Below are 57,671 nucleotides of genomic sequence, written 5' to 3' on the forward strand. Positions count from 1 at the left end.
AGGCTAGGATGAAAAACGAACATATATATAACAGCGGTATAAATAATGCTTTGAAATTTTGCTTTACAAAACCGATGCTGTCATTGATGATTTCGCCAAAATCTCGTGTACGGCTAAATTCTATTTTCTGTTCCATTTGCGGAGGATAAGGTGATGGATTGATGTAATCGATTGGGGTAAATAATCACATACCAGATGATGAAAGCGAGCGAAGTGGCCAATATCGAACAACTCACCCATGCAGGCATACTGGTATGCCGGGTTACGTAGCCCTCAAGGAAGGCCGCTATTATAAATATGGGAATCAGCCCAATGACGATCTTGAGCCCGTCTTTGGCACCCTGTCTGAAAGAATCCATGCGACTATACGTTTTAGGGAACAAGATACTATTGCCTAAAACCAAACCGGCTGCCCCTGCAATCACGATGGCTGAAATTTCAAGCGTACCATGGATCCAAATGACCAATACGGAATCCCAGCCCAGCCCTTTGCTGAAGAAATAATATTGGAATGAGCCAAGCATGATGCCGTTGCGAATGAGCATATATACGGTGCCTACGGAAAAAAAGACACCTAGGACAAATGCCACGAATGATACCCAAATGTTGTTGATAGCGATATAGAAAAACATTTCAAAAGCATCCATTTTCTTATATACCCCAAAGGGATCGCCATTTTCAATATTTTGGTTGGTCATGTTCACATAGCCGTCGCCCATGATGAGCCGTACAAAGGTATCATCATACTTGGCAGACAGCGCCCCCATGAGGCAAAAAATTATAAAAAATAAGAACGCATATAGGAGCGGTTTTTCATGCTTTTTGAACAGTAATGGTAATTCCTGCTTCCAGAATGTAATGAAACGTCCCCTTTTTTCGCGCTTATTTCGATAAATGGATTGATGCAGCCTCGCAGCCAGCCCGTTTAGGTATGCTGTGGTTTTGGATTTTGGATAGAACGTTTTGGCATAAGCAAGATCATCCGTAATGGCAATAAAACGGTCGGCCAGCTCGTCCGGTGAGCTCGACTGCATGCTTTCATACTGTTCCCACTTGGTTGCATTTTGCTTTACAAATAATGCCTCACGCATACTTCAATCACTTGCGGTCAATAGATTGGCGATAAAAATAGGAAATAGCAGTCAATATCCAGCCCAAACTTAGATGAAAAGTTATATTATATTTGCGATTATGAATACCATTGAAGTAAGTACCACCCAGAATATAGACATTGAATACGATGTCGCCGGATTGGGCGAGCGTATAGCTGCATGGTTTATTGATATGGGCATATTTATTTTGCTTTACTTGGCGGGGGTCATTTTTGTTGGAATTTTAGCAGGGACTGGTGCCAGTGAGGTGGGCTTTGTGGTGTTGTTGGTAATCTATGCGCTGCTGTATGTGTTTTATGATTTGGTATGCGAGGTTTTCTTCAATGGTCAGAGTGTAGGCAAGCGCGCCATGAAAATCAGGGTCATCAGCCTCGATGGAACTCAACCCACCATTGGTCAATATTTGCTCCGTTGGTTATTTAGGATTGTTGATTTTGTGCTCACGAGCGGCGTAGGGGCGATTATATCGGTTGCTGCCACCAAAAACAAACAGCGAATAGGTGATATCGTCGCACACACCACCCTCATCAAGACTACGCCACGCACACAATTATCGGCTGTAGCGTTTAGGCCGTTGGTGAGCGACGATTATCAACCGTTGTTCCCTGAAATCGGCCAGCTGAGCGACCGAGATATGGAGCTGATCCATGAAGTGCTACAGAACTTCACGAAATCGGGAAACAACCTGCTTATCTATAATATGGCGAACAAGCTCAAGAATCACCTGAAGATACAAATCCCACAAGGGATGAATGAGATGCAGTTTCTCCATACCGTGGTAAAGGATTATAACTTTATTACCGCACGGGATGCCTAATGTATTTGTTTTGTTTTCATACCTAGAGCGTATTGATGAAATTAATCCTTCTTTTATTTTAAACCATTATCCCAAATCCACCTACCCTCTTTCTTGCCAAAATAAATTGCGGAGTCGCATGGGTTTTGGTAGCTTTGTAGCCTCGTACCAAAAAGATAGATACCATGTTAAAAGGTTTTTTCAATGTCCCGAATCCGGTAAATGAGCCGATATTGTCATATGCCGCGGGCAGCAAGGAAAGGCAATTGCTGCAACAGGCCGTTCAAACCGCCCTTGCAGCGCAAATAGATATCCCCATGTATATCGGGGGCGAAGAGGTGCGTACGAAGAAAACAACGGCCATACGCCCTCCACATCAGCACAAACACGTGCTAGGCAAATACCACCAAGGCAACAAAAGCCATGTAAAAGCCGCGATTGAGGCAGCTTTGGCGGCAAAGGCAGCTTGGGAAAACTTGGCATGGGAACAACGGGCTGCTATTTTCCTCAAAGCGGCCGACCTCATAGCGGGGCCATATCGTTATAAACTCAATGCGGCCACGATGCTGGGGCAATCAAAAAATGCCTTCCAAGCTGAAATTGATTCCGCTTGTGAGATCGTGGATTTCCTTCGGTTCAATGTTAAATACATGAGCGAAATCTATGCCCAGCAACCTCCCATTTCACCGAGGGGAAATTGGAATAGACTGGAACAACGCCCGTTAGAGGGCTTCGTTTTTGCGCTTACACCATTCAATTTTACAGCCATAGCGGGCAATCTGCCCACTTCAGCAGCGATGATGGGCAATGTGGTGGTATGGAAGCCAGCAAACACCCAGATTTATTCAGCAAATGTACTGATGGAAGTATTCAGGGAAGCCGGCGTGCCCGATGGGGTAATTAACCTCGTTTATGTATCGGGGCCTGACGCTGGAGATGTAATTTTCAAACATCCTGATTTTGCAGGCATCCATTTTACGGGTTCCACTGGGGTATTCCAGCATATCTGGAAAACAATAGGCGAAAATATCCACCAATATAAATCCTATCCACGGATTGTGGGGGAAACGGGAGGAAAAGATTTTATTTTGATACACCATTCTGCGCATGTCGAGGCAGCCGCAACGGCGATTATGAGGGGAGCCTTTGAATATCAAGGGCAAAAATGCTCAGCCGCTTCCAGGGTATATATTCCCAAATCATTGTGGCCTACACTCAAGAAACTCATCGTGAAGGACGTCTCATCGTTCAAGATAGGCCCTGCGGATGATTTCAGCAACTTTATCAATGCGGTCATTGACGAGAAATCGTTTGACAAATTGGCGAAATACATAGATAGCGCCAAGAAAGACAAGGATGCTGAAATCGTAGTAGGGGGTACCTATGACAAAAGCGAAGGTTATTATATTCATCCCACGGTTATCCTGGCCAAGAAACCGGACTATGTAACCATGTGCGAAGAGCTTTTTGGGCCAGTACTGACGGTTTATGTCTATGAGGATAAAAAATGGGAAGAAACCTTGCAATTGATCGATCAAACATCCATTTATGCCCTTACCGGGGCAGTTATCGCACAAGATCGTTATGCCATTGACCAAGCCGCGCATGCCCTACGCAATGCTGCCGGAAACTTCTACATCAATGATAAATGTACCGGTGCCGTGGTCGGGCAACAGCCTTTTGGAGGCGCAAGGGGTTCAGGCACGAATGACAAGGCAGGTTCAATGATTAACTTATTACGTTGGGTATCGCCACGTACCATCAAGGAAACGTTCGATCCGCCCACGGACTATCGGTATCCATTCCTGGAGCAGGAATAATGATTATAAAACGACAAAGGCGGCCTAAAAGCCGCCTTTGTCGTTTTATAAGATTACTCGCGTTTACACCGATTAATGATAAGCAAATACTTTGCCCAGTCCCTCGCTATCGGTAACGGTGATATCCAGATCAATCAGTTTGCCCGTAGCGATATCGATAACCATGCCATGCACGGCCAAATCATCCCGCTCTTTCCAGGCATTTTGAATAATCGAAGTGGAACACAGGTTGGATACCTGCTCTGCGACGTTGAGCTCAACCAAACGGTTCACTTTTTCCTCCTCATTTTCAATAGCATCTATTTCCTCGCTATGGAACCGGTATACATCTTTGATATGACATAGCCAGTTGTCTATGATCCCGAACTGCTTGCGGCTCAGCGAGGCGGCAACGCCGCCGCAGCCATAGTGGCCCGCTACAATGACGTGTTTTACTTTAAGCACATTCACGGCATAGTCCAATACACTGAGCATGTTCATATCGGAATGCACACACATATTGGCAATGTTGCGGTGCACAAACACTTCGCCCGGTAATGTATTAGTTATCTGGTTAGCCGGAACACGACTATCGGCACAGCCTATCCAAAGGATTTCCGGATGTTGCCCTTTTGCCAGTTGCTTGAATTTACCGGAGGTATCTTCCTCCACCTGCTTCACCCAAGCTTGATTACCAGCTAATATTTTTTCGAAACTTGCTTTTAATACGGGGTTATCCATTTGTTTCTTCAACATATTGTATGGTTTTAATTGTTATTTAATTGATAATTGTTTGATATCATTAACTTAATGTTACAAAAACGTAATTGGCCATGCGCCGACCACGTGTGATTTTGCTAAGTTAATCACAATAGCTTATTTTTATACACCTCACTGTTGTTGTTTGATGATTTCTTTCTTGGGAATGTTATTTTTCATGATGGCTTGTGTGAAACGTTTGATGTTCGGCACATTTTTCTTGTTCACGATGCCAACCAGTTCAATGGTGCGTCCCTTGCTTACTGCATTTTGTTCGAAATCCTTAATAACCTCGATGACATCCTTATCAATAAAGCGGCTGTGTGAACCGTCGATGACGATTTCGTTGATGCGCTTGGGTAGGTTATAAAGTGATTTTTGTATGGCAGCTTTATTGAGGAACGTCACCTCTTCAGCAAGGCTGATGGTGATTTTTGCACCTTCTTCGTTTTCATCGATATCATATTCAAATGCATTGGAAAGGTTGTTCCGCAGGATATAGAACATGGCTACGAACAGGCCAACTCCGACGCCGGTAAGCAAATCGGTGAAAACAACGGCAACAATCGTGACGAAGAACGGTACAAATTGGTCGAGCCCCTTATGCCACATCTGTTTGAACGACGAGGGCTTTGCCAGCTTGTACCCGGTATGCAGCAGGATGGCTGCCAGACACGCCAACGGGATGAGATTAATGATGATTGGGATAAGCAGCACCGCTAATATTAACCACACCCCATGGAGAATGGCACTTTGCCTAGTGCGGCCACCGGCATTTACGTTGGCGGAAGACCGCACGATAACCGCGGTCAACGGCAGGCCACCAACCAATCCGGAGGTCATATTGCCAACGCCTTGAGCCATTAGTTCCCGGTTGGTGGGGGAGACCCGTTTGAATGGATCGATTTTATCCACGGCTTCCAAGCTAAGCAATGTTTCCAAACTCGCAATAATCGCAATGGTGAAAGCCGCAATCCAAACGTCTTTATTGGCAATCTGCGTAAAGTCGGGGAAGGTAAACAACCCCGTAAATTCATTAAATGAATTGACTACTGGAATAACCACCATGTGATTCTGGGCCAATTCGAAATCGCTGCCAACGAAGAGTAAGCTCAGCAATACGCCAATGATCACTACAATTAGCGGCGCGGGCACGATGCTCAATTTCTTGAACTTCGGCCAGACAATCAGCGTGGCCAATGAAATCGCACAGATGATAAACGCTCCATAGTTGATCGCCCCTAAGGCTTTTTGCAATGCGGAGAATGTATTCTCATTATTCAGTTGAACAAAGCTCTCCTCGCCGAAGAAGCTGGAATCATCGTACCCCACCGCATGGGGCAGTTGCTTGAGAATGATGATAATGCCGATGCCGGCTAACATCCCGATGATGACGGATGACGGAAAATAGTTTCCAATCATTCCTGCTTTAATGATGCCCAAGGCAAACTGGATTACTCCAGCAAGCAAAACGGCCAATAGGAACGTTTCGAAGGCTCCCAACTGCTCAATGGCGCCCAAGACGATGACGGCAAGGCCCGCCGCGGGCCCGCTTACGCTAAGCTGCGAACCGCTGAAGGAGGCGATGACAATTCCCCCGATAATTCCGCTCAATAGACCGGAGAATAGCGGCGCACCGGAAGCCAGCGCTATCCCCAGACATAACGGCAAGGCCACGAGGAAGACCACGATACTTGCCGGAAAATCATATTTCAAATCCCGCTTTGATAATTTCAAAAACGCGGACGTACGTGTACCAAACATATTGATTACGTAATTAATTATACTAAGTTAATTCTACATACTTCTACATACTCCGCCCCGAACGACTATTGGAAACATGCATGCAATCACGTACATGATACACCAATATAAATCATCCTTGTATGGAACGAAATATTTCCCTGACGAATGGCCCGCCGGTATACTAACACCGGCTAGACAACAATAAATGCACTTAGCAGTTAGGAGGGGGGGTGGGCACCGAGGGGTAGAACGGACAGCTATCACGTTCATCATCAGTGATGAAATCCAAGCTGACTAGATCAGCATGAGGTGCCAGCAAATTCGGATAAGTAGGTACTTTGGAATAATGTTTCAGAAATAAATCCTTTCCTTGATCTCCAAGGCCAGATTTACCATTATTGTTTTCAATCTCAAGTTGTAAAATGACCTGCATTATCGCCTTTTTATCACAATTGTGGATAAAAATCGGTGCAGTGAAAATGAGCATCTTTGCAAAGAAGATGGCGAAAAATAATTTTGCGTATAATTTCCTTTTTATTTTGGTCGACATATGTTATGTGACTAATTACCGCAAATTTATAGAAAAACCTGTGTATAATTATAAAATCTTATGCAAAATGTTACAAAAAGCACAATAATATAATGTTATTTTAACAAATTTACATTAAAATGATTTGAATTTAAGAGTGCCTCGTCGGTTTGTTTCTATTAGGCCAGCCTGCAAAAATCTACAAGGCTTAACCAATGAATTTTAGGTAGCTTTTTAAGACAATATGTGGAAATAATGAGACAAATAGCTGAAGTGAAATCATTTTTTATCTGTTGTTTTGTCCAGCTTTGCCCTTCAACCATGTAAGCCGAGGTGATATGTTGGGCGAGTAAAGAAGTAGTAAATTTCACCGATTGAAGGTGATGGAAGTTCAATCGTTATAAACAATATTATGGAAAAGTCGAAGAACATGAAATACACGTTACTTTTGTTATGCTTTCTTTCCACCCACATTGGGCAACTTATGGCCCAACAGCCCTCAGCATGGCAACCTGTTGGGGATAAAATCAAGTCGCCATGGGTAGCAGATATTGATGCTGCTAGCCCCCTTCCCGAGTACCCACGCCCTCATTTGGTACGCAACGGGTGGCAGAGCCTCAATGGGCTTTGGGATTATCGTATACAGCCGGGCAAGCTTGGTGCGGCTCCTACCGGTTATGACGAACAAATACTAGTGCCCTATCCAGTAGAGTCTGCGCTTTCCGGAGTGGGAAAGACAGTGGGCAAAGACAGCTCGTTATGGTATCGTAGAACCGTGGATATTGACAAGAAAATTCGCGGCCAACGTGTCCTATTGCATTTCGGCGCTGTGGATTGGCGCTGCGAAGTATATGTGAATGGGCAGCAAGTAGGTACGCATGAAGGAGGCTTTGACCCATTTTCGTTTGACATTACGTCGTACTTAACGAAAGGAGCAAAGCAGGAAATCGTGGTGGGTGTATGGGATCCCACGGATGAGGGGCCGCAGCCCAATGGCAAACAAGTGGTTCGACCGCATGGAATATGGTATACGCCAGTTACCGGCATCTGGCAGACGGTATGGCTGGAAGGAGTGCCTGAAACACACATTGTCGCTACCAAACATACACCTAATATCGATGAAAGCACCTTATTGGTGCGAACCGCGGTGGAGGGAGCGAAAGCGGGCGACCATATACAGGTTTCTGCTTGGAAAGGGCAAGAGAAAATTGCTGAAGAAACAGTCGCCGCTGGTGAGCAAGCATCATTGAAGCTAAACAATCCGGAGTTGTGGTCGCCATCGAACCCTTTCCTCTACGACCTGAAAGTGTCCATACTGCGCAAAGGAAAACCAGTAGATGAGGTGTCTTCCTATTTTGCCATGCGTAAGCTATCAATGGGAACGGACGCAAAAGGCATCCAACGGATGTTGCTTAACAATGAATTCGTGTTCCAGTATGGCCCGCTCGACCAAGGCTGGTGGCCTGATGGATTGTATACCGCCCCTACGGATGAGGCCTTGCGTTTCGATGTGGAGAAGACCAAGGCAATGGGTTTCAACATGATCCGCAAGCACATCAAGGTAGAGCCTGCCCGATGGTACTACCATTGCGATAAGCTCGGATTGTTGGTATGGCAAGATATGCCAAGCGGGGATTTGGGCGGCAACCATTGGGATATGAGGCCAGGGATCACTTCGGGCCGTCAGCACGACAAAGACAGGAGCCCCGAATCAGAAGCCATCTACCGGAAAGAATGGAAAGCCATCATGGATGCGCTCCATAATTTCCCTAGCATTGTCGTATGGGTGCCTTTCAACGAAGCGTGGGGGCAGTTCAAGACCAAAGAAATCACGGAGTGGACTATGGGATACGATCCCTCACGCTTGGTGAATAGTGCAAGCGGAGGGAATTTCTTTCCGACCGGACACATTCTTGACATCCATAACTATCCGGATGCCATGATGCCAAGACCCGAATTGTTTGGCGATAAGCGAATATTGGTCCTTGGTGAGTTTGGTGGTTTAGGGCTGCCGGTGGAGGGGCATACTTGGCAGAACAAGGATAATTGGGGTTACCAAAGTTTTAAGAATGCCGATGAATTGAAAGGCCGTTACCAAGGGTTGGTGAAAGATTTGGCACGCCTAATCCCCTTGGGGCTATCTGCAGCAGTATACACACAAACCACCGATGTGGAAGTAGAGACCAACGGGCTGATTACCTATGACCGACGAGTCATCAAAATGCCAGAAGCGGAGTTATATAAATGGCATCAGCAACTGTATAAAATTACTGTTGATTAAATCGCATTAAAACCTAACAGGCTTCAAAAACCTGTTAGGTTTATGGCTTATGCTGGGCCAAGTATTCGCTTGGCGATATCCCGAATTGTTTATGGAAATTCCTCCCGAAATGGGTCTGTGAGCTATACCCCACGCTATCTGATACCTGATAGATTTTATAGTGGCCTTCGGAGAGCAGTTGAGCCGCTTTTTTTAGGCGCGCCACATTGATGAGGTCATTCGGTGTGAGATCAGAGATCGCCTTGATTTTACGATACAATGTGGGCCTACTCATGTTCATCAACTCCGCCAAATGTTCCACATCAAAATGGATATTCGCCATGTTGTTGTGTATGATTTCATTTAAGCGTTCCAGAAAATGCTCGTCTGCCTTAGTATGGGCCATGGTTTTGATGTGGGCTAATGGCGAGCTGGCAAAGTATTCACGAACCTTATTCCGGTTGGTGAGCAGGCTGTAAATCTGGGCATGCAAATGTTCGGGCGAAAACGGTTTTTCAATGTAAGCATCCGCCCCCTGCTCAAGCCCTTTTATCTTGGATTGCAGCGTGTTTTTGGCTGTGAGTAGAATGATGGGAATATGGCTATGCTCGACGTCCGACTTGATTAGCTGACAAAGTTCATATCCGTCCATTTCGGGCATCATCACATCACTGACAATAAGTTGTATGGGATTAGCTGACAATGTTTCCATTGCGCATCGCCCGTTTTCAGCTTTCAACACGTCATAAGTTTCACTGAGGTCATCCGCAATGAAGTCGAGGATTTCCTCATGGTCGTCAACCACCAATATGGTTGGTTTTTCAATCGTCGCCAATTCCTTTTCCATTTCGAAATATGTTTTGTTGTTCGATGGGCAATATTAGCACAAATACGTTCATGCCGTTTTCTGGGGTTGCCAAATGAAGACTGCCATTGTGCAGCTGGGCGAGTGAGCGCGCCAAGGCAAGTCCAAGACCGGTACCTTGCTGGCCATCAGTCGCTTTAAGCCTCACGAATGTTTCGAAAATCTTCTCCCGCATATCCATTGGAATCAAGTACCCATCGTTTTTAACCAGGATGGTAAATGAGCGATCGGAAAGTGATGGGGTTTCTAGCGTAACATCGACGGTACGCTTCGCGTATTTAAGTCCATTGCTCAGCAAGTTGCCCATGATTTGAGTTACGGCTTCCCGATCTACCGAAGCCACGCAGGTCGTAGCGGGCAGGTTCAGTTTCAAACGGATGGTTTTTTGTGCCGCCAATAGTTTGAATCCGGAATGGATTTCGGTGAGCAGTTTGTTGATATCCGTATGGACGAAATTCAATCGGTATCCCATGACTTCCGTTTTGCGGAAATCAAGCAATTGATCTGTCAATTCCAATAAACGTTCGGTGTTGCGCGCCATGGTTTGCAAGTGCCGTTTTACCTTTGGCAATTCCTCTGCCTGCTTCATCACCTTCTCCAGTGGCGCCTTGATGAGCGTGAGTGGCGTCCGGATTTCGTGTGTCACATTGGTGAAAAAATTAATCTTTGCCCGGTAAAGCTCTTCCTCTTTCCGGTGCCGCATGCGTTCCAATTTCCGTTTGTTTTTCTCTCGGATGTTGCGATGGTAGCGCATGATGACATACCTGATTAAGCCGATGGTAAATAGGGTGTAACATAGATATGCTGGCCAACTTGCCCAAAATGGGGGTAATATCGTGATGTGCAATTTCGTTTCTTTACCACTGAACTCACCCTTGCTGTTTGCCACATTCACCCTAAACGTATATTCCCCGGGAGGCAACTTGGTGAAGTAGGCCTTCCGGTTTGTGCGGATATGCGTCCATTCCTGATCCAAACCTTCCATTTTGTAAGCATATTCCGTCATATCTGGCGATATAAAGCTCAGTGCGGCAAAATCAATGCTCAGCGATGATTGGTTATGCTTGAGGGCAATGTGGTTGGCAAAGGTGATGGATTGAGCAAGTGAGGATCCCGCTCCATTAATCTCCAGTTCGCGGTTATGCACCTGCAATCCCGTAATGTATACCGGCGGGAGGAATGTATTTTCACTGTACTGCGCGGGGTTAAATCGGATCATGCCCTGCACACTGCCAAAGTAAAGTGTGCCATCCGACGCCTTGTATGCCGAGTTATAGTTAAACTGGTCGCTCAATAGGCCATTTGCCTTGGTGAATACCTTGATATCCTCCGTGGCGGCGTTAAAGCGGACAAGGCCTTTTGAAGTAGTCACCCACAGCTGGCCCATATCGTCTTCGAGCATGGATAGAATCAGGTTGCTTGGCAAACCATTGGCGATGCCGTATCGTTGAAAGGTACTGTCAGTTGGATTGAACTTACACAATCCCCCCTCGGTAGCGACCCACAGTGTACCTTGGCGGTCTTCATATATCCGGTTTACGCGGTTACTGCCAATACTGTTGGCCTGTTTTGCATCATGTGTAAACGAACCATGTCGACCTGTTTGGGGATTAAAATAATACAACCCATCTCGCCAGGTGCCAGCCCATATGGTACCATGGCTGTCTTCAAATACGGTGGTATAGAAAATGTGTTGAGGAAATTCGGGTAGGATGCTGAAGCGTTGACCCCGTTTCTCAAATTCACACAATCCCCTTCCGGTAGCCAGCAATATCCGTGCATCATGCGTCTGGTAGATGTTGAAAATAAAGTTGTTCGGTAGCGCCCCGACATGGTCTCCGGCATTGAAGTGACCGATTATCCGTCCAGTATTGACGTCCATCAGATCCAGCCCATGCTCAAACGTACCCACCCATAGCGTGTCACCCGTGACTAGCAAGCCATGGATATTCGCATACGAAATACTATTGGGGCGACCTGTGGGTTGGTAGGTGGTAATTCTTCCCGAGGAGATATTCAGGCAGTTCAGTCCAGCATCTTCCGTCCCGATCCACAAGTTGCCATGATTATCTGCGCAGATCTCTCTTACCGCATTGCCAGAAACGGTATTGGCTCCATCGATTGGAAAAAACTTTTCGAAAAAGATATTGCTCTCCGCGTAATGATTGATACCTCCGAAATACGTGCCGGCCCAAATACCCTGTTCCCGATCTTTGTAAAGCGTGTAAACCGCATTATCCGATAGCGCCCAAGGATTGCCACGCTGCTTTCGAAGGTTGGTGCTTTGCCCAGTGGTACCATCATAGATGAAAATGCCCAATTCCGTGGCAAACCAATATTCGTTTGGCGAATTTTCCAGAATATCCCTTACAAAGATATCAGTACCCTGTCCATCGTGTGTCAGCAAGTCCTCATACGTTTCTGTAGCGGTGTCAAACAGCTTCACGCCCTGCTTGGTGGTGCCTACGAATAGATGACCCCGTTTATCACTGTAAATCCGCTCTATCCATTTCGAGACCACTGGGGGCGAGTGTTCAAAGAGGGAATAGGACCCGTCAATACCCCCGCCAGTATGAAAACGCTTTAGGTTGCCATCAGAAGTGCCTATCCAAACCGTCTCGGGCCCGGCGACAAACAACGCCGAGGCAGCGAATTGGGTATGTGTGGTGATCTGTAGGAGGCTGTCGTTCGCCGGGGAATAGCGGTATAATGACAAATTATCGATAAACCAAATGTTACCCTTCTCATCTCCCTGTATATCGAGAACCTCGTTGGTGATGTTTGGATGGAAAAGGGAAAATGTTTCGTATTTGGGATCGAAAAGGAATATACCTTGGTCAGTACCCACCCAGATACGCCCGACATGATCCGTGAATAGGGACCTGATGAAGTTGCTCCCCAGTCCATTGGGATTATTTGGGTCGTTATGAAATACCTTAAAGGAGTAACCATCAAATCGGTTAAGGCCATCCTTTGTGCCAAACCACATAAACCCCATTTCATCTTGCGCGCTGCACAGCACCGCATTATTCGATAGTCCGCTTTCTACTTGGTAATGCGAGAAATAGTAGGGCTGTCCGAAGGCGGGGCACGACCACACGAGCACGAAAAAAAAGGATATGGATAAAACCGATCTCATTACAAATAGGCCCTTTGGCTAGGCCAAAGATAACAGGAAAATTTGACGTACGAGCCGGAAGGCATTTATGTATCAGGGTAACAGCATTTAAACAAAACACGGTCTATCGTCTTTGCGAGCAAGCGCGTTAGCCTAAGAAATGGAGCTGCTTCGCGGTCAACTAGCTCAACCCAACACAGTTCGCAATGACGAAAAAGTTAAATGCGATTGCTCTGGGTTATGTATGGAGTAATCTCCGTGAGACAAAATAAGGAAAGATTGAAACAAAATGGTATCGTGCCCTGCCACGTTATTACCGTCCTTTGTACTTATGGGAAATTAATACTGCCCTATATAACCAATTTAGTAACCAACAATTAGATCACGATTATGCGAATTCCCAATACATTTTTGGTTCTAGGCACCCTGTGTGTACACTTATTAATAGGTTGTGGATCTAATCCTGGAACAGATGAAACACGCCAAGTCAAGGAAGTTTGGACCGTCCGAGAAGCCAATGCATGGGTTTCACAACAAGGCTGGCTGATAGGCCCGAATTATATTCCAGCGACCGCCATCAACCAACTGGAAATGTGGCAGGAAGATACGTTTGATCGGCAAACCATTGATAAGGAACTCGGCTGGGCAGCTGATCTGGGTATGAATACGGCACGGGTTTACCTGCATGACTTGCTTTACGAACAGGATTCACTCGGCTTTTTCAGCCGTATGGACGCTTTCTTGACCATTGCATCAAAACACGGTATCAGACCACTCTTTGTCATCTTTGACTCCTGCTGGGACCCGTTTCCCGCACTGGGCAAGCAACGCGCACCCAAGCCACATGTACATAATTCCGGTTGGGTGCAAAGTCCGGGACAAGCTGCATTGAAAGACAGCACCCAATATCCACGGCTCGAACGGTATGTCAAAGCGCTGATGGGCCGGTTTGCCGAAGATGATCGTATCCTTGGTTGGGATATATGGAATGAACCGGATAACATGACGGGTGCTTCCTATGAGGCCGTGGAAATCAAAGATAAGGTCAATTACGTGTTACCCTTGTTGGAGCAAGCATTCGTATGGGCACGCTCGGCCAATCCCACACAACCACTCACTTCCGGTGTTTGGGCAGGCGATTGGTCCACGCATGAGGGATTGAAACCCATTGAAAAGCTGCAGATCGAAGAGTCTGATATCATTAGTTTCCACAACTACGATACGCCGGAAGATTTCGAGAAGCGGATACAACAACTTCAACGTTACGGCAAGCCGCTTTGGTGCACCGAATACATGGCGCGATCAAACGGCAGTACGTTCGCCGGTTTTCTGCCTATTGCCAAGAAATACAATGTGGCCATATTTAACTGGGGGTTTGTAGATGGTAAAACCCAAACCATCTACCCATGGGACAGCTGGACCAAAACCTACACTGACGAACCACCGCTTTGGTTCCACGATATATTCAGGGGAGATGGTACGCCGTATAAGCAGGAAGAAACCGCTATCATCAAAGACCTTGCCGGGAAGAAATGATTCATGATAAAGAATTATAGTTATGGAAAAAAACAGAGCAAACACCGGAATCTTTTTTTCAGCCGTGAAGCGTATGGTATCCCTCGCAGGCTGTTTGGGAGTACTTGCTTTTTCATGCGCATACGCAGCAACGAAAGCAAAACATTTGGCCGGTTATGTTGCGGGTGTTGCCGCCTTGCAGCAGTTAAAAGTAGGGGGTAGGGTGGTGGACTCCCTGAATAACCCCCTTGAAGGCATCAGCATCACCATAAAAGGAACCAGTGCGGGGTCCGTGACCAATGAAGAAGGGTATTACAGCATTGAAGTGCCGGGAGACGATGCTATCCTGGTATTCTCATACCTTGGCTACGAAAGCCGTGAAGAAGTCGTTGGCGCGCGGCGAACGATTAACGTGACGCTGCAAAGCGCTTTACAGGATCTGGAGGAGGTTGTGGTAATCGGATATGGATCGGTAAGAAAGAAGGATTTGACCGGTGCAGTATCCGTCATCGACCCCGCAGAAATGACCAAGACAGGCGCCAGCACAGTAGGGCAGTCCATCCAAGGGTTGGCAACAGGAGTGAGCGTACGCAACACCGGTAATGCCGGGGGCGATGCGAATATTGAGATAAGGGGGTTGGGCAACTTGACCAACAATAATCCGCTTTGGGTTATTGACGGGATGATTACCAGCGGCGGGGCCGACTTCAACCCGAATGACGTGGAATCCATCCAGATCCTGAAGGACGCATCGGCCGCAGCCATATATGGTTCGCGGGCAGCCAATGGGGTGATCATCGTCACCACGAAGAGTGGAGGCAAGGGACCGATGAAAGTCGATGTATCGGTGAGGGAATCGTTTGACTGGTCGCCGAAATATGACCTGATGGGTGCCGAAGAATACAAGAAATATAACGACATGGCTTACCAGGAAGGGATCGATGACGGTGTATGGAACCGCGGGTTGCAGGACCACGCAGACTTCGATACGGACTGGCAGCAGGAAACCATGAAAACGGCGCTGGTTCAGGATTATAACATATCACTATCCGGCGGAGGTGAGTCGGGCAACTACTTCATTTCCGGAGGATATTACAACAATGAGGGCATGATGTACGGTAACTCGTTTGACCGGTATACTTTCCGCGTCAATACCAGTGGGAAGCGCGGTATTTTTTCGTTCGGGGAAACCTTTAATTTTGCTCAGACCGACCGTGATCCGCTGCAGACCGCACCTTATGTCGACGTTGTCCGTATGCTGCCCACCATCCCGGTCAGAGACTCCAACAATCCGGGCGGATACGGTTATGGCAATGAAGCCAATGCGCGGACATTCGGTACCAATCCCATCGCCCGTGAGGACCTTGAAGCCACCAATACCAAGATTTACCGGTTGCGGGGCACGATGTGGGCTGAGGCAAAGCTCACCGATTTCCTGACCTATAAGATTAACGGCGGTATCGATTACATCTTTGACGACTACCGTTATTTCCGCGGCGAGGGCAACTGGACGATGAACCAAGAATTCAGGGACCCCACAGGGCAGAAAAACCGGATCAAGGAAACCAATGAGCTCATCGAAAATACACTGAATCTTAATAAAGATTTCGGAAAGCATCACATCGACGCCGTAGCGGGTCTGACGTATCAACACTTTTATTGGGAAGATGTCGGTGCGCAACGGCTCCGTTTCCCCTTGCTGGGCGGGGACTACCTCACCGTATTGAGCGCAGGGCAGGCCAACCAAACCAACTGGAATACCATCGGCGAATATGCGCTTATCTCCTATCTGGGAAGGGCTAACTACATATATGACGACAAGTATTTCCTGACGTTGACCTACCGGCGCGATGGTGATTCCAAGTTATCGAAACAACATCGATGGGAGGATTATTACTCTGTCTCCGGCGCTTGGCGGATCAGTAACGAGCCGTTTTTCCAGTCGTCTTGGATCAATGATTTGAAACTGCGTGCGAACTATGGTCAGCTTGGTAATGCGGCGATCGGCGAACGGAATCTGAACCACTGGGCCTACATGAATACGATCAATTCCAATATCGTTACGGTGTTTGGCATAGACCAGCGGCTGGTCAACGGTGCTGCCCAAGTGGCCATTCGGAACGAAGACCTCCGGTGGGAGCGTACCGAACAGGTGAATATCGGGTTGGATGCGGCGTTCTTATCCAACAAGCTGGGCATAACCGCTGAATATTACCGTTCGACCACCTCGGATGTGCTCACTGCCATGCAGATATCGATGACCACCGGGCATAGCGGCCCGAATCCGCTGGCCAATGCCGCGAGCATACGGAACAGCGGCTTTGAGCTGGCCGCGACTTGGCGGGATCAGTCGGGGGAACTGAATTATTCAATAGGCGCTAATCTGACAACGCTAAACAATAAGATTATTGAGCTGGGCCATGGAACGCAGGTATTTTATACCGGGCAGACCCGTAGCGAAATAGGCCGATCGCTCGGCGAGTTTTACTTGCTGAAAACGGACGGACTATTCCGTACGCAAGCAGATATCGATAATTATATGAACTCACAGGGCCAGCCGATCACGATTGAAGGAAAGCGTCCGAAATTGGGCGACCTCCGGTATATTGATACGGACGATAATGGTGTGATTACGACCAATGACCGGCAGATCGTCGGAGATCCTTGGGCAGATTTTCAGTTGGGTTTGAATGCCAATGTTTCCTGGAAAAATTTGGATTTCTCCATGCAATGGTATGGCCAATTCGGCAACGAAATTATCAACGGGGCTATGCGTCAAGGAAGGTTTTTCTCCGATAACTCGAACTATATACGGTTTGAAGCGGGCAATGAGCCTTATCAGGAAAATCCCAACAGTAACTTTCCGAGAATTATTTATGGAGATCTCCGCAACACACGCGGAGATACGGATCTATGGCTGGAGAGTGGCTCGTTTTTCCGAATGCGGAATGTACAACTCGGTTATACATTTCCGAAAAATTGGCTAACAAAAGCCGGCATGAATACCTTGCGCGCCTACATCAGCGGCAACAATTTGATCACGCTGACCAAATATACTGGGCTGGATCCCGATTTCATCAATACAAGTGTATGGGACAGGGGAACGGATAACATGTCCTTTCCGAATGCCCGTACCATCATGTTAGGTTTACAGGTTAATTTTTAGACGATGGAACTTTTAAAAATGCAGACGAAGATGCAAACATATAAATTGATAACGCTGGGCGCGTTGGTCAGCCTTTTAACAGCCGCCTGCAGCAAAGACCTGCTGGACATAGACAACCCCAATGAAGCGCCCATCCATACGTTCTGGCAAACCGAATCGGATGCACAGATGGGCGTAAATGCTGCCTACAGCAGCTTATATAAAGAAGGGACTTGGATGCGGTGGCTGTCTTTTCGTTACGATCTGTCGTCCGACGAGGGATGGAGTAGCAGCCCGTGGAACGAATTGGGAGATTGGACGCGATTTAACTACGTAAATTATAATTTTCTTGAAGGAAATAATGTGCATTGGTCTCATTTTTACACCGGGATCTTCCGTGCAAATCAGGTGCTGACGCATGTACCCAATATAGAATTCACCGATCAGACGATTAAAGACCAAGTATTGGGGCAGGCATCCTTTCTGCGGGCGTTATGGTATTTTCAGGTCGCTACGCTGTGGGGAAAAGGTGCGCTCGTATTGGAGCCAAAAGACCCAAGCTATATTCCGGAGGAAGCTCCCGAAGAAGCGATCTGGGCTCAGGTAGAGACTGACCTTAAGGACGCGATTGCTAAATTGCCGGAGACCTGGGATGATAACAACGTAGGCCGGGCTACCATAGGAGCTGCGAAAGCATTGCTGGCGAAGGCGTATATGCAGCAGCACCGGTACAATGAAGCGAAAACGGAGTTGCAATGGCTCATCGACCGGGAAGGTACATTATATGGTTTGGTGGATAACTACCCGGATAACTTTACGCATCTCAACGAAAATAATATCGAAAGCGTATTTGAAATTCAGTTTGATGACGAAAATAAGGGGGGGACTGGCAACGATATTGCTATGGCGACAGGACTTCAACGCACACAGTTTTACGCTCCGGGCGGTATCGGCTGGCAGGATGGGAAAGCCCGCGCCTGGCTGGTGGGGGAGTATAAGAAGGAAAAAAACCTCAATGGGACGAATGATATCCGGTTGTACCATAACCTGTATTATAAGAGCAGCCCATCCGATTTTCCAGACGAAAACCCACTGATCTATGGAAGGCAATGGAACAATGCAGACTGGGGGGACCATCTCTTTATCCGGAAATATTCAACAGGATACTATCGGAATTTCGAGGATTATTTCGCGCCTAACAACTACCGCATCATCCGTTATGCCGACATCTTGCTCATGTATGCTGAATGTATTGTTGAAACGGGTGGATCTCCAGCGGAAGCTGCGTCCTATGTCAACAAAGTCAGGCAGCGGCCCTCCACGAATTTGCCGGCCTTGGAAAATAGTATCTATGCCAGCGCGCTGAGTTCACCAGCGCAGTTTTTGAAGCATCTTCAGATGGAGCGTACGCTTGAACTTTGTTTTGAGGGATGGCGATGGGCCGACCTCAAGCGCTGGGAGCTATTGGATTCCCAAGCTGGAATTGACGAATTAAAGTTAAGAGATGCCGATTTCAATAACTTTACGATTGACAAACACAACAGGTTGCCTATCCCGCAAATAGAAGTGGATAATAGTGATGGTAAGTTGACACAGAATCCAAACTACTAAAAGCCTTATTTGACAGAAGCCACTTAATAATACCGTATACTTGAAAAATGTTGATATTTAGACAAACCCAAATTCGGATCGGACTGCTGTTGCTGCTATCGATCCCGGTACGGACCATAACCCTAGGCCAGCAACCGAACCCTCCGGGGCAGGTGGGGCGTGCCGAGGATGCTGTGAACCAGGCTTACTTGTTTGCGCATATGCTACATGAAGATTATGGTCGGCTATACTACTCGGTCAGTACGGATGGATTGCATTGGTATGCGCTGAACGGAAAGAAACGGGTATCCGATGATTACAAAGGTCATCCTGATATTTGTAAAGGACACGATGGAAAATACTACCTGGCGGGGAATAACAATGATTCCTCGCCGGACATCAATATCTGGGTCTCCGAGGATCTGATTAGTTGGCAAAAATATAGCACATACACCCCCAATTTGGCCAGTACACCCGATTATGCGCATGCATTGCAGCGTATAGGTGCCCCGAAGTTGTATTTTGATGAGCCCTCCAAGCGATATATCCTGACGTGGCACACCCCCCATAAAGAGGGCACCAAGGAGGATCCTGAACGATATTGGGCAAGTCAGCGGACACTTTACGTCCTTTCGGAAGATCTCAAATCCTTTTCGGATCACCCCACTAAATTATTTGACTGGAATATGGGGACTATAGACGTGTTTATTCGTAAGGTGAACAATCAGTACTACGCGGTAATCAAAGACGAGACTTACCCGACGTTGTATTGGCCGACAGGCAAAACAATCCGGATTTCACGGGCGCCATACCTTACTGGCCCTTATTCGGAACCGTCAGCTCCAATAAGCCCAAATTTCAGGGAAGCACCAATGCTGATCCCATCGCCCGACAACCAGATTTGGTATATGTATTATGAACAGTATCCCGGTGTTTCGTACGGTTTGTCTATCACTGATAACCTGAATGGCCCTTGGTACCAGGCCTCGGGGTATACGTTTTTCTCGGACTGGGATAAATACAGCTTGCCAAAATCAGTACGACATGGGTGTATGATTGCGATTTCGAAAGATGAATTCAATGCGCTTGTGAAAAAATTCGGGATTGAAAATGAATAAACAAATTATAGTTAAATGAAACCGATATGATTAAAATAATCATTATTCACAAGTTTATCTGCTTTCAAAGGCGTTCATGAATGCTTCGCAGTTAAACCCACAGGGGAATGATTATTTTAATCATCAAAGGTTCCATCTGACCATTGAACCGAGCTTGCGAGCTCATTGATGCCTTGAAAAGTCAAATAATGACATCAATAAAATTAAATATAAACAGATGAAACATTATCTTCTTTTATTCCTATCAGTAGGTTTCTGTATATTGGCATGCTCATCGAGCAGTACTGGTAAGCTCCCGGAATTACCCGAAGACCCGGTGGAAACGAACGTATTCTTTGGTGACCCTTTTATTCTGTTGCACGGTGACACCTATTATGCGTATGGCACGTCTGCAGATGATGGTATTGCGGTATATGTTTCGCGGGACCTACTTTCATGGGAAACAGTACAAGGCAATCGCTTGGCGCTCGATAAAAAGGACTCTTGGGGCGACCGCTGGTTTTGGGCCCCGGAAGTTTACCATATGGATGGAAAATTCTATATGTATTATTCGGCGGATGAGCATATTTGCGTGGCCACGAGTGACAGTCCGTTGGGTCCATTCAAACAGGAAATCAAGCGGCCAATGATCGCCGATGAAAAGGGCATCGATAATTCGTTGTTCATAGACGATAATGGCAAACCATACCTTTTCTATGACCGATTCAACGATGGCCTGAATATTTGGGTGGCGGAGCTTGAGGACAACCTGACGGAGATAAAGCCGAAAACGGCCGTAAAATGCATCCATGTATCGCAAGAATGGGAGGAAGTTTGGCCCCGCGTCAATGAAGGGCCTTTTGTGTTGAAGCACGAGGGGAAGTATTATATGACGTATTCCGCCAACAGCTATGAAAGCTCCTTCTATGGAATAGGTTTTGCTACTGCTGAGCAGATTATGGGTCCATGGACTAAGCATGCGGGAAATCCGATTTTGCAAAAACCAGGCAACTTGGTGGGTGTGGGTCATAGCGCCATGTTTCGGGATAAAGCGGGCGAGCTACGCATCGTGTTCCACGCGCATCATAGCCAAACCGAAATACATCCGCGCATCATGCACATCAGTAACGTCTCCTTTGAGGAAAAAGATGGCGAAACGGTAATGGTCATTAATGAAAAATTCATCACACCCAAACTGGTGATCAAATAGATAAAACTATGGGAATTTACAGTTTAAGTGCATTATTAGTAATCATTGCCTCCTGCGGCAAATCTGCAGGCGACAACGTTCCGGAAGATAAAAAGCCATCCAATGGACACAAAACCACTTATGTTAATCCCGTTTTTGAACCGATATTGGCTGATCCATCGGTGATTCGCGATTCGGAGTCGGGCGACTTTTACGCCTATGGCACCCAAGACAATTGGGGCGATGGGCAGGGAAGTCGGCTCATGCCTATATTACGGTCTGTTGATTTGGCAAACTGGAAGGTGGTTGGACAGGCCTTTACCGAGAAACCCGCCTGGAAGGAAGCGGGTGGGCTGTGGGCGCCTGATGTCAACTATGTTGATGGAAAGTATCACCTTTACTATTCTTACTCCACATGGGGCGACCCTAATCCGGGAATTGGGGTGGCAGTGGCGGATAAGCCCAGTGGCCCCTTCATTGATCAAGGCAAACTGTTTACCAGTGAAGAGGTGGACGTACCCAACTCCATTGACCCCCATTTTTTCGAGGATGATGGCAAGCGGTACCTGTTTTGGGGGAGTTTCAGCAACGCACCGACCCAAGGTACTTATGGTGTACGCTTGGCGGATAATGGTCTATCGGTACCGGATTTAGATGAAAAATTCAAGATTGCCGCTGGGGATTTCGAAGCGGTGATGATCCACAAAAGAGATGATTACTATTATTTTTTCGGCTCCAAGGGCAGCTGCTGTGATGGTGCGAATAGCCAGTACCATGTATTGGTTGCACGATCGAAGAACCTGACGGGACCTTATCTCGACAAAGTGGGAAAAGATATCGCTGAACGCGACAATGGGACCTTGCTTTTACAGGGTAATGATCGCATTGTCGGCCCGGGACATAATTCGCGCATCATTACCGACAGCGAGGGGATAGATTGGCTCCTTTATCATGGCATCGACCGCACGAAAGGTAAAGTGCCCAGCGGCGCAAGCCGACGAATGCTTATGCTGGATAAGTTGATCTGGACCGATGGCTGGTCGGAAATCGAAGGCCACTCACCAAGCACCACCTCCAAAAAAGGACCAGTATTTCAGTGATACTGGTGGTAAGGCTCGATCACCATTTTTTGGTATTCATTTCGATATTGATGCGGTTGCTTGCCGGTTACCTTCTTGAATTGCTTGTTGAAATTGGTGGGCGACAGGAACCCACATTCGTAGCCGATACGGTCGATATTCATCTTATCTTCCTTTAGCAGCTTGCAAGCGTATTCGATACGGATTTCCTTGAGGAAGTCCGAAAATGACTGATTTACCCTGGATTTAAAGTACCGGCTGAACGATGTACACGTCATACTGGCAATCGAGGCAACATCTTCCAGGTTGATCTTACGCTGGAAATTTTTCATGATAAATTCGTATACCTTGTTCATCCGATCCGTCTCAGCTTCGGTATTGTACGATTTCGAATGTGTATCGGTAATCAGCTGGCATTCGTCCGAAAGCGCAATGGTATTCAGGATACGGAGGAGTTGGATAATGCTTTCCGCGCCTTTCAGGAGTAACAAGTCGTTCATCAGCCGACTGACTTCCCGTTGTGTCCTGCCGGTGATTTCGATGCCGCATTGCGAGCGTTGGAAAAGATGCCTGATACGTTCAAACTCTTCCTTGTTCTCAATGGTTTCGCCCAGGAAATGATCGTGGAAGTAAATGACAACGACGGTGGTGCTGAGTGTGCTGTCTTTCTCGAAATACGGATTATGGCTGCGCCACACGTGCGGAAGGTTGGGGCCGATCAGCACCAGGTCATTCGCTTTGAAAGGCTTGATGCTGTCGCCCACAAAACGATTACCCTCCCCCTCTACCACGTATGATAATTGGAATTCCGGATGCAAATGAAAAGTTGGATCGAAATACGGTTCTACCTGTTTTCGGATGACGAACGATTTCGATTCGGGAATGAGTGATTTGGGTATAATATGGCTCTTCTTCATGATTTATCGTATTTGGTGTGCTAAATTAGTTAATTATGATATAATTTGACTATAAAGAGATAACATATCGCGGTTTTCGGGGTTCTTTCATCTATACCTTTGCTTATGTAATACGGATTATAAACTTTAATAAACCAAATGAGAGGGATTATCTACTTTGCTGTTACTTGTTGCTTATTGGTGTGGAATTGTACCAACGAACGCCCAAGACGTGCCGAGGTGCTGTTTTTGAGTGGTGGTGCGCTTGAAGCTGGGCAGACGGGAAAGTACGCTACCTGGCTTGCTGTAGAACTGTTTAAGGCAGGCATCAATCTGACCTATACCGAGGACGTCAACGATTTACATGAAGATAAGCTTAACCGTTATGACGGGCTTATCATTTATGGTAGTCACGATTCGCTATCGTCATCGCAGGAAAGTGCTATGAAAGCGTTCCTGGAAAAAGGTAAGGGCATCATTCCGATCAGTTTGGGCTCAATAGCATTCGGCAGTTCCCAGTGGTACAGCGACATTGTAGGAGGTAAGCTTACGACGCAGCAACAAGGAGCGCTGACCATCGAGGTTATGGATACATCGTATCAGGTCACGGAGGGGGTGGCAGCTTTTGACGTGGATGAACGCTATACCTTCGAATGGGTAAACCCAGAAAATACCGTATTGTTGGAAGCTGTAGAAAATGAAACGCGCGAACCTTATGCTTGGGTGCGAACGGCAGGGCGCGGTCGTGTTTTCTTTACCCCGTTGGGAAATTCGGAGGCAACATGGAAGAATCGCAGTTTTTTGCGGTTGCTGAGAAACGGAACATTGTGGGCCGTTGGCGACAAGGTTCGCGAGTTGATCAAGCAACTAGACATCCCTGATGTAAGCATTTACCCCGATTCGATTGCCGACTTTACAGCCCGCCATGATGTGCCCAAAATGCAGGATCCATTGTCGCCCGAGGAATCTATGAAGCTCATGCAGGTACCCGTCGACTTTGAAATAAAGCTATTTGCTGCTGAGCCCGATATCGTCAATCCCATGGCTATGAGTTGGGATGAGCGAGGTCGTTTATGGATCATCGAAGCAGTAGATTACCCAAATAATTTCGTAGAGATCAAGGGGGAGAATAATGATCGGATTAAAATCTGTGAAGATACCAATGGAGATGGTGTGGCTGATAAATTCACCGTTTTTGCAGAAGGACTGAACATCGCCTCAAGCCTTACGTTTATAAATGACGGCGTGCTCGTCGCCATGGCTCCGCATTTTATCTTCCTGAAAGATACCGATGGGGATGACGTTGCGGACGTGAAGGAGACGGTGATGACCGGATGGAATAAAAATGACACCCATGCAGGCCCATCGAACCTGCAATATGGTTTCGATAATAAAATTTGGGGAGTTACGGGATATGCTGGTTTCAATGGCGATATTAATGGCAAACGGCATACCTTTGGTCAGGGCCTGTACCATTTTAATCCAGATGGCACTGATTTCGAGTTTCTAGCCACCACGAGCAACAATACTTGGGGACTAGGCATGACCGAAGACAACAACGTGTTTATCTCTACCGCAAACAACACGCATAGCGCGTTTTATTCGATGCCCGAAAAGCTGTTCCAACGCAAGGTAAAGGAAGGCCATCGCAGGCAACAGGTCAATGCCATACAAAAAATCGATGGGCATTATGATGTACATGCCTTAACCCCAAATCTAAGGCAGGTTGACGTGGTTGGCGGCTTTACTTCGGCAGCAGGCCATCAGCTGTACACCGCCAGGGATTATCCAGAAAGCTATTGGAATAAGGTGGCCTTTGTGACCGAGCCCACAGTGCGCTTGGTACACAATGCCCTCATAAAACCGGATGGAGCAGGTTTCAAGGAAGAAGATGGGTGGAATTTGGTGACCAGTTCAGACGAATGGTACGGGCCTATACATGCGGAGGTGGGACCTGACGGTGCCGTTTGGGTGTTAGATTGGTATAACTTCATCATCCAACATAATGTATTTGTACCTGCCCAGGCTCCATCCGAAAAGGTACTGCCCTTTACCGATCAACCTCATGGTCCCGGCAACGCATTCGAAAGTGATTTACGGGATAAAAAACATGGCCGGGTATACCGGATTGTCCATAAAAAAGGAAAGCACAAGGAACAGCATCAGCTCTCAAAAGATAATTCAGCCGGATTGTTGAAGGCATTGAAAAGCGACAATAAATTCTGGCGCATGCATGCCCAACGGCTGCTGGTAGAGCGGCAGAAAGAAGATGTGGTGAACGACTTGGTCAACATCGCCTTGGATAAAAAAGTAGATAAGATCGGCCTGAACGCCCCAGCCATCCACGCGTTATGGACACTTCAAGGCCTCCATGTAATCGAAACCAACAAAAAGGTATTTGATGCAGCCGTAACCTGTCTGAAACACCCTTCAGCAGGCGTGAGGAAAGCCGCTATACAGGTGTTGCCAATAAACAGTCAATCGCTTGAAGCGATTTTGGCCAGCGAGGTGTTGAAAGATGACCAATTAAACACACGTTTGGCCGCTTTTGTGCGGATGGCTGAATACCCGGCTTCCGGTACATTGGCCGGTGCGTTGTTGGCGGCTACAAACGATGCGGTCAATGAAAGTGACAGATGGTTGTCGCAGGCATTGTTCGGCGCCATCACCCAGCACGAAGGTGCATTTCACCAAGTGACAGCACAAGGATCGCGCAATGCCTTTGCCGACCGTATTTTGGAAGCGCTAGCCGATGAGCGATATGTGCTGGGAAGGAGAACGCGGTTGCAGTTTTCTCCGGACGTGTCGAATAAGGAAATCCACATTGAAACGGAAGTCAGCAGGCGCGACAACCAACGCTACAATGGCCTTATCGTCGGCCAAGGCGATCAGAACGATGGCTATGCACTCTACCTGAAAGACGACAGGTTGTTTTTCGAAGTTTACCAGCATGGGCAGGGAACCACCGTTTCAAGCAAAGGCAGGGTGCCGAACAGCTTCACCGTCAAAGCCCAGATAACGGCAGATGCCACAGCCAAGCTGCTGGTCAACAATGTCAGCCAAGGTGAAGCAAAAATCATGCATCTGTTCACCGCTCCTTTGAAGCTCTACCTGCGTAGTGGGCAGGATTTTGACGACAAATATGCGTTCACGGATTACGGAGGCTCATCGGAGTTTACCGGTAATGTAAACAACATTACGGTGAGGCTTTCAAAGGCCCATGGCGGGCACCAGCAAAGGGTAACATCCGAAGCGGATGAGACCGAGAGCACCACACCCTCCGAGCGCATCGAGCTGAAAGCCGTGAAGGATATCATGCAATACGACAAGAAGTTGATTACCGTACAAGCCGGTAAGCGGATAACCTTGATTTTCGAAAATCCAGACGGGATGCAGCATAACTTATTGATTATCCAGCCCGGTACATTGGAGATTGTGGGTAAGGCAGCGGATGATATGTTGCGCTCCTCGGAGGCTTTTGACAAGCAATATATACCCGATATCCCAGAAGTATTGCACCACACACCGTTGGTAGACCCCGGCGAAAGCTTTACGTTGGAGTTTACAGCGCCGAAAGAGGCAGGTGATTACCCCTATGTCTGTACGTTTCCAGGGCATTGGCGAGGAATGAATGGTATTATGAGCGTTGTAAAATAAGCATTAAAATAATTGACGAATGAAGAAGGTAGCAAAATTACTAACAGGACTTGCATTAGTGTTGTCTATTGTAGGTATAGCGCTTGGTCAAACAAAGCCCATTCAAGTATTGATGGTGGGTGGGGGAGGGTCCCATGATTTTGACCGTTGGTACCGCCAGGAGGATACCAAAACACTTGAATCTACCGGTGATTTTCAGGTGCAATACACCGACCGCCCCGACTCTATCGCGATTTATTTAAAACAAGCGGATATCCTGATTCTTTCCAACAACCAGCCCATAGACGAAAAGGGTCAGGCCGCAATCACCAAATTTGTCGAAAAAGGGAACGGACTGCTGCTGTTGCATGCTGCGGTTTGGTACAACTGGGAGGACTGGCCAGCGTATAATCTAAACTACGTAGGAGGTGGCAGCAAGAGCCACGAGAAATTCCAGGCGTTCAAGAACTATGTAGTCAATCCGTCCCATCCCATCACGCAAGGTGTTCCCCAGAAATTCGAGTTTCAGGATGAGTTGTATCGTCATGTGCCTGATTCGCAGGCAAAAGGGATAGAGGTGCTGGCCATTGGCCAATCGAAAGAAACTGATGCGGTTTATCCTGTAGTGTTTACCGTTAAACATCGGAAGGCTAGGATCGTGGGTATCACATTGGGCCATGATGAGCATAGCCATCAGCATGAAGCGTATAAGGCATTATTAATCAACGCTGCCAAATGGGTTGCAAACTAATCAAATGGTATAATTAAGTAATAGATCAAACACATGTCAAAAATTACAGTCGTTATCGTCGGTATGGGATTTGGAAAAGAATTTATCCCAATTTATCAGAAACATCCCAACATCAAAGCAGTAGGTATTTGTACCCGTAATCAAGACACGCTCAATGACCTTAAGGCCAAGTTCAACTTAGACGAAGACTTGCTGTTTACAGACTTCGATGAGGTGGTAAAGCGGAACGATGTCGATGCCATCCATGTCGTTACGCCCGTACCCGAACATGCGCGCATGACGTTGGCGTCATTGAACGCCAATAAGCATACAGCTTGCACGATACCCATGGCGATGACCGTAGAAGATTGCCAAGCAATCGTAGCCGCAAAACGCAAATCCGGTAAGGTATACATGATGATGGAAACCGCATTATATACAAGGGAATTTCTGTACGGACTGAAGCTGGCCGAAACGGGGCAGTTGGGAAAAATCCAGTTTGTAAGGGGCTCACATATCCAAGATATGAGTATGGAGGGTTGGGCTGAATATTGGAAAGGTTATCCGCCCATGTTAAACGGAACACACGCCATATCACCTTTGTTGCGTATCAACAATACGATCGCCGAGTCGGTGGTTTGCCACGGTTCAGGCAAGTTATCGGATGATTTGGCTAGCCGCTATAATGCCCCATATGCGGTGGAAACCGCTACATTCAAGCTCCGAGGCACGGATGTGGTAGCCGAGGCTACTCGTTCACTTTTCGATGTGGTGCGGCAGTACCGCGAAAGCTATGATGTCTACGGTACAAAAATGTCATTCGAATGGGAACAACTGCAAGACGAAGAGCATGTAGTCTTTGACGGCGGTGAAAATGCAAGAAGAATCAATGTGCCCGATACCGATGAGTTATTGATTCCTGAAATTGCTGATTTTACTAAGCGCGAAAAGATAGATGACCCTAACCACGTTTCGTTCCTCCAGGGAGCTGGCCACGGGGGATCGCATCCCCACTTGGTGCAGGAGTTTATCGCCGCGATTGTGGAAGGCAGGCATTCGGCTGTAGATGCCGCACTGGCGGCCAATTATACTTGCGCAGGTATATGTGCACATGAATCGGCGATGAAAGGTGGCATCAGGGTCGATGTACCGAGTTTCGAACAACAATAAATAATTTGGTTTGTCAGCGATGGATATAGGAATAAGCACGTTTGTTTGGGTTTCGCCGTTTTCAAGTAAGTCCTTTGATATCTTGCATAAAGCCAAAGCGATCGGTTATGATGTGGTAGAGGTTGCAGTAGAAGACCGCGATTTGATTGATTGGGCTGCTTTAAAGGAAATTGCGCGGGAGTTGGGATTGAAAATCACGATAAGTGGGGCGTTTGGTGTGGATCGGGATATTTCGAGCAATCGGGCCGAAATTCGGGCAAACGGGCTTTCCTATATCGTCGACTGCTTGAACATAGCAAGCGACATGGAGAGTCCAGTTTTTGGAGGGCCACTCTATTCGGCGGTCGGTAAAACCCGGTTGGTCTCTAAAGCTGAGAAAGAACAAGAACGCCAATGGTGTTTGGAAAACTTATTTCAAGCCACCAAGCATGCAGAAGCCCTAGGGGTAATCTTGGCGTTGGAGCCGCTAAATCGATTTGAAACCGATATGGTCAATACGGTTGACCAAGCCATATCGCTGGTGGATGAGGTGGATAGTAGCCATTTGAAAATATTGCTAGATACCTTCCACAGCAATATTGAGGAGAAAAACATCCCTGCATGTATTGAGAAACTGGGGGATAGGCTGATCCACATCCAAGCCAATGAAAACGACCGTGGCACACCGGGTACGGGCCACCTGGATTGGATGGGCATCCGCAATGCACTCGATACCATCGGTTATGATGGAAGCTTAGTGATTGAAACCTTCGGAGCCCCCTCCAAGGAGTTGGCAAGGGCAGCGAGCGTATGGAGGCCATTGGCCAATAGCGCGGATGAACTTGCCGAGGAGGGATTTGCATTTTTGAAGGGGACATTTTGCTGATGAATTGAACACAGATGACGCTGATTATGCGGATTGATACAGATAACAATTAAACACATCCGCGAACGTCAGTACGATCCGTGTTATCTGTGTTCTATAATATTTTAACAATAAATCGTTATCGCTCAAATTATGAACTCCACCACGTTACAAACCGCCAATCCTTCATCACCTAGTAAGCGACTTTTCTGGGGATGTTTCATTGTGTTGGTTGCATCCGCATTCGGATTTGTTTTCCGTGCATACCTTATGCCCGAGTGGGGCGTCCGGTTCGATTTGAGCAAAACCCAGCAAGGGCAAATCTTTGGTGTAAGTTTCTGGCCATTTGCATTGAGTATTGTGCTGTTTAGCTTGGTAATTGACAAGATAGGCTATAAGAAGTCCATGATTTTTGCTTTTCTGTGCCATGGGGCCTCCGTTATATTGACGGTATTCGCTACGGGATATTGGATGCTCTATTTTGGCACGTTCCTATTTGCCCTGGGAAACGGGGCTGCCGAAGCGGTGATCAATCCCGTGGTTGCTTCCATGTATCCAAAAGAGAAAACAAAATGGCTCAATATTCTCCATGCAGGTTGGCCGCTGGGGATTGCGTTGGCCGGTCTTTTGGGAATTACCTTATTGCATTTCCAGATCGATTGGAAAATAATGATGCTTTTTATCCTCCTGCCGACTATCGCCTATGGGGTACTTATTGTGAAAGAAAAATTTCCATTAAATGAGCGTGTTAAGGCCGGCGTGGGTTATTTGGATATGCTCAAGGAAGTTGGCGTGTTGGGCTTTCTGATTGTCATCAGTTTGTGTGCTTTTGAGTTAGGCAATCTTTTTGGTTGGTCGGCAATGGTGAGCGTGGCATTGATCGTGGTGATCATTGGTTTCATCGGCTTTTACCTCCGTACACTTGGCAGGCCATTGCTTGTGCTCCTGCTGCTCATTATGGTTCCGCTGGCAACAATGGAGCTTGGTACGGACAGTTGGATTACCGATCTCATGACACCCGAAATGAAGAAATTGGGTTTCCAAGGCGGATGGGTGTTGGTATTCACGGCCGTTATCATGGGTATACTGCGGTTGTATACCGGAGTGGTCACCAAGCGGATTTCGCCACTGGGAATCTTAGCGATAAGTGCGCTTATTTCCGCCGTTGGCTTGCAGTGGTTGTCCATATCGACCGGATATGCTATCCTGCTAGCCGCATTATGTTATGCACTGGGAAAAACCTACCTATGGGGTACCATGTTGGGCGTGGTATCCGAGCAATTTCCTAAAGGTGGGGCATTGGCATTGAATTTTACCAGTGCAGTAGGGCAGTTGGGTGTAGGTATCATAGGTGCTGTATTTTTAGGGTCTATCCAAGATAGCGAAATCGATTCAAAACTACACGTCTACGATATGGAAAATAGCACCGCTTATCATAAGAACTATGTGACGGAGACCAAACGGAGTATTTTCGGAGAATATAAGGCATTGGATCAGGAGAAATTGGCTGTTGCCGATGAGGAAACGCTAGCGGTAATCACCGAAGTGGAAAACCAATCCAAGAAATCCGCATTGTCCACGGTTTCCATATTACCGGTCTTTATGTTTTTATTTTTCGTCGCATTAATCATCTACTTCAGGTTAAAGGGAGGGTATAAGCCGGTTGTTCTTGAAGATGCGCCAAGCAGCACGCATTAGCATAAGCGGCCAATAAATACGATTATAACTAATTAAAGCCACCGAATTATGAAGAGGAGAAAATTCATCCACACACTAAATGCGGGCATGGCAGCAACGCTTGTCTCAAAATCCGCAATTGCTAACACGTTGTTTAGCTCATCTAACAACAGGAGCTTGCAGGAAGAGCTTGCCTATCACACCATCAAATCAATCACATTCGATGATGTGCGTATGCAATATCCGCGGTTAGTCGGGAAAAATGCCCGATTGGATATCCATGGTTATGGGCCACGTTTAGCTATTTGTATCCTTACTACAGATCAGGGAGCCAGAGGGTGGGCTTCCCTGCGGGGAGGCCGTAGAGAAGCAAGTCGTATTGTGCCTGATTTGATCGGAAAGAAACTATCCGATGTATTTGATGTCACGATCGGGATTACGGATGATCGGTATCTCCCTTTCGATATTGCCCTGCACGACTTGGCAGGAGTAGCACTCAATAAGCCCGTTTATGCCATATTAGGGCGCAGCACACCGTATCTTACAAAGTATTATAGCGGCATGATTTACTTTGACGATTTGGAACCTTCCCATGCACCTGGCGGAATTGACAAAATTCTGGAGGAATGCCGGTATGACTACGAATACGGTTACCGTCAATTTAAACTGAAAATCGGCCGGGGTCACCGTTGGATGCCCTACAAAGAAGGGCTAACCCGTGATATCGAAGTAACCAAGGCTGTAGCCGCGGCATTTCCCGATTGCGATATTTTGGTGGATGGCAACAACGGATTCACGGTCAACGAATTTATTGCTTATTTGAAGGGCATCGGTGATATTCCATTATTTTGGATTGAAGAACCCTTCCATGAGACTGTAAAAGACTACCGTATACTTAAGGACTGGATGCAAAGTGCGGGTGTAAGCAGTCTACTTGCAGACGGCGAAGCCGATCCGGATCCCGCATTATTAGATGAACTCATGCAGCAAAAGCTCATGGATGTACATCTCAGTGATATCGAAGGCCTTGGCTTTACGAATTGGAGGAAGCTCATGCCGCAGCTAGTGCAATACGGTGTGCAAGCATCGCCCCATGCATGGGGGTCGCTCCTGAAAACCTATTATACGGCCCATTTGGCGGGAGGGTTGGGAAACACGGTTACCGTTGAAGGTGTTACCAGTACTTCTGAAGATGTGGATCTCAGTAAATACACGATTAAAGACGGGAAGCTGATTCCTCCTGATGCGCCGGGATTTGGAATAGATCTATTGAGCATGTAAGGTTAATACGACATATCAGGACAGTTTTATTTGCGAATTTTCAGATAAATCGCTGAACCGAGAAATGATTCCATGGATTATGCACAGGAATCAGCTCGGACAGGAATTATTATGCCTTAAATTATATTTGTTTTTATATTATTATGGTATAATTTGACTATAACCAGATAAGATAGCACCTATTTTGCCTTGAATTATGCCCTAGCTTTGAAATGGGGATAATGATAACTAATAGTTAACCAGTATTAATTTTCAACGGGGAAAGGAGGGACAAGGAAGCTAACCCATCAGTTTGGTATAGGTGCGTTGCACCAACCATTGAGAGATCAGATATACCCTAAACCCACGAAAAAAAGTAATAACCAACTAAAAAAACAAGGCTATGCAAAAAGATTTTCATGAACGCAGGTTACGGCCGATTTGGCTGTATGCCCTTGCCTTTTTATCCATCTATTGCTGTTTAATTCTACAAGTTGTCACAGCGAACGCAGCGGCGTTGCCAGTATCGGGTGTCGCAGTAGGACAACGTCAGGTAAGCGGTACAGTTGTGGGTAGCGACAATACCCCGTTAGGGGGTGTTACCGTTACCGAAAAAGGAACAACCAACAGTACGAGTACCAATGACGAAGGAGCGTATTCCCTTACCTTGCAGCATGCAGATGATGCGGTGCTTGTATTTCGCTATGTGGGCTATTTGGCCCAAGAACTGCCCGTTTCTGGTGCAACGGTCAACGTCGTATTGGAGCGTGATGAAACCGCACTGGAGGAGGTGGTAGTCACCGGTTTTGGTATGACGCAGAAGAAAGAGACATTAACCGGTGCCATTTCATCCATCGGTGCTGATGACATTAGTCGGTCATTGTCTTCGACTACTTCCGGTGCCTTGGTCGGAAAAATGCCGGGGTTGAACTTCCGGCAGACCGACGGCCGGCCAGGGTCGTCAACCAACATCCAAATCCGTAACATGGGTAGTCCCCTGTACGTCATCGACGGGGTGCAGAAGGATGCCGGTCAGTTTAATAACTTGGATTTCAATGACATTGAATCCATCGCCATTCTGAAGGATGCATCTGCGGCCATCTATGGGGTACGGGCCGCAAATGGCGTTGTTGTTGTTACTACCAAACGGGGTAAGCGGAATACCAAGAACACCATCAGTTTGACGTCCAACTACGGTTTCCAGAATTTATCCACGTTTCCGAAGCCTGCGGATGCGGTGACCTATGTGGAGAGTTACATCCAATCCGAAACTGTACAGGGAGCGAATAACTACCGGTATGATGCCGACGATCTGGCGAAATGGCGTCAGGGTACGGAGAAGGGCTATGTGCCGTTTGATTGGTACGACTACATTTGGGAAACCTCTCCCCAGGTTTATCTCAATGCAAACGTCTCGGGCGGATCCGACAAAATAAACTACTATTTCAGCTTGGGTCACCTCAACCAGAATGACGTCATTGTAAACTACGGCGGTTTCAAACGGACCAACGTGCAGATGAACGTTACTTCCCAAATCTCTGATCGGTTTAAGGTTGGGGCAAGCTACAACGCCCGGCATGAGTATCGTAGAAACCCCGGTGTACCGGGCGGTGATGACTTGTGGTTGCCACGCTTCGGTACATTCCGTAACCTCCCCACGGTGCGTCCATTTGCCAATGATAATCCGGATTACCCGACACTAACGTCAAATGATCCGGGTACGAATTTTGGATGGTTGACCTACGATTTGTCCGGTGAGCGGACGGAGACTTGGCGGGTCAGCCAGCTCAATTTTGATGCAGAATACAACATTGTAGATGGGTTGACGGCCAAGGCCTTGGTAGGATATTATTACGCGTCCCAACGGATGGACAATCATGAATATACTTACAAGTTGTATGAGTACGATGCGGCAACCGATACGTATCCTGTCATGTTCGAAAATAATAACCCATGGCGTGAACGCCGTATGGGGCATGTTGAGGAAATGACTTCTAATGTGCAACTGAATTATGTCAAGTCGTTCAGTAACCATAATCTTGCCGTGATTGGTGGTGTGGAGAGTATTCTTAGAAAGGATCCTTCGACATGGGTACACTCGATTCCCACAGCTAATGCGTTGAAGCTCATTGATTATGAAACCATGGATACCTATACTGATAGGGGGGATAATCCGCAAGCTCGGTTAGGGTATATTGGTAAAATCAATTATGATTATGCAGGAAAGTATCTGGTCGAACTTCTGGGCCGGTACGATGGTTCCTGGAAATTCCCACCGAACGACCGTTGGGGATTCTTCCCTGCGGCGTCCGCCGGATGGCGTATTTCCCAAGAGTCGTTTTGGCAAGATAGTAAGTTAGGTCAAGTGGTGAACGACTTGAAGATCAGGGGTTCTTTTGGTATGGTAGGTGATGATGACTTGAACGACCTTGGTTATGCAGCGTTTGATTACATGGCGGGCTATAATTACAAGCAAGGGGGAGCAGTAATTGACGGTGCTTATGTACTGGGTTCTCAACCCCGTGGTTTACCGGTAACTACGCTTTCGTGGTTGCGTGCCGAGATGGTGAATGTTGGTTTCGATGCGGCGTTCTTGAGAAATAGACTGACCACCACCGTCGAATTTTTCCAACGAAAGCGGATGGGATTGCCGGCTGCGCGTTATGACATTTTGTTGCCCACTGAAGTCGGTTTTGGTTTACCCAATGAGAACCTGAATTCCGACATGCTCCGTGGTTATGAAGCAATGGTACGGTGGAGCGATCGGGTGAACGAATTTACCTATTCGCTAGGCGGTAACATTACCTATTCTCGCTTTTACGACTGGGATCGCTACAAACCCCGTTTTAGCAATTCATGGGATGAGTATAGAGGATCGCTTGTCCAACGGTACGGTTACCTGAACTGGGGTCTCGAATCGGATGGACAATTCAAAAGCTGGGACGAAATCACCAACTGGCCGGTTGATAATGACCGCCAAGGCAACCGCACCCTGCGCCCCGGCGATGTGAAATATGTGGATCAAAATGGGGATGGGGTAATCAATGGAATGGATGAACGCCCAATTGGATACCGCCAAGGTTCTACACCTGTGCTTAATTTCGGGTTGAACTTTTCCTTTGCCTATAAAAGATTTGATTTAGCAATGGATTTTTCAGGTGGTGGGATGTATACATTTTATAAGCAATGGGAAATGCGTAATCCATTCCACGATGGGGGCAACAACCCGCAATATTACTTTGACGATGCTTGGAAGCTTTCGGATATCTGGGATGCCAATAGCGAGTTGATTCCCGGCAAATACCCCATGTTGTTGATTGGTAACAGTTCGCATAGCAATTACTGGAACAGCACATTCTGGAAACAAAACATCCGGTATATCAAACTCCGCAACGTGGACTTCGGTTATTCGTTGCCCAAACGGATTCTTGAACCGCTGTCCATTACCGGAGTTCGGGTATATTTTTCAGGACAAAACCTCCTTACACTCACCAATCTCATCGGGGTAGATCCGGAAGCGGATCAGGATAACGGTTTGGGATATCCGACGATGCGGATATTCAATTTCGGCCTGAATGTGAGATTCTAATCTATTGGGATTAATTAAAAAAAAGGAAAGTATTATGAAACCTGCATGAGTTGCCACTCGCAAAAAGATATGAATAACTCATGCAAGCTTCATTGCCATTAAATAAAAAAATATTCAAATGAAAAAGTCAAGCATATCAATATTCAAGGTGTTGGTGTTGGCGGGCGGACTATCCTGCTTCAGCAGTTGTTCCGACTTCCTTGAACGCCAGCCCGACCAAATCATGACCGATGACCAAATTTTCGGTGATGCGGTCATGATCCGTTCGGTGTTAGCCAACTATTACGGGCGGGTGAGCTGGGGCCAACATATCGGCGATGATTACCAGTATACGATACTGGACGAAGCCGGAAAATCTGATGGTGGACCGGATAATATCCAGAATTATGGAAACGCATTGTGGCGTGTCTATGATTACACTTTGATACGTAATATTAATCAGTTTTTAAAAGGCCTGCGTGAGACCACGGCGCTTGTTGACGATGAAAAGCAGACATACGAAGGAGAGGCCAGATTCCTTCGTGCCTGGACGTATTTCAATATGGCTAGGGGACTGGGCGGGATGCCGATTGTAGGCGATGAGGTGTTTGAATACGAACCTGGTACGGATATTACCGCCCTGCAATACCCACGTTCTACGGAAGCCGGTTTATATGATTACATCATCGCCGAGTGCGAGGCGATTTCCACGCTGTTATCTGACGAAACGAACACCCACGCCGCTCGTGCTAACAAGTGGGTGTCCCTCATGCTGAAAGCACGTGCAGCGATTTATGCGGGGTCGCTGGCGAATTACAACAACAAGATGCCAAGCCCCATCCGCACTGCCGGCGGAGAAGTAGGGATTCCTGCTGATCGTGCGGAGGGATATTACGAACAGGCCTTGGCTGCAGCGCAAGAAGTAATCGATAACAGCCCGTATGAGTTGCAGCTGAATAAACCGGATGATCTGGAACGTAATTTCTATGAAGTACTAAGTGTAAAAGACAACAACACCGAGGTCATATGGGCTCGGGATCGTATCTATCCGGGTACCGGCCAACAGACGGCTTTTACAACGAGAAATATCCCCGGTTCGCACGCCGAGGATATCGACCGCGCATATGCAGGCCCGATTCTCAATTTGGTGGAAGATTTCGAATATACGGACAACCGGAATGGGGATATTCATATCCGGGATAATCAGGGTAACTATATCTTTTACGACAATCCGTTAGATGCCTTCGCGAACAAGGATGCTCGGCTAGGCGGTACCGTAATCCTACCAAACGCGTTGTTCAAAGGAACACCAGTGGAGCTGCAAGCAGGTCAAAAGATATGGAACAATGGTTCTTGGCAGACAATTACCGGCCAGCCCGGCGAAAGGGATGATGCCGGTCGGCTAATTACCGCCGCAAATGGGCCAAACCGTTCCAATGAGCAGTACATCAATAAGACCGGTTTCTTCTTCCGTAAGTTTTTGGATGAAGCCTCAGGAGCTTCTACCCGTGGTCGTAATAGCGAGATGTGGTTCCCCCGTTTCCGGTTTGCCGAAGCGGTGCTGATTGCTGCGGAGGCTGCCATGGAGCTCGGCCAAGGTCCCGTGGCCGTTGGCTACATCAACCAAGTCCGTGAACGTGCGGGTGTGCAACCATTGACGAGCGTAACCTTGAATGATATCGTGCAGGAACGTCGGGTAGAGTTTACATTCGAAAATCACCGGTATTGGGATTTGAAGCGTTGGCGATTGGCGCATATCGTGTGGAATGGGGTGGTGAATAGTCCAACAGCTCAGCAGTATGCCTTGTTTCCTTATCTGGTGGTGGCTCCGAGTACATCTAATGATGGTAAGTATGTGTTCGATAGACTGGTATTCAGCAATTCGTTGCACCCCCGGTTCTTTGAGTTGAGGAATTACTATAATTTTATTGATTTAGGCTGGCAGAATGCTAACCCGAAGATTGTATTGAACCCGTTTCAATAACCTTTATAATTACGACAATGAGACCTGCATGAATTGCCATTCGCGAAAGAATATGATTAATTCATACAAGCTTCATTGCCATAAAAAACAAATTACGCTGATGAAAAAATATTTGAATATGTTGTTGCTTCCCGCTATAGTTGCGGTAAGCAGTTGCGGACTGGATAATTACGACGCACCAGAATCGAAATTGCACGGGCGGGTGGTCTATAATGGCGAACCGGTCGGCGTGCGTGGTACGGGTGAAGCAGTACAGCTTCAATTTTACCAAGATGGGTATGAATTGCGAAATCCCATTCCCGTGTATGTTGGGCAGGATGGTACCTTTGAAGCCAAATTATTCGACGGTGAATATAAATTGGTCACCAGGGACAACAACGGCCCCTGGGTAAACGACCGAGATACAACGGTGATTAACGTGAACAGCACGGCGAATGTAGATATAGAGGTTACGCCATTCTATACGTTGTCAAACGTGCAGCTTTCACTAAGTGGGAGCAGCGTTAATGCCTCCTTCCAGATCAATGACATCACTGGCGACCGGGACATCGATTACGTAATGATCTTAGTTAGCAAGACGTCTTTTGTTGACGACGTTTCTTATACCGCGCGGCGCGACATTAGGGATCTTACTGCGGGAACCACCGTAACCGAAGCACTTGATTTAGCAGATAATGCCGATTTCAACGCAGGCTCATCGTTGTTCGCACGGGTAGGCGTTCGCGCTATCGGCAAAGACCAGGCCATCTACTCACAGGTGGTGAAATTGCGTTAGTTGTATGCTATGAAACCCGCAAGAGCTACTGCTCTTTCGCCAAGGTGCTGAAAAGTGCCGGGTATGCGATAGGGCATTTCGGAAAGTCTCCACTAAGAGGGGAGCCAATTAAATGAGTTCATAGTTAAATACCATGTCAAGGGTATCATGAAGCTCATGTCCGATTGGATCTTCACGGATATGCCAAATTATCGTGGCGTCAAGGCCCGCTCTGTAGTTGGCGGCTACATTAAAAAATGTTAGCGGACAAACTTTAACCAATAATCATATTATATGAGAACTAAACATATCAGAAAAAGTGATAGTCAGCTCCCATGCTGGATGCTATCGGCTTTTATCGCACTTAGTTTTGCGATGGGGGGCTGTAAGGATGACAACCCGAGCGTCGCAGAGGCGTTACCCTTCGACCCATCCAAGCCAGTCGTCGTATCCGATTTCAACCCCAAATCGGGAGGCGCGGGACAACGCCTTGTCATTTACGGGCAGAACTTCGGAAATGATCCCGAAAGCGTATCGGTGTTTATCGGAGGAAAGCAGGCAAAAGTAATTAATGCACAGGGCGAATCACTCTACTGCCTGGTTCCAAGACAGGCATTTCAAGGCGACATTGAAGTGCATGTCGGGAATAAGGACCAGCAGCTTATGGGCAAGGCAGAAAGGCCTTTTGATTATCAGCGCAAGATGGTGGTATCAACCATAATCGGGTACAGAAATGACAGAGGTGACGAACCATGGAAAGATGGAAAATTCAAGGATAAAGACCAGAATAAAATGGCGAGTGGGTTTTGGGAACCCTCCTTTATGAAATTTGATCCGATCAATCCAAAGCACCTATGGATGACATTTGACGGTAACAACGGACTTTACCTAATCAACTTCGAGGACAGCACCGTGACTAAAAAACGCTCGGATTTTGACCGCCCCCGCAGTATTGATTTCACGCTTGATAACCAATACATGATCATCGCCGAAGATCGCGGTGGAGAAAATGATCGGGCAACCTACAGATTATCGCGCGATAGAAATTGGCAGGACAGAGAAATTCTGACACGATACAGGCAGTGTAATGGCGCATCCGTTCATCCGGTTAATGTTGAATTATATTTCAATAGCTATGAAAAAGGACAGTTTTTCCGCTTTGATCTGGATAAGTATTTTAACGGGGAACTTGGAGACAAGGATTTTGAAACCCTGTTTGTGGTTCACGATCCGCAATGGGAATACAAGGTCTTTATACATCCAACTGGAAATTATGCCTACATCAATGTAATTAACCAGCACTATATCCTTCGTGTCGATTACAACTGGGAAAAGAAACAGTTCAATCAACCCTATCTGGTATGTGGCCAGCTCAGAAGTGCGGGCTATGAAGATGGTGTTGGCTCGGCTGTCCGTCTTAGAAATCCCTATCAGGGAGTGTTCGTGAAAAATCCGGACTACGTTGCAGCTGGTAAGCCTGATGAATATGATTACTATTTCACAGACCAGCACAACCATGCTATCCGTATGCTGACACCCGAAGGGAGTGTGACGACCTTTGCCGGTAGAGGTAGTTCCAGTATCAACAATGATCCATGGGGCTACGTAGATGGTGACCTGAGACAGGAAGCAAGGTTCGAAAGGCCATCTGGAATTGCCTACAATGAGGAAGAAGCTGCCTTTTACATCGGTGACCAGATGAATCGTCGCATACGTAAAATAGCCCTCGAAGAAATGGATGAAAACGAATTAGCGAATAATCAGTGAAGGACATGATGAATAGATTCTTACTAACATGTATGTTGCTCCTCCGTATCACTTTTAGTGCGCTGGCCCAGGAAATAGTTGAAGTAACCGGGGTCGTGGTCGATGCAAACAAAGCACCTTTAATTGGTGTAAATATCGCTGTAACCGATGCTCCTGGCTTAGGTACAGTGACCGATAACAAGGGTAACTATAAAATCAACGTAGAACGATATAAGAAGCTCACCTTCTCATACGTCGGCTTTCAAAAACAGGAAGTACTTGTAAAAGATAACCTGGTTATTGATGTAACGCTACAGGAATCAGAGACGAGTGTACTGGATGAAGTCGTCGTCACAGGAACCGGTACTCAGAAAAGATTAACGCTTACCGGCGCCGTGACCACCGTCAATGTAGACGACCTGAAATCAAATCCGACTTCGAGTCTGTCAAACGCTTTGGCCGGAAATGTGCCGGGAGTTTTGGCCATGATGCAATCGGGTCAGCCTGGAAGAAACATCTCTGAATTCTGGATTCGAGGTATATCGACCTTCGGAGGTGGAACAGGAGCTTTGGTATTGGTAGATAATATTGAACGTGACCTGAATGAAATTAATATTGAAGATATCGAATCCTTCTCTGTACTGAAAGATGCTGCGGTTACCGCTATTTATGGCTCAAGAGGAGCAAATGGAGTCATACTGATCACCACCAAACGGGGTAAAGAAGGCAAGATTAATATTAACTTCAAGGATGAAACCATTTACAATACGCGAACTATCACGCCGGAGTTTGAAGATGGCGTGACTTACGCTAACCTATTAAATGAATCGCGCATTACCCGCAACCGCGAGCCTATTTATCAGCCCGAAGAATTAGAAATCCTACGTTTAGGCTTGGATCCCGATTTATATCCGAATGTCGATTGGCAAGATTTATTGCTAAAAGATGGGGCCATGACCTACCGCGCCAACCTGAATCTGAGCGGCGGTGGAGCTACAGCCCGCTATTTTGCGTCGGGCAGCTATGTGGACGAAGGCGGCATGTACAAAACCGATGAAACGCTGAGGAATGATTACAACACCAATGCCAATTACAGACGCTGGAACTACCGTTTGAATACGGATATTAACATAACCAAAACAACGGTAGCTAAAGTTGGTGTTGCAGGTTCACTCAGCAAGCGTAACAGTCCGGGATTGGGTGACACTGATTTCTGGGGCGTACTTTTTGGATATTCTCCGATACGCACACCTGTCGTGTACTCCAACGGTTATGTGCCGGCGGTTGGTACCGGAAATCAGACGAATCCCTGGGTGGTAGCTACGCAAACTGGGTTCAACGAGAATTGGACGAACAACATACAGACCAATATTTCGGTAGAGCAGAATTTCGACTTCATTACAAAAGGCCTCCGCGGCAGGGGAATCTTTGGCTTTGACACAAACAATAGTAGTAATATACAACGCCGTAAATGGCCCGAACAGTGGCGTGCCGAACGTGCCCGCGATGAGAACGGAGAGCTTGTGTTTAGTCATGTTGCCGCTCCTAGCGAAATGCATCAGGCCAGTAGTTCCGGCGGAGACAGGCGCGAGTTCCTGGATATGATGTTCAATTACGACCGGAGCGTCGGAGACCATAATCTCGGAGGGGTGGCCAGATTTACCCGTGACGCCTTCGTAAGAACGGTAGCCATCGGCGACGATATCAAGAACGGAATATCCAGACGAAATCAGGCCCTGGCCGGGCGTGCGACCTATAGCTGGAAATACCGCTATTTTGCCGACTTCAACTTCGGTTACACCGGCTCGGAGAACTTTGCCCGCGGGCAACAATACGGCTTTTTCCCTGCGTTCTCATTTGCTTGGAATGTATCGGAGGAGCAGTTTATCAAGGATCGTGTACAATGGATAAATATGTTCAAGATACGTTATTCCTGGGGAAGAGTGGGGAACGATCAGTTAGGAGGAGGAGAACGCTTCCCCTATTTGTACACTATTGAAGAGATCTGGCGTAGGGATGGAGATGGAAATCTGGTACTTGACGATGGCGGAAACCGGATACCCGAAGGCGGATATCAGTGGGCGGATTACGGTTATAACAGATACTTTGGAGGCATGCGGTACGCCCAGGTCGCTTCTCCTTACGTGACCTGGGAAATCGCTACTAAACAAAATCTGGGCTTCGACATCGCACTTTTCCGCGATCAGATCATCGCCAACCTTGATTTCTTCAACGAAGAACGCACAGGCATCTATATGGAACGACAATTTCTGCCAGCAATCGTTGGTTTGGAAAGCACGCCGAGAGCCAACGTAGGAGCAGTAAGATCCCGCGGTTTCGACGGACGTTTCGAATACAAACAGCAACTTGGAGCGGTAAACCTTACAGCCAGAAGTAACATCACATATAGCAAGAACGTTATTCTCGAAAAAGATGAAGAAAACAACGTCTATGCTTATCAGAATGAGGAAGGTTTCCGCGTAGATCAGGCCAAAGGACTGGTGGCATTAGGGTTGTTCAAGGATTATGATGACATTCGTAATAGCCCGACGCAAACTTTCGGGCCCTACCAGCCGGGGGATATCAAATATAAAGACATCAATGGCGATGGCGTGATCAACGACGGCGACCGCGTGCCGATTGGTGCTACCAGACGGCCGAACCTGATTTACGGAATAGGTGCTTCCGCCAGTTGGAAGGGGTTGGATATCAATATACACTTCCAGGGTGCTGGTAAATCCACCTTCTCCATCTATGGAAAAACCGTATATGCATTCAGCGAAGGAGAGTGGGGACAGGTAATGAAAGGTATGATGGGAGAAAACCGCTGGATCGCTGCCGATATTTCGGGAGATCCGGCCACCGAAAATCCCAATGCCTCCTATCCCCGCTTAAGTTTCGGTGAAAACCCAAACAACTTCAGGGAGTCAACTTACTGGCTACGTAACGGCCAGTATCTCCGTCTCAAAACGGTAGACATTGGCTATACACTTCCAAAATATCTGGCGAACAGGATAAAGACCAATAACATTCGTGTTTTTCTGGTCGGCAGCAATCTGCTTACCTGGTCAAAATTCAAGCTTTGGGATCCAGAATTGGCCAGTCCGAGAGGAGAAGACTACCCCCTACCTAAATCAGTCACATTAGGCATCAGTGTTAACCTATAAATTGAAAAGCGATGCAAAAGAAGATATATTTTGTGCTATTGCTTGTGCTCGGCACAGGCATCCTTTCTTCCTGTAAAAAAAATTACCTGGAATCCGACCAATATTTCAAAGACCGGCTCACTATTGAGAAAGTATTTAAAAGCAAGGTCTATACAGAACAGTGGCTGGCTCACGTATACGAGGAATTCAAAGGCATCAATGCTGATGTGGCAAGCAAGGGCCTTACGCCGCATAATTTTGCTGACGATATGTATTACGGCGACAGGGACAGGGATTATGATCCATCGAAGAACGAGCTTTCATACAACATGTTCAAAATGGGCCAATATACCGAGAACGACAAACAAGGCACTTGGACACAGTGCTACCGGGGAATACGCAATGCGACGACTTTCATTCATAACGTATATATGAACACTGAAATGACGCCTGTCGAAATAGAAGACTACAGGGGGCAGGCTCGTTTTGCGAGGGCTTACCTATACTGGCTACTACTGCGTAAATACGGCCCGATCCCGCTACTGCCCGATGAGGGATTAGACTATACGGAAAGTTATGACGATCTAGCCACGGCACGCAGTACCTACGAAGAATGTGCAGCATATATAGGCAACGAGATGTTGCTTGCCGCGCAAGAAATGGAAACACTGGGGATGACGCGTGGTCAGGATGGTTCTGCCCGCCCTACTTGCGGGGCCGCACTGGCTACCCGCGCCAAGGCGTTGCTCTATGCAGCAAGTCCGCTGGCCAATGGAAATACATCGAGCTTTGCCGCAAGGCTGACCGACGATGCGGGGAAACACCTGCTTTCTGCCGACTATCAGGAGGAGAAATGGGCTAAAGCCGCCGCCGCCGCCAGGGATGTAATCGAACTCGGCGTATACCAACTTTATTGGGTGCCTCTTCAGGAAACCGGTGAGGATGCTACGGTTATACCACCGAAAGACAACAATTTTTCAGAAAAAAGTTGGCCAGAAGGTTGGGCAAATATTGACCCCGCCAGATCATATGCCCAGGTATTTGATGGCACGCTGCAACCCTCCGGAAACCCGGAACTGATATTTACCAGGAGCAACAATCAAGGTGGAGAAAGCATCAGCGCTATGGTTGCCCACCAGTTGCCACGTTCGGCCACCGGCTGGAATACCCATGGATTGACTCAAAAATTGATTGACGCATACTACTTAAACGACGGGAAAGATGCGCCTGGTAAAGATAAAGAAATCGGACGGGGAGATGGTTCAGAACGCGTAAGCGGTTATGTAACCCAAGCGGATCATGACGCCAGCAAATACAGGCCCTTGAGAGCAGGTGTTTCGTTGCAATATGCAAACCGCGAACCCCGCTTCTATGCCTCTGTAGCTTACAACGGTAGTTTTTGGACCTTGCTAAATGAGACCCAGGAACGTAATCGTAACCAACAGGTATTCTATTACCGCGATGACAACAAGGGCAACGGATTCAACTCTTCCAATGCTTACTGGTTACGTACAGGTTTCGGCGTGAAGAAATTTGTTCATCCGAGTGATACCTACGAGGGGGGAAGTATGTCCCGTATCGTACCAAAAGCTGAACCGGCAATCCGCTATGCCGATATCCTGCTTGCCTATGCAGAGGCGCTGAATGAACTTGACGGCTCCTACAGCATCCCATCATGGCGTGGTGAAAATTATTCCATCAATCGCGACATAACCCAAATGCAACGAGGCATCCACCCTGTCCGTATCCGCGCTGGAGTGCCCGACTATCCAGCTAACGTGTACAGCAACAAGGACGAGTTAAGAAAAACATTGAAGCGAGAACGTTTCATAGAGCTTATGGGTGAAGGGCAGCGCTATTACGACTTACGCCGTTGGATGGATGCGCCTGTAGAAGAGGCATTGCCGGTCTATGGTTGTAATGTGCTAATGAATGGAAATGAGCGGGACCTTTTCCATCAGCCTATAGCCGTGTGGGCGCTCAAATCCACCTTTGCTGATAAGATGTGGTTTTGGCCCATCAGTCATAGCGAGCTTAAACGCAACAAACGCCTTACCCAAAACCCCGGATGGACTTATAACGATTAATAAAATATGCATCATATGAACAAGTCATATATACAGTTATTTCTGCTCTCGCTGCTAATCATCTGCGGCTCGTGCAATGACGAATGGAAAGATGAACAGTTTGAAAATTTTGTTTCATTTAAAGCGCCTTTAGCAAACGAAGGGGTATCTGATATCTATATTCGTTACAAGGGTGATGAGAAGACCACTTTCCAACAGCCTTTAATAGTTAGTGGATCTACCACAATTGATAAAAACATGATGGTACATGTTGCCGTAGATTCCGATACCTTGAATGTGCTGAACTACGAACGCTTCCAGAACCGCGAAGACTTTTATTACAGGGAGTTGAACAGTGCGTATTTCGCTATCCCCGCTATTATAGATATTAAGGCTGGGGAAAGCACCGCATTAATGGCAATCGATTTTACACTTAAAAATATCGACATGACAGATAAGTGGGTGCTTCCTTTAACCATTCTGGATGACCCCTCCTATAATTACAAGGCGAATCCCCGGAAACACTACCGGAAAGCGCTCTTACGTATTAACCCCTTCAATGACTACTCGGGCACTTACAGCGGCACCGCATTGAAAATAAGTATGGAAGGCTACGAAAATGAAACCCCTATTGTTAAAAGTGAGATCCGGAGCTATGTCGTAGATGAAAATACCATTTTCTTCTATGCAGGAAATATAGATGAAGAGCGGCAAGATCGCCGCAACTATAAAATCTATGCGACCTTCAACGAAACCGGTGGGGTAAGCTTCCGGGCCGATAATCCTGACATGAAGTTTACGGTTAACAGAGATGCCAGTTATACGGTCACCGAGCAGATGGACGCCGTCCGCCCCTATCTACTACACCGCTATATAACCATCAATAACATTGATTACCAATTTACGGACTATACCATGGTTCCCAATGTTGATATTAACTATAAGGTTTCAGGATCGTTGATTTTAGAACGTCAATTAAATACCCAGATTCCTGACGAAGACCAGGCCATAGAATGGTAGGTCGCTCCTTTTGCCAATGCCTACACTCCCACCTGAGTTGGGCTTTGGCAGAAGGGCTGCCTTATTCAACGCTAACGGCAGGTGTTGAGTGAAATTGCTACATTTGATTGGAGGCAGAAACGAGCAGATTTGGTAATTGGATAAAATTTGACTGAGAAGAAGCGACGAGTATTTGATGAATAATTTAAAAAGATGGAATAGAACTATGAAGATTGTGAAAACCATTGTGAAAGGTCTGTTCTTGATCGGATTACTGATACGAAGTCCCGTTTCTTGGGGCCAGGAGCAGCCCAATATTATTGTGATCCTGACCGACGATATGGGTTTCAGCGATATTGGGACATTCGGCGGGGATTTTGTGCCCACACCGCGAATCGACAGCTTTGCAACCGAAGGTACCCGGTTTACCCAATACTACAGCGCTTCCCCCATTTGCAGCCCGTCCCGCGCAAGTATCCTGACCGGCATGTTCCCGGCCGAATGGAATTTTACCACTTTCCTTAACAATAGGCGGAGCAACGAGCTGGCTGAACAAGCCAATTACCTTAATGTACATGCACCGTCCATCGCCAAGGTGCTGAAAAGTGCCGGCTATGCGACGGGGCATTTCGGAAAGTGGCATATGGGAGGCGGACGGGATATTAAAAATGCGCCAAAGTTTGAAAAATACGGGTTTGACGAACACGCCGGTACGTACGAGAGTCCTGAGCCGGATCCGTTGCTGACCGCTACGGATTGGATATGGTCCGATCAGGACAGCGTAAAGCGCTGGGATAGGACCGCCTATTTTGTGGATAAGACGCTGGACTTTTTGCGACGGCATCGGGGTACACCCTGTTTTGTGAACCTATGGCCGGATGATATGCATACTCCGTGGGTGCCGGAGGTAAACCAGCGGCAGCAAGGGAAGTTTCCTATGAATCCCGAGGAAGAGGTCGCTTTCAAGCTTGTTCTGGCTGAATTAGATAAACAGTTAGGGCGCTTGTTTGACGGATTGGTCGAGCTGGGTATTGCCGAAAATACCCTCGTGATTTTTACCAGCGACAATGGCCCGTTGCCCAGTTTCCGTGGCAGCCGAGCGGGAGGGTTGCGGGGCACCAAACTCTCCCTGTACGAAGGGGGAATACGGATGCCATTCATCGTCCGCTGGCCCGGCCGGGTGCGTGCAGGTGCGACGGATAGTGTCTCTGTGCTGAACTCGACCGATCTCTTTCCTACGTTGGCCGGCATCGCATCAGCGTCGCTACCTGCCAACTATAAAGGTGATGGCGAAGATCGGGCAGCTGTATGGTTGGGTACGCCCGCTTCACGGGCCAAAGACATGTACTGGGAGTATGGCAGAAATGACCATGCCTTTAATTATCCGCGGGGGAAAGACCGAAGCCCCAATCTGGCCATCCGGTCGGGAAAGTGGAAGTTGCTTATCGACTATCACAAGAATAACCCCGAGTTGTATGACATGGAACGGGATCGCTATGAAAGGATTAATTTGGCCGACGCGCATCCGGATATTGTCAAGGATCTACGGACAAGGCTCATCACATGGCGCACTTACCTGCCGGAGCTGACCACTGGCCGGGCAAATCCGGCGGTCGATTGATGTTAAAGGACGTTATGAGAGGAAATTAAGAACATCATGAGAGTTGGCTTATAATAGATGATGATTTTACAGGCTAAGTGAAAGTCGGTTTGAATTGGAGTTACTTAAATATTTAGATTAGCATCATGAAAAAGTATTTTTATCTTGTGTTAACGGTAACACCAATGCTTCTCATTGGCACTGCCGCATCGGCCCAGTTGTCGGAGAAACCCAACATCATCCTCATCATGGCGGACGATTTGGATTCGCGTCAGCTGAGTTGCTATGGGGGCGAAAACCTGGAAACCACACATATCGATCAGCTGGCTTCCGAAGGGCTGAAATTCAATGCGATGATCGCTTCCGAAGCGATGTGTATACCTACAAGGGCATCGTTGCTCACGGGATTGTACCCAGTGAGACATGGTGCTTACCAGAACCATAAGCCCGTGTACAACGACTTAAAAAGTGTCGTACACTACCTTAATGATCTGGGCTACCGGGTTGGGCTTACAGGAAAGGATCACATGACGAAACCGAGGGCTGTTTTTCCCTTTGACCGGGTGGATGGCTTTGAACCGAACTGCGTGGCATCGACGGATGAATATTTTTTGGATAGTGTGAGGAACTATGTTCAAGGTGAGGAGCCCTATTGCCTGTTTGTGATGAGCATCAACCCGCATACGCCGTGGAGCGTGGGCAACCCGGATGAGTTTGATCCAGACAAACTCAAGCTGCCGGCACACTGGGTGGATACCGAACTGACAAGAAGCGAATTTCGGAAATACCTCGCAGAAGTACGCCGGTTGGATGATCAGGTCGGCGATATCATGAACCTGCTCAAGGAGACCGGCGTGGAGGAAAACACGATGGTTATTTTTCTGGGTGAGCAGGGGCCGCAGTTCCCGGGCGGGAAGTGGACCCTGTATGACAACGGGCAGAAGAGCTCCATGATCGTCAAATGGCCGGGAATGGTGAAGCCAGCCACAGAAACCGATGCCATCGTTCAGTATGAAGATATCACTCCCACCTTGATCGATATTGTGGGCGGAGATCCTATAGAGGGGTTGAATGGATATAGCTTTAAACAAGTGCTGGTGGGAAAAAGCGCGGAGCATCGGGATGTAGCCTATGGCATTCATAACAACATTCCCGAAGGCCCTGCTTATCCGATCCGCAGTATTCGGGATAATAAGTTTAAACTGGTCTGGAACCTCCTGCCTGATTCGGCTTATTACATCAAATACAGTATGAATACCGCAAATACGCGTCTGGCTTGGACCACGTGGGTGAACCAAGCATCGCATGACGATCATGCAAAAGCGCTAACGGAGCGGATCGTACACAAGCCGGAAATTGAGTTTTACGATATCACAAAGGATCCCGACGAACTTGAAAATTTAGCCAGCCAGCCCGAATACGACACGTTGATTCAAAACTACAAGAACCGATTGAAGGAATGGATGGAAGCACAGGGGGATGAAGGGGCTGCTTTGGATGTACCTATCAAACGCAATAAAACATAGCCATGTGATGTGTACGGTAAATTGGTAGCTGCGTGTGGCATTATGAGTGGTGGCGTAAGGGCTCGGCGTCTCCGTATGAACAGGGGACGCGAAAATTTCAAAGCACCGAAAGAATGGAAGATTCTGGAAGAAGAATAGCGAAATAGCTTTCTTCTGAATTTATCAGTTATTGAAGGTTAATTGCATTATTAATGATATAATATACCTATAAAGGGATAATATATCGCCGCTTTGCCTTCGTTTTCTTACCTAGTTTTGTGGTAAGGACAATTATTAACCGCTTATATTCTGTTTTCTTGTCAATTGTGCGGTAGCCATATTGGATCGTTAGCGATGTTATTCTTCTAGATGACTTGGGATAATGGATTTGGAATGATTGATTATAGCAAAAATACAGACAACACGTTGTTGAAATTGCTTCGCGACGGCGATCAGCGGGCGTTTAAGGCATTATACGAACGGCACTGGCATTCGCTATGGAGCTATGCCCGTAATGCCATGGCCGATCCCGACGATGCGGAGGATATTGTACAGGAATTATTTATGACGCTTTGGGAGAAGCGGAAGGCGCTGGATATCAGTACCTCACTGAAATCCTATTTGTATCGGGCGACGTTAAACAAAGTGATCGATCGTAGCGATCGTGCCAAATACCGGTTTTCGTACCTTAAAGAACTAAAGCGTACTTATGAGCAAGGAAACTATACCATCGATGGTAAGTTGTTTGAGAAAGAATTGATGGGGCGTTTCGAAGCATGTGTCGGCAAAATGCCACCCAAAATGCGTACAATCTTTACGCTTAGCCGGACCCACATGTTGACCCATCAGCAGATCGGTAATTATCTGAATATCTCGCGTGACAACGTAAACCGGCAAATAAAGAATGCCTTGATTCTCCTGAAAAAGAGTTTGCTGGTCGCGACAATAATTTTAAAATATTTTTTACCCTAGCCGCGCATCCAACCGTCTTCATAACATAAACCCGTGTTATTGATGGATGAATACGAACTAGCAAAGTTATTGGAGCGCTATAAGCAGGGCAACTGTACAGAGGACGAACGCTTGTTGATCGAGAGTTTACATCTACATGCCTACCCCGACGAGCCCGCAGCTGAAGATCCGGCTGCCAAAAGGCGCGTTTGGCAGCTACTGCGGAAAGAGCTGCCGTCCGGTAATATCGGAACACAGCGAATCCAGTGGTTTGCCGCGACTGCCTCCCTACTGCTTATCGCCACGATTGCATCGCTGTATCGTTCGGAAAGCAAAAATACCCCTGTCCCTCAATTGGTTGATATCGCTGCCGGAGGCAATAAAGCGATGTTGAAGCTGGCTGATGGCCAAACCGTAAATTTGGATAGCAGCCAGCATGGGGTGATGATCTTGTCGGACCGGCTGCTCTATAGGGATAGTACCCTGGCTGGGAACATCCATGACGACTACGAAACGCGCGAAGATGTCTACAACGAAATTGTCACCCCACGGGGTGGTACTTATCAAGTGGTTCTTGCCGATGGTACCCGGGTTTGGCTCAATGCGGACTCCAGGTTAAAATTTCCGCAACGATTCGGCCAAAAACGTGAAGTGACTTTGGTGGGCGAGGCCTATTTCGAGGTGACCAAAAGTCAAAACCGCCCGTTTGTCGTGAAAACCGTGGGACAGGAGATTGTTGTGTTAGGCACGTCGTTTAATGTGGCAGCGTATGCTGATGAGCCTTCCGAGCAAACAACGCTGGTGGAAGGCGAAATCGTGGTCGCAACAGCGCAGAGCACCCGTCAATTGACACCGGGCGACCAAGCCGTCGTCCGCGGAAATGGAATAGCGGTTGGGCAAGTCGATACATCGCCTTTTGTCGCCTGGAAATCAGGTTTTATCGCATTTAATGAGGAAACACTGGAGCGCATCATGCGCGATATCAGCCGTTGGTATGACGTCGATATCCATTTCGAGGAGGTAGACAATCAACTTCGTTTCGGTGGGACGGTTTCGCGGTATGCGAATGTATCGGAAGTATTGCGTCGGCTTGAGCTGACCGGACAGGTTCATTTTAAAATCGAAGAAAGGGGGATTGTGGTTACACCGTAATACTGACTAATAAACTTAAAACCGGAGATGCCTCACCACCTCCGGCTTATTGTGATGATAAATTAACGTTCGGACAACCTGTCGTTTTGTGACTAACCGGTCTGTTCGAATATCAAAACACCAGACAAACATAACCAACAATATTCGGCTTTCAAAGGCGGATTGAGGACGTTTGTCATAGCGTTACCCATTTTATGGACAATTATTCGTTAAAACGCAATCGTTATGCGATTGCCATCCCGACAACATTGTTACTGAGGGTTATGAAGATTACACATTTTCTATTGACCGTCTGTCTGATTCAAGTATTTGCCGAAACTTCGGCACAGAAGCTGACCATTCAACGGGAACGCGTTGGGCTTCGCACTATTTTTTCGGAAATCCATGACCAAACCGGCTACTCCGTGGTTTATAGCGTGAAGCATATCGAAGGGATGCCTGCTGTAACGGTGTCCTTAACTGATATGGATATCCAAGCGGCCATGGCACATATCCTGAGAGGCCTCCCATTGGATTACGTGATCACCGGCAAGGAGATCGTGATCAAAAAGAAGCCCGAGGCGCGCCGGCCTTCGTATACGGGGCGAGACAACCAACCGCAATTGCAACAGCAATCCCTAACCGGTCGGGTGATCGATGAGCAGGGTAACCCATTACAAGGCGCTGCCGTACGGGTCAAGGGGTCGCAACTGGAAACCAGTACAGCTGCCGACGGCCGATTTACGTTCAGCAATGTGGAACGGAATGCCGTAATCGTCATTTCCTTCGTGGGCTATGAGACCCGAGAGTTAGCGGCTTCGGCTGATTTGGCTTCCATAGCGATGAAGCCAGCAGTTGCCGACCTGAGTGAGGTGGTGGTAGTGGGGTATGGTACCCAGCGGAAGAGTGACATTACCGGCGCGGTAAGCTCCATCCGTGCGGAAGATTTCACCAAAGGAACAAACGCGACGTTTGACCAACTGATTGCTGGTAAAGCGGCGGGTGTACAGTTCGTCCAGAACAGCGGTGAACCCGGTGGTGGTGTAGCGGTACGTATCCGGGGAGCGAGTTCCGTCAATGCCGGAACGAGCCCCTTGTATGTCATCGACGGTTTACCGATCGATAACTCGCCGGTAGCAGGAGGAGGAGGGGCGAACTTCGATGCGCCACCTTCGCCACGGAATCCGCTGGCAGGTATCAACCCCGAGGATATCGAGTCAATCGAAATTCTTAAGGATGCGTCCGCTACGGCGATCTATGGGTCCAGGGGCGCCAACGGTGTGATCATGGTAACCACCAAGAATAGGAAAGGCGGGCCGGAACACCGTGTCGTATAGCGGATCGTATGGGCAACAGCGGGTAGCGAACACCATTGATCTCCTGACCACGGCGGAATATGTTCAGGTCATCAACGGATTGATTGATGTCGGCGGCGGCCCCGAGTCCAACCGTATTGCGGACGCAGATGTGGTGGGTACGGATTGGCAGGCGGAGGTATTTGATAACGGGGCACCTATCCAAAACCACAGCCTCGCATTTAGCGGCGGAAACGAGCAAACCCGGTATTACTTGGCACTCAACGCATTTGACCAAGGGGGAATTCTGAGGAACACCGCATTTAGCCGCTATGCCGCGAAGCTCAACATCAGTTCTCAGATCACCGACCGGCTGGAAGTGGGCACTGCTATTAATGTGAGTTATTCTCATGACAAACAAGTACCGTCTGGTTTTGGGATCAACGCACAATCCGGCACGATGTACACGGCACTTAATTTCGATCCCACCTTACCCATCTATGACAGTGACGGAAACTACCAGCTATCATCGTTTCTGGATATGGATAATCCGATGTCGTTGGTCAACGAGGTGCTGGCTGCGTCCAATGCCTACCGTACGTTTGGCACGGCCTACGCACAGTATAAAATCACCCCTTACCTTACCGCAAAGGTTAATGCCGGCGGTGACATCAACATGCGGCGACGGGATGTGTATGTGGGCCAGAAAACCCGGCGTGCTATGGCAGCAGGGGGTAGCGGATCCGTAATAAACGGCATGCAGGGCAACTACTTGCTGGAAGGGACGCTGACCTACGACCGTCGGTGGGATAGTCACTACCTTAATGTGATGGGCGGTGCCACCACACAACGTTTTGTATATTCATCATCCTTCCAAGACGCCGCCGGCTTTCCATCGGACGTCACCGGCTCGGATAACCTGGGCCTGGGCGACCAAGAGACGTTTCGCATGGGAACCGGCCGGGCGGCCAATCGCCTCCTCTCGTATTTGGGGCGGGTAAACTACGAATTGAACAATAAGTACCTAGTTACCGCGTCGTTAAGGGCCGATGGATCGTCGCGGTTTGGCATCAACAACCGATTCGGTTATTTTCCGTCTTTCGCGCTCGGCTGGAAGCTGATGGAAGAGGAGTTTATGCAGGAAATATCGGTATTTTCTGAGCTCAAACCGCGGCTCAGTTGGGGACAGACAGGCAATCAGGAAATCGGCAACTATAGTGCGCTTACGACGTTTAGCGGCGGGCCGTCCGCGATTCTGGACGATCGGCTTAACGTAGGCACCCAGCCGGCGCGCTACTCCAATCCGGACCTGAAGTGGGAAACCACCGAACAACTGAACGCGGGGCTGGACTTTGGTCTCTTCAACGGGCGGCTATCGGGCAGTGTCGACTATTTTTCGAAGACGACGTTCGATATGCTGTTTGCGCTTCCCATACCCTCATCCACGGGTTATTCAACTCGGCTTTCCAATGTCGGAAGCATACGCAACCGAGGGTGGGAGTTTAGCCTGAACAGCAATAACCTGACCGGCAACCTGAAATGGAATACCCAGCTAAACCTGGCCACGCTGGCAAATGAGGTGCTTAATATCGGTCAGGACAACCCGATTATTTCCGGAAATGTGGGGCAGACGAGCGGTGTGTTTATCCTACGGCCGGGTAGTCCGCTATTTTCGTTTTATGGCTGGGAAATCGACGGAATCTGGCAGCAGGATGATGATTTCTCCATAACGCGCGATGCAGTGGAACCTGGTGATATCAAATACCGAGATGTCAATGGCGATGGGACTGTGAATGGAGAGGACCGGGTCTTGTTGGGCAATGCGTTCCCGAAACTGACCTGGTCTGTGGGTAACCAGCTCTCCTACAAAGGGTTCAACCTGTCGATTTTTATAGACGGTGTGTCGGGTGTCAAAATGCTAAATAATAACCTGGTGGAATCGTATTTTCCCGTTAGTTTCCGGAGAAACCGATACGCCGAGCTTTACCTGAACCGATGGACGCCGGAAAACCCGTCAGATCGCTACCCATCGTTCGTCAATCCAGGTGGCCAAGGGGACAAGCGGGTGAATAGCTTTACCGTGGAGGATGCCTCTTACGTGCGAATCCGTAACGTTTCGCTGTCCTACCAGTTTTCGCCGAGGTGGAATTATCTGAAGAATCTTGGAGTAAGCTTGTCGGTCGAGAACCTGGCTACCTTTACGGATTATACCGGGTTTGACCCCTCGATCAATCCGAATGGCGGTGCCTTCAACCGCATCGATTACAATGCCTATCCGCTTGCACGGACATGGATGATCGGACTGACGGCTGATTTTTAACCCTTTTATCTGAAAAGTCATGAATATAAATGATAACTTATTGACACACCGGTTTCGCTACCTGATGGGCATGCTGGCCTTGGTCTTCGGCATCGTTGGCTGTGAGAAATACTTGGATGAGCCGGTGTATTCCGAAATGGATCCGGAAACGTTGCTCGCTACCGAGGCCGGCGTGAACTCACTGCTCAATTCGACATTCGCAGAGCTGTTTTTGAGCGGATGGGACGGGAAATCCCGGATGAATCTGGAAAATTGGTGTACAGACATCGAATGGGAAACGGGTGGAGGTGAAAACCTGATTGCAACGCAGATGATCAATTTCACGTGGGACGCCTCGTTGCCCTGGTTCAATAATATCCTTTGGCTAAGACCTTATCGCGCCATCCGGAATGCCAACCTATTGTTGGAAAATATCGATCGGGGTGAGTACGATGCATCCAGAAAGGCAACTTATATGGCGGAAGCACGTTTTATGCGGGCTTTGGCCTATGCTAAATTGTATGGTTGGTTCGGCCCGGTGCCACTACGGACATCGAGCGATGATCCGCTGGAATTGGGTAAAGCTTCCGATGAAGAAATGCAAGCCTTTATCGAAAGTGAGTTACAGTCAGTGTCTGCCGGCTTGCCCTTGCCGGGCGAGGAAGCGAATTATGGCCGGCCAAATAGGGGAGCGGCATTGGCGACGCTATGCAAGTTTTACCTGAATACCAAACAATGGGAAAAAGTGGTGACAACGGCCGATGATATTATCGCGCTTGATAATTACCGGTTGTATTCCGAATACGAAAAGTTGTTCAGGGTCGAGAACGAACGGAATAGTGAGTTTATTCTTGTATTTCCCCAGTCGCCACAGGGCAACGGTAACGGCTACATCAATGGCGCTTTTCCTCCCGGTTTTCAACGGGATCCTGTGCTGGGTCTAGAATTTCGGAGTGGGTGGCAGAATTGGGCTGCGCAATACCGGTTATACGATAGCTTCTACAATTCGTTCAAAGCATCGGATGAGCGTAGAAAACTGATTATGACGGGCTACATTAATGGCGCAGGGCGGGAGATATCATTGCTAAACAACAACGATACCCGTTCCATCAAGTACTGGCCGGATCCGGATGCCATCGTGAACGAACATGGTAACGATCTTCCGGAAATCCGTTTCGCAGATATCCTGTTGGCCAAGTCGGAAGCACTTGCTGAGCTGAATTGGCCGAGCCAGGAAGCAGTCGATTTGGTAAACCAGGTAAGAGAACGCGCGGGCCTTGTAGGGGATGATGCCGTTTCGCTGGCTGATTTTTCCAGTTTACAAGCATTCCGCGACCACATGCTCAACGAGCGAGCGTGGGAGTTTTACAACGAGGTAGGCATACGCCGAGAGGACCTTATCCGATTTGGTAAATTTGTGTCGTCGGCCCATGGACGTGGAAAAACCAACGCACGCGAAACGCATGTGCTATTTCCTATACCGCAGGCGGCCATGGATGCTGATCCATCGCTGGAACAAAATGACGGGTATTGAATGTTAAATAGCGTTGAAATATTTCCGCTATAAATAAATCTCAATGGCAGAGGAGATATCTAAGTTTGGATACGAAATACAATGAGCATGAACGTAATGAACATTAAAATGATGAATGCAGGGTATGCGAAGCTGACCGCATTATGTGTGGTTGGTGCGCTATTGGCGAATGCTTCCTGCACCACGGCGAACAAGCCGGATAAGCCCAACGTGTTGTTAATCCTTGTGGACGACCTGCGCCCCGCGATCGGTGCCTACGGAGACTCTGTGGCTATTACCCC

General features: G+C 47.6%; 38 protein-coding genes (2 of these 38 running past the window's edge). 30 read left to right on the forward strand and 8 right to left on the reverse strand.

Going from position 1 to position 57,671, the window contains the following annotated elements; all coding sequences use genetic code 11:
* Both NF543_RS11990 and NF543_RS11995 read right to left on the reverse strand, forming a co-directional pair.
* Positions 1–136 carry the 5' portion of a hypothetical protein gene (locus tag NF543_RS11990; protein WP_257668369.1) on the reverse strand. The gene continues 761 nt to the left of window position 1, outside the view, so only the first 136 of its 897 coding nucleotides appear in the window; the start codon lies at positions 134–136; the stop codon falls past the left edge of the window.
* Positions 114–1,091: a stage II sporulation protein M gene (locus tag NF543_RS11995; RefSeq protein ID WP_257668370.1), complete on the reverse strand. Its 978-nt coding sequence runs from the start codon at positions 1,089–1,091 to the stop codon at positions 114–116. Before NF543_RS11995 ends, NF543_RS11990 begins: the two co-directional genes overlap by 23 nt.
* Before the next feature lie 100 nt (positions 1,092–1,191).
* Between NF543_RS11995 and NF543_RS12000 the strand changes: the two genes are divergently transcribed.
* Together NF543_RS12000 and pruA are read left to right on the forward strand one after the other, a co-directional pair.
* A complete protein-coding gene (locus NF543_RS12000) occupies positions 1,192–1,929 on the forward strand; it encodes an RDD family protein (RefSeq protein ID WP_257668371.1) in 738 nt (245 codons plus the stop codon).
* Between the two features lie 164 nt (positions 1,930–2,093).
* Complete coding sequence (gene pruA, locus NF543_RS12005) at positions 2,094–3,728, forward strand: L-glutamate gamma-semialdehyde dehydrogenase (RefSeq protein WP_257668372.1); 1,635 nt, start codon at positions 2,094–2,096, stop codon at positions 3,726–3,728.
* Between the two features lie 72 nt (positions 3,729–3,800).
* On the opposite strand, the gene NF543_RS12010 is transcribed toward pruA, so the two are convergent.
* The 3 genes from NF543_RS12010 to NF543_RS12020 all read right to left on the reverse strand — a co-directional run bounded on the left by NF543_RS12010 (position 3,801) and on the right by NF543_RS12020 (position 6,762).
* Positions 3,801–4,448, reverse strand: coding sequence for a carbonic anhydrase (locus NF543_RS12010; RefSeq protein ID WP_257668564.1), 648 nt, complete (start codon positions 4,446–4,448; stop codon positions 3,801–3,803).
* A 150-nt stretch (positions 4,449–4,598) separates the two neighbouring features.
* The gene (locus NF543_RS12015) at positions 4,599–6,230 is read right to left on the reverse strand and encodes a SulP family inorganic anion transporter (RefSeq protein ID WP_257668373.1); all 1,632 of its coding nucleotides are present in this window, start codon (positions 6,228–6,230) and stop codon (positions 4,599–4,601) included.
* Between the two features lie 193 nt (positions 6,231–6,423).
* On the reverse strand, positions 6,424–6,762 hold the full coding sequence (locus NF543_RS12020; protein WP_257668374.1) for a hypothetical protein: 339 nt from the start codon (positions 6,760–6,762) through the stop codon (positions 6,424–6,426).
* 391 nt (positions 6,763–7,153) lie between these two features.
* On the opposite strand from NF543_RS12020, the gene NF543_RS12025 reads away from it, so the two are divergent.
* The gene (locus tag NF543_RS12025) at positions 7,154–9,022 is read left to right on the forward strand and encodes a glycoside hydrolase family 2 protein (RefSeq protein ID WP_257668375.1); all 1,869 of its coding nucleotides are present in this window, start codon (positions 7,154–7,156) and stop codon (positions 9,020–9,022) included.
* 40 nt (positions 9,023–9,062) lie between these two features.
* On the opposite strand, the gene NF543_RS12030 is transcribed toward NF543_RS12025, so the two are convergent.
* Together NF543_RS12030 and NF543_RS12035 are read right to left on the reverse strand one after the other, a co-directional pair.
* The gene (locus NF543_RS12030; RefSeq protein ID WP_257668376.1) at positions 9,063–9,848 is read right to left on the reverse strand and encodes a response regulator transcription factor; all 786 of its coding nucleotides are present in this window, start codon (positions 9,846–9,848) and stop codon (positions 9,063–9,065) included.
* Complete coding sequence (locus NF543_RS12035; protein WP_257668377.1) at positions 9,823–13,005, reverse strand: ligand-binding sensor domain-containing protein; 3,183 nt, start codon at positions 13,003–13,005, stop codon at positions 9,823–9,825. Before NF543_RS12035 ends, NF543_RS12030 begins: the two co-directional genes overlap by 26 nt.
* 369 nt (positions 13,006–13,374) lie before the next feature.
* On the opposite strand from NF543_RS12035, the gene NF543_RS12040 reads away from it, so the two are divergent.
* The 6 genes from NF543_RS12040 (at position 13,375) to NF543_RS12065 (ending at position 22,620) form a co-directional block, all read left to right on the forward strand.
* Entirely contained in the window at positions 13,375–14,520 is a 1,146-nt protein-coding gene (locus tag NF543_RS12040) for a cellulase family glycosylhydrolase (protein ID WP_257668378.1), read from the forward strand.
* Positions 14,521–14,542: 22 nt separating this feature from the next.
* Positions 14,543–17,665 carry a SusC/RagA family TonB-linked outer membrane protein gene (locus NF543_RS12045; protein ID WP_257668379.1) on the forward strand — a complete coding sequence of 1,041 codons (3,123 nt, stop codon included), beginning with the start codon at positions 14,543–14,545 and terminating at the stop codon, positions 17,663–17,665.
* A 3-nt stretch (positions 17,666–17,668) separates the two neighbouring features.
* Entirely contained in the window at positions 17,669–19,255 is a 1,587-nt protein-coding gene (locus NF543_RS12050; RefSeq protein ID WP_257668380.1) for a RagB/SusD family nutrient uptake outer membrane protein, read from the forward strand.
* 47 nt (positions 19,256–19,302) lie between these two features.
* Positions 19,303–20,352: a glycoside hydrolase family protein gene (locus NF543_RS12055; protein ID WP_257668381.1), complete on the forward strand. Its 1,050-nt coding sequence runs from the start codon at positions 19,303–19,305 to the stop codon at positions 20,350–20,352.
* A gap of 217 nt (positions 20,353–20,569) precedes the next feature.
* A complete protein-coding gene (locus tag NF543_RS12060) occupies positions 20,570–21,541 on the forward strand; it encodes a glycoside hydrolase family 43 protein (protein ID WP_257668382.1) in 972 nt (323 codons plus the stop codon).
* 8 nt (positions 21,542–21,549) lie between these two features.
* Positions 21,550–22,620, forward strand: coding sequence for a family 43 glycosylhydrolase (locus NF543_RS12065; RefSeq protein ID WP_257668383.1), 1,071 nt, complete (start codon positions 21,550–21,552; stop codon positions 22,618–22,620).
* On the opposite strand, the gene NF543_RS12070 is transcribed toward NF543_RS12065, so the two are convergent.
* Complete coding sequence (locus NF543_RS12070) at positions 22,614–23,516, reverse strand: AraC family transcriptional regulator (RefSeq protein ID WP_257668384.1); 903 nt, start codon at positions 23,514–23,516, stop codon at positions 22,614–22,616. The two genes, NF543_RS12065 and NF543_RS12070, sit on opposite strands and share 7 nt — an antisense overlap.
* 138 nt (positions 23,517–23,654) lie before the next feature.
* On the opposite strand from NF543_RS12070, the gene NF543_RS12075 reads away from it, so the two are divergent.
* The 21 genes from NF543_RS12075 to NF543_RS12175 all read left to right on the forward strand — a co-directional run.
* Positions 23,655–27,152 (forward strand): PVC-type heme-binding CxxCH protein, encoded by a 3,498-nt coding sequence (locus tag NF543_RS12075; RefSeq protein ID WP_257668385.1) that lies wholly within the window; start codon positions 23,655–23,657, stop codon positions 27,150–27,152.
* A gap of 19 nt (positions 27,153–27,171) precedes the next feature.
* The gene (locus tag NF543_RS12080; RefSeq protein ID WP_257668386.1) at positions 27,172–27,882 is read left to right on the forward strand and encodes a ThuA domain-containing protein; all 711 of its coding nucleotides are present in this window, start codon (positions 27,172–27,174) and stop codon (positions 27,880–27,882) included.
* A 33-nt stretch (positions 27,883–27,915) separates the two neighbouring features.
* A complete protein-coding gene (locus NF543_RS12085; protein ID WP_257668387.1) occupies positions 27,916–29,031 on the forward strand; it encodes a Gfo/Idh/MocA family protein in 1,116 nt (371 codons plus the stop codon).
* Between the two features lie 19 nt (positions 29,032–29,050).
* Complete coding sequence (locus tag NF543_RS12090; RefSeq protein WP_257668388.1) at positions 29,051–29,896, forward strand: sugar phosphate isomerase/epimerase family protein; 846 nt, start codon at positions 29,051–29,053, stop codon at positions 29,894–29,896.
* A 132-nt stretch (positions 29,897–30,028) separates the two neighbouring features.
* The gene (locus NF543_RS12095) at positions 30,029–31,573 is read left to right on the forward strand and encodes an MFS transporter (RefSeq protein ID WP_257668389.1); all 1,545 of its coding nucleotides are present in this window, start codon (positions 30,029–30,031) and stop codon (positions 31,571–31,573) included.
* A 48-nt stretch (positions 31,574–31,621) separates the two neighbouring features.
* Entirely contained in the window at positions 31,622–32,833 is a 1,212-nt protein-coding gene (locus tag NF543_RS12100; RefSeq protein WP_257668390.1) for a mandelate racemase/muconate lactonizing enzyme family protein, read from the forward strand.
* Positions 32,834–33,215: 382 nt separating this feature from the next.
* Positions 33,216–36,401, forward strand: coding sequence for a SusC/RagA family TonB-linked outer membrane protein (locus NF543_RS12105; RefSeq protein ID WP_257668391.1), 3,186 nt, complete (start codon positions 33,216–33,218; stop codon positions 36,399–36,401).
* Between the two features lie 118 nt (positions 36,402–36,519).
* A complete protein-coding gene (locus NF543_RS12110; RefSeq protein WP_257668392.1) occupies positions 36,520–38,364 on the forward strand; it encodes a RagB/SusD family nutrient uptake outer membrane protein in 1,845 nt (614 codons plus the stop codon).
* A 100-nt stretch (positions 38,365–38,464) separates the two neighbouring features.
* The gene (locus NF543_RS12115) at positions 38,465–39,139 is read left to right on the forward strand and encodes a DUF3823 domain-containing protein (RefSeq protein ID WP_257668393.1); all 675 of its coding nucleotides are present in this window, start codon (positions 38,465–38,467) and stop codon (positions 39,137–39,139) included.
* Between the two features lie 273 nt (positions 39,140–39,412).
* Entirely contained in the window at positions 39,413–40,885 is a 1,473-nt protein-coding gene (locus NF543_RS12120; protein ID WP_257668394.1) for an IPT/TIG domain-containing protein, read from the forward strand.
* Positions 40,886–40,890: 5 nt separating this feature from the next.
* On the forward strand, positions 40,891–44,031 hold the full coding sequence (locus NF543_RS12125; protein ID WP_257668395.1) for a SusC/RagA family TonB-linked outer membrane protein: 3,141 nt from the start codon (positions 40,891–40,893) through the stop codon (positions 44,029–44,031).
* Between the two features lie 11 nt (positions 44,032–44,042).
* Positions 44,043–46,097 (forward strand): RagB/SusD family nutrient uptake outer membrane protein, encoded by a 2,055-nt coding sequence (locus NF543_RS12130; RefSeq protein WP_257668396.1) that lies wholly within the window; start codon positions 44,043–44,045, stop codon positions 46,095–46,097.
* 15 nt (positions 46,098–46,112) lie between these two features.
* Positions 46,113–47,096 carry a DUF4973 domain-containing protein gene (locus NF543_RS12135; RefSeq protein WP_257668397.1) on the forward strand — a complete coding sequence of 328 codons (984 nt, stop codon included), beginning with the start codon at positions 46,113–46,115 and terminating at the stop codon, positions 47,094–47,096.
* Between the two features lie 205 nt (positions 47,097–47,301).
* On the forward strand, positions 47,302–48,696 hold the full coding sequence (locus NF543_RS12140; protein ID WP_257668398.1) for a sulfatase-like hydrolase/transferase: 1,395 nt from the start codon (positions 47,302–47,304) through the stop codon (positions 48,694–48,696).
* A 125-nt stretch (positions 48,697–48,821) separates the two neighbouring features.
* Entirely contained in the window at positions 48,822–50,201 is a 1,380-nt protein-coding gene (locus NF543_RS12145) for a sulfatase family protein (protein WP_257668399.1), read from the forward strand.
* Between the two features lie 372 nt (positions 50,202–50,573).
* Positions 50,574–51,152, forward strand: coding sequence for an RNA polymerase sigma factor (locus tag NF543_RS12150; protein WP_257668400.1), 579 nt, complete (start codon positions 50,574–50,576; stop codon positions 51,150–51,152).
* 42 nt (positions 51,153–51,194) lie between these two features.
* The gene (locus tag NF543_RS12155) at positions 51,195–52,283 is read left to right on the forward strand and encodes a FecR family protein (RefSeq protein WP_257668401.1); all 1,089 of its coding nucleotides are present in this window, start codon (positions 51,195–51,197) and stop codon (positions 52,281–52,283) included.
* A gap of 263 nt (positions 52,284–52,546) precedes the next feature.
* A complete protein-coding gene (locus NF543_RS12160; protein ID WP_257668402.1) occupies positions 52,547–53,599 on the forward strand; it encodes a SusC/RagA family TonB-linked outer membrane protein in 1,053 nt (350 codons plus the stop codon).
* Entirely contained in the window at positions 53,589–55,877 is a 2,289-nt protein-coding gene (locus tag NF543_RS12165) for a SusC/RagA family TonB-linked outer membrane protein (protein WP_257668403.1), read from the forward strand. Before NF543_RS12160 ends, NF543_RS12165 begins: the two co-directional genes overlap by 11 nt.
* Positions 55,878–55,896: 19 nt before the next feature.
* The gene (locus NF543_RS12170; protein ID WP_257668404.1) at positions 55,897–57,390 is read left to right on the forward strand and encodes a RagB/SusD family nutrient uptake outer membrane protein; all 1,494 of its coding nucleotides are present in this window, start codon (positions 55,897–55,899) and stop codon (positions 57,388–57,390) included.
* Between the two features lie 96 nt (positions 57,391–57,486).
* On the forward strand, positions 57,487–57,671 hold the beginning of the coding sequence (locus NF543_RS12175) for a sulfatase (protein ID WP_257668405.1). Its footprint extends 1,357 nt past the window's final position; 185 of the gene's 1,542 nt are visible here — the first part of the coding sequence; the start codon lies at positions 57,487–57,489; its stop codon lies beyond the right edge, outside the window.

The organism is Parapedobacter tibetensis (assembly GCF_024704835.1).
Taxonomy (GTDB): Bacteria; Bacteroidota; Bacteroidia; order Sphingobacteriales; family Sphingobacteriaceae; genus Parapedobacter; species Parapedobacter tibetensis.

Excerpts from the sequence above, each read along its gene's own strand:
- NF543_RS11995 (WP_257668370.1), bottom strand. The coding sequence starts at position 1,091 with ATGCGTGAGGCATTATTTGTAAAGCAAAATGCAACCAAGTGGGAACAG.
- NF543_RS12000 (WP_257668371.1), top strand. The coding sequence starts at position 1,192 with ATGAATACCATTGAAGTAAGTACCACCCAGAATATAGACATTGAATAC.
- pruA (WP_257668372.1), top strand. The coding sequence starts at position 2,094 with ATGTTAAAAGGTTTTTTCAATGTCCCGAATCCGGTAAATGAGCCGATA.
- NF543_RS12010 (WP_257668564.1), bottom strand. The coding sequence starts at position 4,448 with ATGGATAACCCCGTATTAAAAGCAAGTTTCGAAAAAATATTAGCTGGT.
- NF543_RS12015 (WP_257668373.1), bottom strand. The coding sequence starts at position 6,230 with ATGTTTGGTACACGTACGTCCGCGTTTTTGAAATTATCAAAGCGGGAT.
- NF543_RS12020 (WP_257668374.1), bottom strand. The coding sequence starts at position 6,762 with ATGTCGACCAAAATAAAAAGGAAATTATACGCAAAATTATTTTTCGCC.
- NF543_RS12025 (WP_257668375.1), top strand. The coding sequence starts at position 7,154 with ATGGAAAAGTCGAAGAACATGAAATACACGTTACTTTTGTTATGCTTT.
- NF543_RS12030 (WP_257668376.1), bottom strand. The coding sequence starts at position 9,848 with ATGGAAAAGGAATTGGCGACGATTGAAAAACCAACCATATTGGTGGTT.
- NF543_RS12035 (WP_257668377.1), bottom strand. The coding sequence starts at position 13,005 with ATGAGATCGGTTTTATCCATATCCTTTTTTTTCGTGCTCGTGTGGTCG.
- NF543_RS12040 (WP_257668378.1), top strand. The coding sequence starts at position 13,375 with ATGCGAATTCCCAATACATTTTTGGTTCTAGGCACCCTGTGTGTACAC.
- NF543_RS12045 (WP_257668379.1), top strand. The coding sequence starts at position 14,543 with ATGGAAAAAAACAGAGCAAACACCGGAATCTTTTTTTCAGCCGTGAAG.
- NF543_RS12050 (WP_257668380.1), top strand. The coding sequence starts at position 17,669 with ATGGAACTTTTAAAAATGCAGACGAAGATGCAAACATATAAATTGATA.
- NF543_RS12055 (WP_257668381.1), top strand. The coding sequence starts at position 19,303 with ATGTTGATATTTAGACAAACCCAAATTCGGATCGGACTGCTGTTGCTG.
- NF543_RS12060 (WP_257668382.1), top strand. The coding sequence starts at position 20,570 with ATGAAACATTATCTTCTTTTATTCCTATCAGTAGGTTTCTGTATATTG.
- NF543_RS12065 (WP_257668383.1), top strand. The coding sequence starts at position 21,550 with ATGGGAATTTACAGTTTAAGTGCATTATTAGTAATCATTGCCTCCTGC.
- NF543_RS12070 (WP_257668384.1), bottom strand. The coding sequence starts at position 23,516 with ATGAAGAAGAGCCATATTATACCCAAATCACTCATTCCCGAATCGAAA.
- NF543_RS12075 (WP_257668385.1), top strand. The coding sequence starts at position 23,655 with ATGAGAGGGATTATCTACTTTGCTGTTACTTGTTGCTTATTGGTGTGG.
- NF543_RS12080 (WP_257668386.1), top strand. The coding sequence starts at position 27,172 with ATGAAGAAGGTAGCAAAATTACTAACAGGACTTGCATTAGTGTTGTCT.
- NF543_RS12085 (WP_257668387.1), top strand. The coding sequence starts at position 27,916 with ATGTCAAAAATTACAGTCGTTATCGTCGGTATGGGATTTGGAAAAGAA.
- NF543_RS12090 (WP_257668388.1), top strand. The coding sequence starts at position 29,051 with ATGGATATAGGAATAAGCACGTTTGTTTGGGTTTCGCCGTTTTCAAGT.
- NF543_RS12095 (WP_257668389.1), top strand. The coding sequence starts at position 30,029 with ATGAACTCCACCACGTTACAAACCGCCAATCCTTCATCACCTAGTAAG.
- NF543_RS12100 (WP_257668390.1), top strand. The coding sequence starts at position 31,622 with ATGAAGAGGAGAAAATTCATCCACACACTAAATGCGGGCATGGCAGCA.
- NF543_RS12105 (WP_257668391.1), top strand. The coding sequence starts at position 33,216 with ATGCAAAAAGATTTTCATGAACGCAGGTTACGGCCGATTTGGCTGTAT.
- NF543_RS12110 (WP_257668392.1), top strand. The coding sequence starts at position 36,520 with ATGAAAAAGTCAAGCATATCAATATTCAAGGTGTTGGTGTTGGCGGGC.
- NF543_RS12115 (WP_257668393.1), top strand. The coding sequence starts at position 38,465 with ATGAAAAAATATTTGAATATGTTGTTGCTTCCCGCTATAGTTGCGGTA.
- NF543_RS12120 (WP_257668394.1), top strand. The coding sequence starts at position 39,413 with ATGAGAACTAAACATATCAGAAAAAGTGATAGTCAGCTCCCATGCTGG.
- NF543_RS12125 (WP_257668395.1), top strand. The coding sequence starts at position 40,891 with ATGATGAATAGATTCTTACTAACATGTATGTTGCTCCTCCGTATCACT.
- NF543_RS12130 (WP_257668396.1), top strand. The coding sequence starts at position 44,043 with ATGCAAAAGAAGATATATTTTGTGCTATTGCTTGTGCTCGGCACAGGC.
- NF543_RS12135 (WP_257668397.1), top strand. The coding sequence starts at position 46,113 with ATGAACAAGTCATATATACAGTTATTTCTGCTCTCGCTGCTAATCATC.
- NF543_RS12140 (WP_257668398.1), top strand. The coding sequence starts at position 47,302 with ATGAAGATTGTGAAAACCATTGTGAAAGGTCTGTTCTTGATCGGATTA.
- NF543_RS12145 (WP_257668399.1), top strand. The coding sequence starts at position 48,822 with ATGAAAAAGTATTTTTATCTTGTGTTAACGGTAACACCAATGCTTCTC.
- NF543_RS12150 (WP_257668400.1), top strand. The coding sequence starts at position 50,574 with ATGATTGATTATAGCAAAAATACAGACAACACGTTGTTGAAATTGCTT.
- NF543_RS12155 (WP_257668401.1), top strand. The coding sequence starts at position 51,195 with ATGGATGAATACGAACTAGCAAAGTTATTGGAGCGCTATAAGCAGGGC.
- NF543_RS12160 (WP_257668402.1), top strand. The coding sequence starts at position 52,547 with ATGAAGATTACACATTTTCTATTGACCGTCTGTCTGATTCAAGTATTT.
- NF543_RS12170 (WP_257668404.1), top strand. The coding sequence starts at position 55,897 with ATGAATATAAATGATAACTTATTGACACACCGGTTTCGCTACCTGATG.